The 57,671-nt window shown below is 60.5% G+C and carries 44 protein-coding genes and 1 pseudogene (1 of these 45 running past the window's edge); 35 read left to right on the forward strand and 10 right to left on the reverse strand.

The genetic code is table 11. The features are described from left to right. Positions 1 to 348 precede the first annotated feature (348 nt). Both AC07V9_RS22685 and AC07V9_RS22690 read left to right on the forward strand, forming a co-directional pair. Positions 349 to 1,449, forward strand: a complete 1,101-nt coding sequence (locus tag AC07V9_RS22685) for a WD40/YVTN/BNR-like repeat-containing protein (protein ID WP_495017880.1) — start codon at positions 349 to 351, stop codon at positions 1,447 to 1,449. Positions 1,450 to 1,476: 27 nt separating this feature from the next. After that, on the forward strand, positions 1,477 to 3,858 hold the full coding sequence (locus tag AC07V9_RS22690; protein WP_495017881.1) for an efflux RND transporter permease subunit: 2,382 nt from the start codon (positions 1,477 to 1,479) through the stop codon (positions 3,856 to 3,858). A gap of 163 nt (positions 3,859 to 4,021) precedes the next feature. Here AC07V9_RS22690 and AC07V9_RS22695 read toward each other — a convergent pair whose 3' ends face one another. Together AC07V9_RS22695 and AC07V9_RS22700 are read right to left on the reverse strand one after the other, a co-directional pair. Next, positions 4,022 to 4,873, reverse strand: a complete 852-nt coding sequence (locus AC07V9_RS22695; RefSeq protein WP_495017882.1) for a 3-hydroxybutyryl-CoA dehydrogenase — start codon at positions 4,871 to 4,873, stop codon at positions 4,022 to 4,024. Positions 4,874 to 4,887: 14 nt separating this feature from the next. Further along, positions 4,888 to 6,072 (reverse strand): acetyl-CoA C-acyltransferase family protein, encoded by a 1,185-nt coding sequence (locus AC07V9_RS22700; RefSeq protein WP_495017883.1) that lies wholly within the window; start codon positions 6,070 to 6,072, stop codon positions 4,888 to 4,890. A 185-nt stretch (positions 6,073 to 6,257) separates the two neighbouring features. Between AC07V9_RS22700 and AC07V9_RS22705 the strand changes: the two genes are divergently transcribed. After that, complete coding sequence (locus AC07V9_RS22705; RefSeq protein WP_495017884.1) at positions 6,258 to 7,274, forward strand: AraC family transcriptional regulator; 1,017 nt, start codon at positions 6,258 to 6,260, stop codon at positions 7,272 to 7,274. Between the two features lie 35 nt (positions 7,275 to 7,309). On the opposite strand, the gene AC07V9_RS22710 is transcribed toward AC07V9_RS22705, so the two are convergent. Next, positions 7,310 to 10,870 (reverse strand): glycosyltransferase, encoded by a 3,561-nt coding sequence (locus AC07V9_RS22710; RefSeq protein WP_495017885.1) that lies wholly within the window; start codon positions 10,868 to 10,870, stop codon positions 7,310 to 7,312. Between the two features lie 348 nt (positions 10,871 to 11,218). On the opposite strand from AC07V9_RS22710, the gene AC07V9_RS22715 reads away from it, so the two are divergent. The 8 genes from AC07V9_RS22715 to AC07V9_RS22750 all read left to right on the forward strand — a co-directional run bounded on the left by AC07V9_RS22715 (position 11,219) and on the right by AC07V9_RS22750 (position 17,730). Then, positions 11,219 to 11,797 (forward strand): class I SAM-dependent methyltransferase, encoded by a 579-nt coding sequence (locus AC07V9_RS22715; protein WP_495017886.1) that lies wholly within the window; start codon positions 11,219 to 11,221, stop codon positions 11,795 to 11,797. After that, positions 11,794 to 12,642, forward strand: a complete 849-nt coding sequence (locus AC07V9_RS22720; RefSeq protein ID WP_495017887.1) for a phytanoyl-CoA dioxygenase family protein — start codon at positions 11,794 to 11,796, stop codon at positions 12,640 to 12,642. Before AC07V9_RS22715 ends, AC07V9_RS22720 begins: the two co-directional genes overlap by 4 nt. Positions 12,643 to 12,905: 263 nt before the next feature. Next, positions 12,906 to 13,112, forward strand: coding sequence for an acyl carrier protein (locus tag AC07V9_RS22725; protein WP_495017888.1), 207 nt, complete (start codon positions 12,906 to 12,908; stop codon positions 13,110 to 13,112). Positions 13,113 to 13,144: 32 nt separating this feature from the next. After that, the gene (locus AC07V9_RS22730; protein ID WP_495017889.1) at positions 13,145 to 14,215 is read left to right on the forward strand and encodes an aromatic ring-hydroxylating oxygenase subunit alpha; all 1,071 of its coding nucleotides are present in this window, start codon (positions 13,145 to 13,147) and stop codon (positions 14,213 to 14,215) included. Next, complete coding sequence (locus AC07V9_RS22735) at positions 14,212 to 15,303, forward strand: 3-oxoacyl-ACP synthase III family protein (RefSeq protein WP_495017890.1); 1,092 nt, start codon at positions 14,212 to 14,214, stop codon at positions 15,301 to 15,303. Before AC07V9_RS22730 ends, AC07V9_RS22735 begins: the two co-directional genes overlap by 4 nt. Then, positions 15,304 to 16,065 (forward strand): SDR family NAD(P)-dependent oxidoreductase, encoded by a 762-nt coding sequence (locus AC07V9_RS22740; RefSeq protein WP_495017891.1) that lies wholly within the window; start codon positions 15,304 to 15,306, stop codon positions 16,063 to 16,065. Then, positions 16,062 to 16,703, forward strand: a complete 642-nt coding sequence (locus tag AC07V9_RS22745) for an acetyltransferase (RefSeq protein ID WP_495017892.1) — start codon at positions 16,062 to 16,064, stop codon at positions 16,701 to 16,703. Before AC07V9_RS22740 ends, AC07V9_RS22745 begins: the two co-directional genes overlap by 4 nt. Positions 16,704 to 16,710: 7 nt before the next feature. Continuing rightward, positions 16,711 to 17,730 carry a ketoacyl-ACP synthase III gene (locus AC07V9_RS22750; RefSeq protein WP_495017893.1) on the forward strand — a complete coding sequence of 340 codons (1,020 nt, stop codon included), beginning with the start codon at positions 16,711 to 16,713 and terminating at the stop codon, positions 17,728 to 17,730. Between the two features lie 58 nt (positions 17,731 to 17,788). On the opposite strand, the gene AC07V9_RS22755 is transcribed toward AC07V9_RS22750, so the two are convergent. Beyond that, positions 17,789 to 21,304, reverse strand: coding sequence for a glycosyltransferase (locus AC07V9_RS22755; RefSeq protein WP_495017894.1), 3,516 nt, complete (start codon positions 21,302 to 21,304; stop codon positions 17,789 to 17,791). Positions 21,305 to 21,425: 121 nt separating this feature from the next. Beyond that, complete coding sequence (gene vioA / locus AC07V9_RS22760) at positions 21,426 to 22,544, reverse strand: dTDP-4-amino-4,6-dideoxy-D-glucose aminotransferase VioA (RefSeq protein WP_495017895.1); 1,119 nt, start codon at positions 22,542 to 22,544, stop codon at positions 21,426 to 21,428. A gap of 335 nt (positions 22,545 to 22,879) precedes the next feature. Between vioA and AC07V9_RS22765 the strand changes: the two genes are divergently transcribed. Then, positions 22,880 to 24,121 carry a glutamine synthetase family protein gene (locus tag AC07V9_RS22765; protein WP_495017956.1) on the forward strand — a complete coding sequence of 414 codons (1,242 nt, stop codon included), beginning with the start codon at positions 22,880 to 22,882 and terminating at the stop codon, positions 24,119 to 24,121. A gap of 54 nt (positions 24,122 to 24,175) precedes the next feature. Then, positions 24,176 to 25,642 (forward strand): MFS transporter, encoded by a 1,467-nt coding sequence (locus AC07V9_RS22770; RefSeq protein WP_495017896.1) that lies wholly within the window; start codon positions 24,176 to 24,178, stop codon positions 25,640 to 25,642. Positions 25,643 to 25,889: 247 nt separating this feature from the next. On the opposite strand, the gene AC07V9_RS22775 is transcribed toward AC07V9_RS22770, so the two are convergent. From AC07V9_RS22775 to flgA, 4 genes are all read right to left on the reverse strand, one after another. After that, positions 25,890 to 26,630, reverse strand: coding sequence for a flagellar brake protein (locus AC07V9_RS22775; RefSeq protein ID WP_495017897.1), 741 nt, complete (start codon positions 26,628 to 26,630; stop codon positions 25,890 to 25,892). 82 nt (positions 26,631 to 26,712) lie between these two features. Next, a complete protein-coding gene (locus tag AC07V9_RS22780; RefSeq protein ID WP_495017898.1) occupies positions 26,713 to 27,180 on the reverse strand; it encodes a flagella synthesis protein FlgN in 468 nt (155 codons plus the stop codon). A 49-nt stretch (positions 27,181 to 27,229) separates the two neighbouring features. Next, complete coding sequence (gene flgM / locus AC07V9_RS22785) at positions 27,230 to 27,547, reverse strand: flagellar biosynthesis anti-sigma factor FlgM (RefSeq protein ID WP_495017899.1); 318 nt, start codon at positions 27,545 to 27,547, stop codon at positions 27,230 to 27,232. A 161-nt stretch (positions 27,548 to 27,708) separates the two neighbouring features. Further along, entirely contained in the window at positions 27,709 to 28,470 is a 762-nt protein-coding gene (gene flgA, locus AC07V9_RS22790; RefSeq protein ID WP_495017900.1) for a flagellar basal body P-ring formation chaperone FlgA, read from the reverse strand. Positions 28,471 to 28,544: 74 nt separating this feature from the next. Between flgA and AC07V9_RS22795 the strand changes: the two genes are divergently transcribed. From AC07V9_RS22795 to AC07V9_RS22825, 7 genes are all read left to right on the forward strand, one after another. Continuing rightward, on the forward strand, positions 28,545 to 29,477 hold the full coding sequence (locus tag AC07V9_RS22795) for a chemotaxis protein CheV (protein WP_495017901.1): 933 nt from the start codon (positions 28,545 to 28,547) through the stop codon (positions 29,475 to 29,477). 41 nt (positions 29,478 to 29,518) lie between these two features. Next, positions 29,519 to 30,346 (forward strand): protein-glutamate O-methyltransferase CheR, encoded by an 828-nt coding sequence (gene cheR, locus AC07V9_RS22800; RefSeq protein WP_495017902.1) that lies wholly within the window; start codon positions 29,519 to 29,521, stop codon positions 30,344 to 30,346. A 608-nt stretch (positions 30,347 to 30,954) separates the two neighbouring features. After that, a complete protein-coding gene (gene flgB, locus AC07V9_RS22805) occupies positions 30,955 to 31,362 on the forward strand; it encodes a flagellar basal body rod protein FlgB (protein ID WP_495017903.1) in 408 nt (135 codons plus the stop codon). Positions 31,363 to 31,365: 3 nt separating this feature from the next. Beyond that, complete coding sequence (flgC, locus tag AC07V9_RS22810) at positions 31,366 to 31,809, forward strand: flagellar basal body rod protein FlgC (RefSeq protein ID WP_495017904.1); 444 nt, start codon at positions 31,366 to 31,368, stop codon at positions 31,807 to 31,809. Positions 31,810 to 31,824: 15 nt separating this feature from the next. Continuing rightward, positions 31,825 to 32,520 (forward strand): flagellar hook assembly protein FlgD, encoded by a 696-nt coding sequence (locus tag AC07V9_RS22815; protein ID WP_495017905.1) that lies wholly within the window; start codon positions 31,825 to 31,827, stop codon positions 32,518 to 32,520. Between the two features lie 28 nt (positions 32,521 to 32,548). After that, on the forward strand, positions 32,549 to 33,865 hold the full coding sequence (gene flgE / locus AC07V9_RS22820; protein WP_495017906.1) for a flagellar hook protein FlgE: 1,317 nt from the start codon (positions 32,549 to 32,551) through the stop codon (positions 33,863 to 33,865). A 323-nt stretch (positions 33,866 to 34,188) separates the two neighbouring features. Then, positions 34,189 to 36,000, forward strand: coding sequence for a flagellar hook protein FlgE (locus AC07V9_RS22825; protein ID WP_495017907.1), 1,812 nt, complete (start codon positions 34,189 to 34,191; stop codon positions 35,998 to 36,000). A 37-nt stretch (positions 36,001 to 36,037) separates the two neighbouring features. Here the strand turns inward: AC07V9_RS22825 and AC07V9_RS22830 are convergent, their stop codons facing one another. Continuing rightward, positions 36,038 to 36,238, reverse strand: a complete 201-nt coding sequence (locus AC07V9_RS22830) for a hypothetical protein (protein ID WP_495017908.1) — start codon at positions 36,236 to 36,238, stop codon at positions 36,038 to 36,040. A 272-nt stretch (positions 36,239 to 36,510) separates the two neighbouring features. Here AC07V9_RS22830 and AC07V9_RS22835 point away from each other — a divergent pair, with 272 nt between their 5' ends. The 15 genes and pseudogenes from AC07V9_RS22835 to AC07V9_RS22905 form a co-directional block, all read left to right on the forward strand. Continuing rightward, the gene (locus AC07V9_RS22835; protein WP_495017909.1) at positions 36,511 to 37,251 is read left to right on the forward strand and encodes a flagellar basal body rod protein FlgF; all 741 of its coding nucleotides are present in this window, start codon (positions 36,511 to 36,513) and stop codon (positions 37,249 to 37,251) included. Positions 37,252 to 37,297: 46 nt separating this feature from the next. Beyond that, the gene (flgG, locus tag AC07V9_RS22840; protein ID WP_495017910.1) at positions 37,298 to 38,086 is read left to right on the forward strand and encodes a flagellar basal-body rod protein FlgG; all 789 of its coding nucleotides are present in this window, start codon (positions 37,298 to 37,300) and stop codon (positions 38,084 to 38,086) included. Between the two features lie 97 nt (positions 38,087 to 38,183). Then, positions 38,184 to 38,897 carry a flagellar basal body L-ring protein FlgH gene (gene flgH / locus AC07V9_RS22845; protein ID WP_495017911.1) on the forward strand — a complete coding sequence of 238 codons (714 nt, stop codon included), beginning with the start codon at positions 38,184 to 38,186 and terminating at the stop codon, positions 38,895 to 38,897. A 13-nt stretch (positions 38,898 to 38,910) separates the two neighbouring features. Then, on the forward strand, positions 38,911 to 40,023 hold the full coding sequence (locus AC07V9_RS22850) for a flagellar basal body P-ring protein FlgI (protein WP_495017912.1): 1,113 nt from the start codon (positions 38,911 to 38,913) through the stop codon (positions 40,021 to 40,023). Between the two features lie 24 nt (positions 40,024 to 40,047). After that, positions 40,048 to 41,334, forward strand: coding sequence for a flagellar assembly peptidoglycan hydrolase FlgJ (gene flgJ / locus AC07V9_RS22855; protein WP_495017913.1), 1,287 nt, complete (start codon positions 40,048 to 40,050; stop codon positions 41,332 to 41,334). A gap of 10 nt (positions 41,335 to 41,344) precedes the next feature. Further along, positions 41,345 to 43,384 carry a flagellar hook-associated protein FlgK gene (gene flgK, locus AC07V9_RS22860; protein WP_495017914.1) on the forward strand — a complete coding sequence of 680 codons (2,040 nt, stop codon included), beginning with the start codon at positions 41,345 to 41,347 and terminating at the stop codon, positions 43,382 to 43,384. A gap of 13 nt (positions 43,385 to 43,397) precedes the next feature. Then, positions 43,398 to 45,008 carry a flagellar hook-associated protein 3 gene (locus tag AC07V9_RS22865; RefSeq protein WP_495017915.1) on the forward strand — a complete coding sequence of 537 codons (1,611 nt, stop codon included), beginning with the start codon at positions 43,398 to 43,400 and terminating at the stop codon, positions 45,006 to 45,008. A 117-nt stretch (positions 45,009 to 45,125) separates the two neighbouring features. Beyond that, complete coding sequence (locus AC07V9_RS22870) at positions 45,126 to 48,701, forward strand: glycosyltransferase (protein ID WP_495017916.1); 3,576 nt, start codon at positions 45,126 to 45,128, stop codon at positions 48,699 to 48,701. 345 nt (positions 48,702 to 49,046) lie between these two features. Next, complete coding sequence (locus AC07V9_RS22875; protein ID WP_495017917.1) at positions 49,047 to 51,941, forward strand: glycosyltransferase family 2 protein; 2,895 nt, start codon at positions 49,047 to 49,049, stop codon at positions 51,939 to 51,941. Positions 51,942 to 51,966: 25 nt separating this feature from the next. After that, a complete protein-coding gene (pseB, locus tag AC07V9_RS22880; RefSeq protein WP_495017918.1) occupies positions 51,967 to 52,968 on the forward strand; it encodes a UDP-N-acetylglucosamine 4,6-dehydratase (inverting) in 1,002 nt (333 codons plus the stop codon). Further along, a pseudogene (pseC, locus tag AC07V9_RS22885) lies at positions 52,965 to 54,122 on the forward strand (UDP-4-amino-4,6-dideoxy-N-acetyl-beta-L-altrosamine transaminase); the annotation flags it as partial. The gene pseB and the pseudogene pseC, both read left to right, overlap by 4 nt. Before the next feature lie 45 nt (positions 54,123 to 54,167). Beyond that, positions 54,168 to 54,866 carry a pseudaminic acid cytidylyltransferase gene (gene pseF / locus AC07V9_RS22890; protein ID WP_495017957.1) on the forward strand — a complete coding sequence of 233 codons (699 nt, stop codon included), beginning with the start codon at positions 54,168 to 54,170 and terminating at the stop codon, positions 54,864 to 54,866. Beyond that, positions 54,863 to 55,951 carry a UDP-2,4-diacetamido-2,4,6-trideoxy-beta-L-altropyranose hydrolase gene (gene pseG / locus AC07V9_RS22895; protein ID WP_495017919.1) on the forward strand — a complete coding sequence of 363 codons (1,089 nt, stop codon included), beginning with the start codon at positions 54,863 to 54,865 and terminating at the stop codon, positions 55,949 to 55,951. The genes pseF and pseG overlap by 4 nt, the downstream gene beginning before the upstream one ends. After that, positions 55,948 to 57,000, forward strand: a complete 1,053-nt coding sequence (gene pseI / locus AC07V9_RS22900; RefSeq protein ID WP_495017920.1) for a pseudaminic acid synthase — start codon at positions 55,948 to 55,950, stop codon at positions 56,998 to 57,000. The genes pseG and pseI overlap by 4 nt, the downstream gene beginning before the upstream one ends. A 360-nt stretch (positions 57,001 to 57,360) precedes the next feature. Beyond that, a protein-coding gene (locus AC07V9_RS22905) for a ketoacyl-ACP synthase III (RefSeq protein ID WP_495017958.1) crosses the window boundary here: on the forward strand, positions 57,361 to 57,671 show its 5' end (the start). The gene runs 622 nt beyond the window's last position; 311 of the gene's 933 nt are visible here — the first part of the coding sequence; the start codon lies at positions 57,361 to 57,363; its stop codon lies beyond the right edge, outside the window.

Consider the following 57,671-nt stretch of genomic DNA (forward strand, 5'->3'; position numbering starts at 1 on the left):
CCCATGTGAGAGTAGGTCATCGTCAAGATTAAATTCCAGAACCCCATCTGCTCACGCAGATGGGGTTTTGTTTTTGCACGATTAAAAATTCCCAAGGCGGATGGCCTTTTGCTCGTATGTCATCCGACAGCCCACCCCAGCCGCTACAGTTGCCAATCAGTCCCAGTGATAACGCCCCAATCACCGGGCCGTTGCTTAACAAAAGATAACGTCATGTCGATTGTCATACGTTTCCAAAGCTGGATAGGATGGGTTCGCTTCGGAGAGGTCCGCCCGCAGGCTAGAGCGCTTGCAGCAAGGGTCGACCCTCCAGGAGAACCTAATAAAAATAAAGGAAGGGGAAGCTCCATGCGTGAGCCAGTCAAGCGGCGCACTCGGTCCGTGGTCATTGAGAAGAATGACGACTCCCGGACACTACACACGGGCAAGCCCCTGAATGCTGTGTTGTCGTTGTTCATCTCAATGGCCTTCTGCAGTACGGCGCTCGCGGTGGACAGCTCGCCCGCTGATGCCCCCGCCAACGCAGGCGATGCCAGTGTGTTCGCCCTGGAATCCGCCAGAGCTTCCCGCAGTCTGTTGCTGGACGTCACTCATGCAGGCGACCGCATGGTGGTCGTGGGTGATCGCGGTCACATCCTCTATTCCGAAGACCAGGGCAAGACCTGGACTCAGGCCAAAGTGCCCACTCGGCAGCTGCTGACGGCGGTCTATTTTGTCGATGACAAACATGGCTGGGCTGTCGGCCATGATGCGCAGATCCTCGCCAGCAGCGATGGCGGCGTAACCTGGACCAAACAGTTCGAAGACCTCAAGCGCGAAGCCCCCTTGCTGGATGTCTGGTTCAAGGACCTCAATACCGGAATCGCTGTGGGGGCCTATGGTGCGCTGTTGGATACAACCGATGGCGGCCAACACTGGGCAGACATCGGCGATCGCCTGGATAACGAAGACCAGTACCACCTCAACGGCATCACTTACGTCAAAGACGCAGGCCTGTTCATCGTCGGGGAAATGGGCAGCATGTTCCGCTCGGCCGACGAAGGTCAGACCTGGGAAAAACTGGAAGGCCCGTACCAAGGCTCACTGTTTGGCGCTGTCGGCACCTCAGAGGCCAACACGCTCCTGGCTTATGGCTTGCGCGGCAACCTGTTCCGCTCCACGGACTTTGGCAGCAACTGGGAGCCCATCGCGCTGGAAGGTGAACGCGGGCCGCTGGAGTTCAGTATCGCCAACGCGTCGCTGATGCCGGACAACTCAATCGTGCTGGTGGGCAACGGTGGCAGCGTGATGCGCAGCACCGACGACGGTGAGACGTTCACCGTGTCCAATCGGCCTGATCGCCTGTCGCTCGCCGGCGTGACCGAGGACAACAAGGGCAATCTCATTCTGGTAGGTCAAGGCGGCGTTCGCGTCACCTCGCCAACGGGCGCCGACAGCGCTCAACAATAAGAACTGACCAGGCGAGGACGCTTTCAGATGACCAATCTCCATCAGCCTCATGACAAGCCGACACTGCTCGAGCGATTGATCTTCAACAATCGCCCGATCGTGATCGGGATTTGCCTGCTGGTCAGTATTTTTCTGTTCTGGCAGGCGACGCTGGTTCGTCCGTCTACCAGCTTTGAAAAAATGATCCCGCTGGGCCACCCCTTCATCCAGAACATGATGGAGCACCGCAACGACCTGGCGAACCTGGGCAACACCGTGCGGATTTCGGTGCAAGCCAAACAGGGCGACATCTTCTCCAAGGAATACATGGAGACCCTGCGACAGATCAACGACGAGGTGTTCTACATCTCGGGTGTTGATCGCTCGGGCCTCAAGTCACTGTGGAGCCCGAGCGTACGCTGGACCGAAGTGACGGAGGAGGGCTTTGCCGGTGGCGAGGTGATTCCGCAGAGCTACGACGGCTCCCAGGCCAGCCTGGACACGCTGCGCAACAACGTTCTGAAGTCCGGCCAAATCGGGCGTCTGGTGGCGAACAATTTCAAATCCAGCATCGTCGACGTCCCGCTGCAGGAGTTCTACCCAGACCCTAACGATCAGAGCAAGCTGCTGCCGCTGGATTACCGCCAGTTCTCCCATCAACTGGAAGAGAAGATCCGCGACAAGTACGAAGCACAGAACCCCAACGTCGATATCCACATTGTTGGTTTTGCCAAGAAGGTCGGTGATCTGATCGACGGCCTGATCATGGTGGTGATGTTCTTCGGCGTGGCGTTCTTCATCACCCTCGTGCTGCTGATGTGGTTCACCCGCTGCACACGCAGCACCATCGCTGTGCTGAGTACCACCCTGATTGCCGTGATCTGGCAGTTGGGGCTGATGCATGTGGTGGGCTTTGGGCTCGATCCCTACTCGATGCTCGTACCGTTTCTGATCTTCGCCATCGGCATTTCCCACGGCGTACAGAAGATCAACGGTATCGCTCTGCAATCCAGTGATGCCGACAACGCGCTCACTGCTGCACGGCGTACCTTCCGCCAGTTGTTCCTGCCGGGGATGATCGCGATTCTGGCCGACGCCGTGGGCTTCATCACCTTGCTAATCATCGACATCGGGGTGATTCGCGAGCTGGCCATTGGCGCGTCCATCGGTGTGGCGGTCATCGTGTTCACCAACCTGATTCTGCTGCCTGTGGCGATTTCCTACGCAGGCATCAGCAAAAGGGCCATTGTTCGCAGTAAAGAGTCTGCGGTTCGCGAACACCCATTCTGGCGTCTGCTGTCGAATTTTGCTGCCCCTAAAGTCGCTCGGGTGTCGGTGATCCTGTCGCTGCTCGCCCTGGCTGGCGGCCTCTGGTACGGCCACAACCTGAAGATCGGTGACCTCGATCAAGGTGCGCCGGAGCTGCGTCCCGACTCGCGCTACAACCAGGACAACAACTTCATCATCAACAACTATTCCACCAGCTCCGACGTGCTGGTGGTGATGGTCAAGACCCCGCCCGAAGGCTGCTCGGCCTATCAGACGCTGTCAGCGATCAACGAGCTCTCGTGGAAGATGGAAAATACCCCCGGCGTGCAGTCGGCGATCTCGCTGGTCACGGTGTCCAAGCAGGTGATCAAGGGCATGAACGAGGGCAACCTGAAGTGGGAGTCGTTGTCGCGCAACAAGGACGTGCTCAACAGCTCTATCTCCCGCGCTGATGGTCTTTACAACAACACCTGTTCCCTCGCGCCGTTGCTGATTTTCCTCAATGATCACAAGGCAGAAACCCTCGACCGCGCCGTGCATGCGGTGCAGGACTTCGCCAAGGCCAACAACAAGGAAGGGCTGGAATTCCTGCTGGCTGCGGGCAACGCCGGAATCGAGGCCGCGACCAACGAGGTGATCAAGCAGGCCGAGTTGACCATCCTGATTCTGGTGTACATCTGCGTGGCGGTCATGTGCATGATCACCTTCCGCTCGTGGGCCGCGACGCTGTGCATCGTCCTTCCACTGGTGTTGACCTCGGTGCTTGGCAACGCGCTGATGGCGTTCATGGGCATTGGCGTGAAGGTTGCGACCTTGCCGGTGGTGGCCTTGGGCGTGGGGATCGGCGTCGATTACGGCATCTACATCTACAGTCGTCTGGAAAGCTTCTTGCGCGCGGGTCTGCCGCTGCAAGAGGCGTACTACGAGACGTTGAAGTCCACCGGTAAAGCGGTGCTGTTCACCGGCCTGTGCCTGGCGATCGGCGTGTGCACCTGGATCTTCTCGGCCATCAAGTTCCAGGCCGACATGGGGCTGATGCTGACCTTCATGCTGCTGTGGAACATGTTCGGCGCGCTGTGGCTGCTGCCAGCGCTGGCCCGGTTCCTGATCAAGCCGGAGAAGATGGCCGGCAAGGTGGGGAACTCACTGTTCTCCCATTGATGGGCGCTTGGGACGAAAAAAACCGCAGCCTGTGAAGGTTGCGGTTTTTTTATGACCTGTAGGAGCGCGCTTGCCCGCGATGGCGGATGTCCAATCAACATTGCGCTGTCTGACCTGACGCTATCGCGGGCAAGCGCGCTCCTACGGTTTGAGGCGCAAGGCATCAGTTATAAACAAAGAACCCACGCCCGCTCTTGCGTCCCAGATACCCCGCCGCGACCATTTCCTTGAGCAGGGGAGCGGGGCGGTATTTGCTGTCGTTGAAACCCTCGTGGAAGGCTTCGACGATCGACAGCAGTGTGTCCAGACCAATCAGGTCCGCCAGCGCCAGCGGGCCGATGGGCTGATTGCAGCCCAGGCGCATGCCGTCGTCGATGTCCTGCGCGGTGGCCAGGCCTTCCTGCAGCACCAGAATCGCTTCGTTGATCATCGGCACCAGGATGCGGTTGACCACGAAGCCCGGACGGTTGCCCGCGGTGATGGCGGTCTTGTTCAGGCGTTCGGCCAGTTTGATCGCCACCACATGGGTTTCGTCAGCCGTTTGCAGCCCGCGAATGACTTCAATCAGGCCCATCATCGGCACCGGGTTGAAGAAGTGCAGACCAATGAAGCGCTCGGGGTCATTGACGCTGGCCGCCAGTTGAGTGATCGACAGCGATGAGGTGTTTGAGGCAATCACGCAATCGGTGCCGACATGGGCCGCTATCTGCTTGAGCAGGCGCAGCTTGAGTTCGAGGTTTTCGGTCGCCGCTTCAATCACCACCTGCGGCTCGTTGAGTTGCGCGTAGTCGGTGGTGCAACGAATGCGCCCCAGCGCCTCTTTGGCCAGTTCGGCGGTCAGCGTGTGTTTGTTGACCTGGCGCTCCAGGTTCTTGCGCACGGTGGCCAGGCCGCGCTCCAGTGCTGCGTCGCTGATGTCGAGCAGGGTCACCTCGAACCCGGCAACGGCGCACACCTGCGCGATGCCGTTGCCCATGGTGCCTGCGCCGATCACGGCAATGTGGTGCATGGTCATGGCAGCCTCCCCCTTCACACGCGTTCGAAGATCACGGCGATGCCCTGACCGCCGCCGATGCACATGGTCACCAGCGCGTAACGGCCGCCGATGCGGTGCAGCTCATGAATGGCTTTGGTGGCGATGATCGCGCCAGTCGCGCCCACCGGGTGGCCCAACGAGATGCCCGAACCGTTGGGGTTGACCTTCGCCGGATCGAAGCCCAGCTCACGGGCGACGGCGCAGGCCTGTGCGGCGAAGGCTTCGTTGGATTCGATGACATCCAGATCAGCTACGGTCAAGCCCGCACGCTCCAGCACCTTGCGGCTCGCCGGGATCGGCCCCAGGCCCATCATCGACGGCTCGACACCGGCATGGGCGTAAGCCACCAGACGCGCGAGCGGCTTGAGGCCCTGTTCGCGCACGGTGTCGCCGTTGGCCATGATTAACGCGGCAGCGCCGTCGTTCAGGCCCGAGGCGTTGCCAGCGGTGACGGTGCCGTCCTTCTTGAACGCCGTCTTCATTTTTTCCAGTTGCTCGGCGGTGACGTCGCCACGTACATGCTCATCCTGGGCGAAGGTCACAGTGCCTTTACGGGTGGCGATTTCGATCGGCACGATCTGGCCTTCGAAACGACCTTCTGCGATGGCGCGGGCGGCGCGTTGCTGGCTGGTCAGGGCGAGCGCGTCCTGATCGGCGCGGGTGATGCCGTAATTCTCGGCGATGTTCTCGGCAGTGATGCCCATGTGGATGTTGGCGAACGGATCATGCAGGGCGCCGAGCATGTAATCGTAAGCCTGCACGTTACCCATGCGCGCGCCCCAGCGGGCCTGGGGCATGATGTAGGCGCCACGGCTCATGGATTCGGCGCCACCGGCCAGCACGGCCTTGGCGTCGCCCAGGAGCAAGGATTGCGCCGCCGAGACGATCGCCTGCAGGCCTGAGCCGCACAGGCGGTTGACGTTCATGGCCGGGGTTTCCTTGGTCAGGCCGGCTTCCAGGGCGATGACGCGAGACAGGTAGGCGTCACGCACTTCGGTGGGGATCACGTGGCCCATGACCACATGGCCGATGTGTTCGGCGGCCAGCCCCGATTGCGCCAGCGCTGCGCGGCTGACCTGCGTGCCCAGCTCGATGGGCGAGACGTCCTTGAGCGAGCCGCCAAATCCACCGATGGCGGTACGCAATGCGCTGACGACGAAAACTTCGGGATGGCTCATGTCGACTCCTCAAACCTGTTGTATGTCTTGTGGGGGGGACGCGACCGACGGCATTTCGGTCAGGCCCGGTTTGCGGGCAAGTCTAGATCGGCATTGGAGGGCGGCCTATGCCAAAACTGTCCAGATCGGCTGGCGTTCTTTACCATCAGCGTCGTGGCTCATAACGACAACGGGAATGGCAGCTCATGCGGGAAAAGGATTCAGTCTCGATCTACTTTGTCCATCTGGTCACCCACGCCTTGCGTGACCAGCCGCTGCGTTTGCAATCGGTGCTGGAAGGGGCGGGGATCGACATGGCGTTGCTGGACAACCCGGCCGCGCGCGTGCCTGCCAGCGCCTTCGCGGCCCTGTGGCTGATTCAGATCAAGGAGCTGGGCGACGAGTTTTTCGCTCTGGACTCCCACGGCATGCCGCTGGGCAGCTTCGCGCTGATCTGTCGTGGGCTGATCCAGGAGCCCAATCTGGAAAAAGCGCTGCGTCAGTGTCTGGCCAACTTCGGCCTGTTCCTCAAGGATTTTCGTGGCAGCCTGGTGGTGCGCGGCCAGCGGGCCATTATCGCCGTGGACAACCACGCCACCGACCCGGTCAAGCGCCGGTTTGGCGAAGAGACCTTTCTGCTGCTGATGATCAGCCTGTTGTGCTGGCTGGGCGGGCGACGCATCAGCATTGATCGCGCCCATTTTCGCCACACCCGCGAACGGCTGAGCGATGACTCGTTGCTCTGGGGCTTCAATCTGGGGTTCGGCGAGGCGCGCACCGAGGTCGAGTTTTCCAGCCACTACCTGCGTCTGCCGGTGGTGCAATCGCTGCCGTCGCTCAAGTCGTTCCTGCGCACTGCGCCGCAGTGGCTGGTGATCCGCTTCCGCAATCAGCGTGGGCTGGCGTCCCAGGTGTATCAGCGCCTGCGCAGCAGTCATTACGGCCATTGGCCGACGCTGCTGGAGATGGCAGCCGAACTGAAACTCAGCCCGACCACCTTCCGACGGCGACTGGAGCGCGAGGGTTGTGCGTTCCAGGGCATCAAGGACGACGTGCGTCGAGGCATCGCCCAACAGAAACTGCGCGAAACCGACATGAGCGTGGTGGACATCGCAGCCCTGGTGGGCTTCCAGGAGCCCAGCGCGTTTCACCGGGCGTTCAAGAAGTGGACGGGGGAGAGTCCAGGTGGGTATCGCACCCGGCGGGTGGTGCGCGACCTGTGAGTTATCAGGCACCTTGGCACAGCAGGGCTTGCGGATCAGCGCTCAGGCAGCCACGCGTGCTGCCAGGCCTGGATGGCGGCATCATCGAGCATGCCCTCACTGAGCACCTGCTCGCGCAAGCGGTCACCCAGTAGCGCGGCGGTCGACAGGTTCAGGGTATGGGCGCGAATGGCGTCGACCCAGTCGGGCAGTGTGTTGGGCACGCGAATAATCGGCAACTCACCGGCGAATGCCCGCACGTCGCTGCACACCACGGGCACCCCGCAGCTGCCCAGCTGCAGCACGGCGAGCGGGCTTCGACATGTGCTGAACAGGTTATCGACGGCAGGTAGCAGCGCCAGGTCGAGATTCAGCGCGGCCACGGCATTTGGATACTGATCGGCGCCCGGCAATGGGTGATGTTCATGGCTGTAGGAGCGCAACACACCTTGGTGATCGCCCATGACGATCCACTCGACTTCATTGCCGAGCGCTTCGACCACGGGAAGGATCAGGTGCAAATCCTGCGCCTGCCAGTTGTCACTGACCAGCCCAACGCGCGGCTTGTGACCCTGACCGCGCGCGCAGGTCAGGTGGCCCCAGGCATCCGCGCTCAGGCATGACGGCACCAGACGCACATCGGCATGAAATTCCCGGGCAATGTCGGCCAGCATCTGGGTGCAGGCCACGACCCGATCCACTTGTTGCAGGATCACTTGCAGCAGCTCAATCCGCTCGGCACTGAAGGCAAACGCATCATGGCCTGGCGCGTCAGTGGCCAGGTGGACATCGTTGAGATCCAGCACGACGAACACGTCCTCCAGCAGCCGGGCACGGGCGACGGTTTGCACGAATGCCTCGTCGAGACGGGCCTGGAAGACGATGACGTCGGGCTTTAGACGTGCTTGCTCGGGGATCGACAATTGCGCGTTGCTCAGGCTCGCCTCGACGACACCTCGCTGTTCGAGGGCCTGCAGAGGCGCGATGACTCGCTCGTGGGGGGCTGCCCACAGGCCATCAGGATAGGCTAGCACCACCGGCGAGCGACGCCACGCCATCGGACGCCAGACCAGCTGCATGTTCAATTCCAGTTCGATGGACTGCAAATCGAACGACAGATTGGGATTGAACGCCGGGTCGCGTCCGATCAGCGGCAGCCACTTGCGGTACATCGCCAATTGTTCGCCCATGAAGCGCTTGCGCTTGACCTGATGGGCGGCGGTGTCGACGTGGGTCTGGCTGACGCTGCCTTCGTGGATCAAGACCGAGTGAGGGGTCCAGACGTTGAGAAACCCGCGTTCGCCGACTTTAAGACACAGATCGACATCGTTGTAGGACACCACGAACGCGTGCTCGTCCAGCCCGCCGACCTCTTCATAAATGGAGCGGCGGACCATCAGGCAGGCGGCCGTGACAGCGCTGAGGTCCTGATCGACCTGAACCCGCTGCAGGTAACCCTGAATGTGCTGGGGCTCGCCAATGTGTTGATGACCGGCGGGGCCATCCATTCCCAGGCGGACCCCGGCGTGTTGCATACGGCCGTTGGGGTACAGCAGCTTGGCGCCGACCACACCGACTTCCGGGCGGAGCGCGTGATTGAGCAGTTCATCCAGCCAGCGCTCGTGAATGATCGCTGTGTCGTTGTTCAGCAGTACCAGGTATTCGCCCCTGGACTGGGCCGCTGCGACGTTATTGATGCGCGAATAATTGAACGGATGCGGGTAGCGGATCACCCGAACCTGCTGCGAACCCATGGCTTCGATGTGCGCCAGCCATTCGAGGGCTTCGGGGGTTTCGCTGTTGTTGTCGACGATCAGCAGCTCGTAGTGGGGATAGCGGGTCTTGTGCAGCAGGGTTTCGACGCAGCGGCGCAGGAACGGCAGTTGATCCTTGGTGGGGACGATGATCGAGACCAGCGGTTGCGCGGTATGGCCGTAGAGCACGTGGTAACGCCGCGACAGCGTATGCACGACTTCGGCGTTAGGGTAGCCGCGTACCTTGAGATGCCGCAGGAGCGTGTCGATTTCATGAGCATTGGCGGTCGTCGCCGGCAGGTCGCAGACCAGCAGCGGCTCGCAGATGTGAGTGATCCGGTCTGAACCCTCGCGCTCCACCCAGCGCAGAATCAGGTCGAACTCGGCCGCATCGCTGAAATGCGCATCAAAGCCTCCCAGCTCGAGCAGCGTCGTACGCCGCAGCAGCCAGTGAGCGGCGGCCACGAGGGGATAGCTCAACAAATAGTCGAGGTTGAAATCAGCGCGCAACGCCGAGCTCAAGCCACCTTTGGGGTGGCGGAACATCTGGTCGGCGAACGCCAGAGCGCAGTCAGGCGAGCGGGCCAGTTCCAGCGCGCAGGCCGTGAGCCCGAACGGCGTGAATTGCGTGCCCGCATCGACGACCATCAGCCAGTCGAAGTTGTGCTCCTCGACGACCCGGTTCATCAGCCGCGCCATGTCGTGCCCGCTCGACGTTATCAGGCTCAGGCGAGGGCCCAGGGGGCTTTGCGGCAGCGCGCTTGCTGACGAAATCACTACCACGTGGAGCAAGGCAAACAACGGGTTTTGGGGATCGAAACTGTCGAGGGTCCGCTGAACGTTGTCCGGGAGGTTGTCCGCATCCTTGATGATCACCAGCAGCGAAGGAGTGCCCGCTTCGCTGAGGCCCCGGTGGATCTCGGTTTGCTGTGCCGCGGTGGGCGTGCGGTGATTCAGCCAGGCCTGTACCTGTTGCGGATTCAGACGCTGTGGCGCGGGTGCCGACAGGTTGCCCTGCAAATCGAAAGCGGTGAAATCCTGAGCGGCGGCCAGCGGGCGCGTCCCTACCCAGCCGTTGGCCAGTGTGGTGCTACCCCAGCCGAGCTGACGAATCAGGCGGTGAAAACGGTGGACGAATTCGGTGTCCGCACCTGCGATTTCGATGCCTTGGTCGCTGAAGCCGTGTGGGGCGATCCGGCTGGCCGACAGGGTCGAGGGCAGCAGAATCAAATCGCCGTCGTGCAGCAGATGAGCGTACAGCGCCAGCGGGCTCAGCATCCCCAGCGACTCGCCGCTCAGGCAGAACGCGTTGTCCCCCAGCGCCACGAAGTCGTCGCGACGGCACAGCACGCTACTCAGTTCACCGATGAAATTGCAGGTGAACTCGCCCAGCACGGCGACCACCTCGGGCCCGCGCAAGACCGTCGGCTCGGGGACGCGAAAACGCGTGGCCAGATTCTCCGCCAGCAAGGTGCCGTCTGCATCGAGCCACTGACGATGGGCTGATACCAGGCGGGCATCGGGGCTTGCCTGCAGCGCGGTGACCATCTGTTTGATGCAGTCCGGGCCGAGGAGGGCATCACCCGACAGAAACTTGATGTAGCGGCCGGCCGATTCACCGATCCCGCGCAGAAAACACCCATCGGCACCCAGCGGACTCTCGTTGCGCAGGTAGCGCACCGGCCACGGACACGAGGCCCGGTACAGGTCGACGACCATCTCCGCCAGACCATCGCGGGTGTCATCGCAAATCACGATTTCGATCGCGTCGTGGGTTTGCTCGATCACGCTGCGCAAGGCGGTTTCGAAAAACTCGGTGCGGCAGACAGCGATGACGACACTGACCAGTCGTTGAGAATCCATCTTGGTTTCCGTAGATAAAAATTGTCGTGTGCGACGTCCAGGCACGCATTCGCGCAGCCGTCGGCAGGCGCGAAAGCACCCGCCATGAAAATGACGCACAACCTGTAATCGACCTGTGTAGCAATAAGCCGGCCAAGCCCGCCGGGCCGGATCAGGACCCCATCCGGGCGCCTTGTGCGGCAAGGTGCACTCATGACCGTCGAGCGCGTTACCCCTTGAGGCCAAGACAAAAGCGTGTTTGAGTAAATTAATGATCGCCGACGTGGGGCCGATACGCGAAAGACAAGGCGTTTGGCTTCGCGCCGATTACATCTCAATTACTGCCTCGCGCAGACACCAGGATTCATCATGGCGACACCGTCGAAATTCGATAACGATACGTTTCAGCTGGCCCGCGATCACCTCAATGATTTCGTGACTCGCACTGCCCGGTTGCTTGCTGATCAGACAGGTAAGCTGCTGGAAGTGGGACCTCAGGACCGTTCCAAGGTCAGAGAAAGCTTCAGCAACTTCGCTGTGGACACGTTCGATATCGTTGATACCTACGAGCCAACGCTTGTTGGTGATATCACCAAAGTAAACACATTCATTGCTGACAGTGCCTACGACTGTGTTGTGTGTCTTGAGGTCATCGAGCACACGCTCAATCCTTTCGATACGATCAAAGAGTTGCGTCGCGTGCTTAAGCATGAGGGATATCTGTTGATCTCCGCGCCGTTGAACTGGCGCATTCATGGCCCGTCGCCTGATTGCTGGCGTATTACCGAACATGGCTGGAATGTGCTGCTGCGTGACTTTGATATTGTTGAAATCGACATTCTCGAATCGCCGGAGCGTGAGCTGTTTCCGATCAAGTACAATGTGTTGGCACGCTGCAACAAGTTCAAGCAAACCCAAGACAGCGAATTGAAGTTCCGTTTCATATGACGTTGGCGATGAATAATTCGATGGAGGCGTTGCACGCGCTTGTCCCGCAGCTGACTGGTGAGACGTTCGATCCCGATGTGTTTCGCAAGACTGGCGTGTTCATCGTGCGCAATGCCATTGCTCAAGATGTCATCGGTGGGTGGCAGCGTGAGTGGGATGCGTTCTATGCCTCTGTGCTGGAGCGGGGGCGGGATGTCAATCGCGCAAACCCTGTGTCGCTCAACGAGCGGTTGCCGCAGGGGCTTGCGCACCTCTACCGCGAGCCCGTTTTCGCACATACCCTTAAGCCGCTCCTGGGCGATCACATCGCGTTGTACAACCACCGTTTCGTGATCAAGGATGCATTGAGTCCGAACAAGGTGTTCCTGCATCAGGACAGCTGCTATCACGTGGGCAACTTGAACAAGTGCAGTGTTTTCGTGCCGCTGAGTGTCGTGAACAGAGACAACGGTGGCCTGACGTTTCACGTAGGTTCGCATCGTCTGGGCATGTTGGGTGACGCGGGTGAGATTGACCCTTGCAGTTTCGACATGCAATGGCCCACGGTGACCCCGGAACTGGCACCGGGTGACTTCGTCATCATGAACAGCCATCTGTGGCATGAGTCGGGCCCGAACGTGTCAGGCATCAATAGAATCATGGCGGATATGATCTTGCAGCCAGCCGATGATCCCACGGGGCAAGAACTCATCTGCGGCCAATGGCAGACTGATGTGTTCTACTCGCCGAAAAACATCACCCGCCATTTTGTCAGCTCGCGCATTCTCAAGATCGTCAAATACGAAAAGCAACTGGCCCAACTACAGGCTGGCTACCCCAGAAAGCCAGACAGTGAGTCTCAGTGACGCAAGTGCCTTGGCTCCGCTGATGAGGCCAACGCGAGTATAAACTGTGAGCACGCATGTGCAGCCTTTTGGCGGCCGCGAACCTTGATGTCTGACGTGCCGTTTTTTTGTCTCTTGCTCCCTCTCGTATTTTCTCTTCCCCCGCCTGAAAGCCTTGCATCGTATGGCTTTAAAGCCTGTTTTCCGTCTTTGGTTCGGATCTTGCTTCAGTGCAGTCACGCATCGGCGAAGGCGTCCGATCATGTTTTGTGGAGTGGCAAGTGATGGAAGAGAAAGTTGTAGCTTTGATCGAAGAAGCGATGGAAGCGAAGGCTGGCACGCTGACGGTCGATCAGCCGCTGGATTGGGATTCGATTGCGCTGGTGACGTTCATGGCCATGGCCGATGAGCACCTGAACAAGACGCTGTCCGCCTCTCGCCTGAACAAGTGCGTCACGGTCAGGGACGTTATCTCGTTGGTTGCCGAGTAACCCTCTAACGCCCCTGTTTTCTGGACACGATCATGAAACGCACGAAATCCAAACAGATCGCGCCAGCGTTGGTGAAAGCCTACTGGCACCCGCTCTGCCTCAAGTCCCAGGTCGCTGACGACAAGGATTTCGTGCGTTTCAACGTCCTGGATTTCGAGGTGGTCGTGTTCAACGACGCTGGCAACCTCATTGCCTTCGACAACCGTTGCCCGCACCGTGGCACGCGTTTTTTCACCGAAGACAGCGGGCGTCAGAGAATCCTCTGCCCTTATCACGGCTGGAATTATTCGGCAGGGCAGCTGCGCATTCCCGATGCCAAAAGCTTTACAGGCTGCGATATCGGCAAGGCCAACCTGAATTTTTTCAAACTGGCTTACTGCGGTGAGCTGGTGTTCTTTGCCATCGAACCGCGTTCGTCGTTGCTCGACCAGTTGGGCAAGGATATCCACGATCTGCTCGAGCGCACGACGCCCAGCCTTGGAAAGATGTCGGACTTCAACCGCTATGAGTTTGAATCCGACTGGACGATCTCGCTGGAAAACGCTCTTGAGCCGTATCACATCCCGCTGGTGCATCGCGACACGTTGGCCACGCTGAAGCTGGGCCGGGGCGAGAACGTGTTTTATGGCGAAAATTCGATCTGGTATTCGCCTGTCGAGAACGAGCGGGTGGCCCGGCGTCTGGAGAGCCTTTCGCGGTTTTTCGTGCCTCGCGAGGCGTTTGCCGGTTACGCCAGCATTTTTCTGTATCCGTTTTCGATGCTGTCTTCCACGTATGGTTATTCCTGGTCGATGCAGAGCTTTTTTCCGTCTGCGCGCGATGACCGTACCTGGTTTACAAGCCAGTTGTTTCCCTTGAGCGCGGCGTCTGATCGCTACGCGGAAATCGTTTCCACGTTCATGACCTCGACGGCCGAGAACAATCGCGCCGTGTTCGATGAGGATCATTCCATCTGCAAGAGAATTCCTGGTGATACCTGGTCCTGGGATGCCCCCCGTTATTACAGCTCGACGGAAGCCAAGCTTCTGCATTTTCGGGCGTCATGCGCTGAGTGGGCACAGCAGGGCGGTCTCATTGCAACAACTGGCGAGGAGCCCGTATGAGTAGCGTCGCAGGCAGTACCGATGACGCAGTGCGCAGTATTTCCGGGGTCAAGGTGCGGGGTATCGCCTGCGCGTTGCCGGCAACGGTGTCGCAAGTCGCCGACCTGAACACCCGGTTTGGCGAAGACAGTGTGGCCAAGATCATGGCCAGCACAGGCATCGAACGACGCCATGTGGTCGACGACCAATGCACCTCCGATTTGTGTGTGGAGGCTGCGCAACGCCTGTTCGATGATCTGGATGTCGACAAGGCGTCGATCGATACTCTGATTTTCATCTCGCAGACCCCGGACTATGTGCTCCCGGCGACAGCGTGCACGTTGCAGCGCCGCCTCGGCCTGCCGGTGACTACTGCTGCGCTCGACGTCAACATGGGCTGTTCGGGTTATGTCTACGGCCTGTGGATGGCGTCGGCGATGATTGCCAGCGGCGGCAGCAAACGCGTTCTGTTGCTGGTTGGCGACACGATCAGCAAGCTGGTGGCCCCACAAGACCGGTCTGTTGCCGCGCTGTTCGGCGATGCCGGGTCGGCGACCTTGCTGGAGCATGACCCGTCGAATGCCGGCACGCCTTTCGTGCTGGGGACCGACGGCCGTGGCGAGAAGAACCTGGTGGTGCCGGGCGGGGCTTTCCGTGACCGCAGAGGCGCCGACGGTTCGACTTCCGAAGCCGGTGTGCGAGGGCCGTTCGATCTGTACATGGATGGCGCGGAAATCTTCGCGTTCACCCTGGCTCGGGTCCCGCCGCTGGTACGTGCGCTGGAAAAATGCGCCGTCGAGCAACAGCTCTCGATCAACAAGTATGTGTTCCATCAGGCCAACAAATTCATGCTTGAGCACTTGGCGAAAAAAGCCAAAGTGGCGCCCGAGAAGGTCGTGCTCAACCTCCAGCAGGTGGGCAACACCAGCAGCGCGTCGATCCCGCTGGCGCTGAGTCTGGACGCCAATGGCGACACTGCGACCCTGCAAGGCCACTACCTGCTCGCCGGATTTGGCGTGGGGTATTCATGGGCAGGCTGCGTGGTGAACTTCGACAACACCCGGATCAGCCCACTGACCCTGGTTGGTCAAGACAGTAGCGAGGCGTAAGTGCAGATCAATCCTTTTTCGCTGGATGGACAGTCCATTCTGGTCACTGGCGCATCCTCCGGCATAGGCCGCGAGGTCGCGATCTGGCTCAGTCGGCAGGGTGCGCGAATCGTCGCAGTGGCCCGCGATGCACAGCGGCTCGATGAAACCCTCAGCCAGTTGCACGGGCAGGGGCATGCGGCCCACGAGTTTGATTTTCTCGGCGGGGCCGACGTGTCCGCCTGGATGAAAAAACAGGTTCAGGCGTCATCGCCACTGGACGGGCTGGTGCACGCGGCGGGAGTGCAGTTACCGCTGCCGATTCGCGCCATGGGGCTCGAACACTGGGAGAAGATTTTCGCGACCAACGTCACCTCCGGTTTTTCGCTGATCAAGGCCTTCAGGCAGAAGGGCGTGTGTCGTTCCCCGTCGAGCATCGTGATGCTGTCGTCGGTCATGGCGCAGGTCGCCCAACCGGCACTGATGGGCTACTGCGCGAGCAAAGGTGCAGTGGAGTCGATGGTGCGTGCTGCCGCTCTGGAACTGGCCCGCGAAGGCATTCGCGTCAACGCGGTGGCCCCCGGTGTGGTCAGGACCGAGATGGCGCAGAAACTCGAAGGGCTGGTGGGCGAAGACTCCATGGCCGCCATCGAGCGCAAACACCCGCTGGGCCTTGGCCGTCCGCAGGATGTGGCCTATGCCGTCAATTACCTGCTGTCTCCGGCAGCCCGGTGGGTCACGGGCACCTCACTGGTTGTCGATGGAGGTTACCTGGCCGAATGAACGTCAAAAAACTGATCATCGTGGGCGCCGGAGGTCTGGGGCGGGAGGTTCACTCCTGGCTCAAGGACTGGGTCGAGCACAACCCGGGGTACATGATTGGCGGCTTCCTGGACGACGGCAGCCTGTCGCTCAATCGCTTCAATCATTACGCCGACATCCTGTCGACCATCGATGCCTATGAGCCTGCCGACGACGAGCTGCTGCTCATCGCCATCGGCAAGCCGTCCGACAAGAAGTACGTGGTCGAGAAGCTACTGGCCAAAGGCGCGCGGTTCTTCACGCTGATTCACCCGACAGCCATTGTCGGCGAGAACGTCCGGATCGGTCGCGGCGTGCTGGTCTGTCCTTTTTCGGTGTTGTCGGTGGACCTCACCATCGGCGATTTCGTGACCGTGAACTCCCTGTGCACCATCGGCCATGACACCGCCATCGGCGATTTTTCCACCCTCAGTGGCCATTGCGATCTCACCGGTGCCGCGGTGCTGGAAGAAGAAGTGTTCATGGGCTCGCGCTCCTCGGTCCTGCCCAAGGTTCGTGTGGGCAAGGGCGCGGTTGTGGGGGCGGGCAGCGTGGTGTTGCGTGCAGTGAAACCCGGCGACGTGGTGTTCGGCGTGCCGGCCAAGCGGATTTCAGGATAAAGAACCCATGGCCCGTTACGCGCGAATCTGCGAAATAGAATACGAGCTGCCCGAACGCGTGCTGGATAACCAGATGCTGGCGCAGGACTTCCCGGAGTGGGACGTCGAGAAAATCTTCCAGAAAACCGGCATCAATGAACGGCGTATTGTGGCCGATGACGAGACGGCTTCCGATCTGGCGTTTCGTGCCTGCGAAAAACTGTTCGCCAACAGCGACACGGCACGCGATGAGATCGATTGCCTGATCTATTGCACCCAGAGCCCTGACTACATGCTTCCGGCCACGGCGTGCATTCTTCAGCATCGTTTACAGCTGCCGCAGCACTGCGCCGCGTTCGATTTCAACCAGGGGTGCTCGGGCTTCATCTACGGGCTGGGGCTGGCCAAGGGGTTCATCGAGTCGGGGCAGTGCAAGAACGTCCTGCTGATCACCGCCGAGACTTACAGCCGTTACATCAACCCGGGGGACAAGAGCGTTCGTACCCTGTTTGGCGATGCGGCGGCGGCGACCTTGATCAAGGCGTCGGACGAACAGGGGCCGTATCTGGACCGCTTTCGGTACGGCAGCGATGGTGCGGGTGCGCAGAACCTGATCGTGCCGATGGGGGCCGCCCGCAGGCCAATGGTCGCCGGAGAAATCCCCGCCGAGTACGAAGACGACAGCGGCAATGTCCGCTCCGATGCCGACCTGTATATGAACGGCCCGGCGATTTTCGAGTTTTCGATGACCCGGGTCCCTGTGCTGTTCGCCTCGCTGTTCGACGAGCAATTCACGGTCCAGGACTCTGATCTGTTCGTCTTCCACCAGGCCAATCAGTTCATGCTCGAAGCGCTGCGCCGTCGCTTGAAACTGGCGCCGGAGAAGTTCATCACCGAGTTCAAGCACTGCGGCAACACGGTCTCATGCAGCATCCCCATTGCGTTGAAAGAGGCGCTGGAGAAGGGCCAGGTCCAGCGCGGCAAAGTGATTACCGCCGTGGGCTTTGGTGTCGGCTATTCGTGGGGTGGTTGCGTCATACGCTGGTAGGCTAAGGGCAGATACGTCATCCGGAGGGCTCCCTGCAAGGAGCCCTTTTTGTATGCGCTCAATGTTCGAGCAATGCGGTATGCCATCGTTGCAGATGCGCTTCGTCCAGCATCCAGTGGTTCAGCACGTGGTGTTGCAAGGCCTGGCCGAGCCGATTCGACTCGTCGGGATCACTGAGGTGCATCGCAATCGCGTCGATCCACGCCTGAGGCGTGTTGGGTACGCGGGTCAGTGGCAATGTATTGCGCATCCCTTGCACGTCGCTGGCGATGACCGGGTAGCCGCAGGCGCCGAGCTCAAGGGCCAAGCGTGGGCCGCGGTGCTCGCTGAACGGGCTTTCGCCTGCCGGGATCAACGCTATGTTCAGATCAAGAGAGGCAAGGACGCCCGGATACAGCTCACCCTCCACCGCGCTTCGCCATTCATGGATGTAGGGTCGAAGTGATTCGGGGCAGGGGCCCATGATGATCCATTCGACCTCGTTGGCCAGCGCTTTGATCACGTCTTCGATCAATGCCAGCTCTCCCACCTGAGCGGCATTACCCACCCAGCCGATTCGGGGTTTGCCATGAGGCAGGGCGTAGCTATAGCCCTGAATGTCCCGCCAGCGCGATTCGAGGCGATCTTCGATGACATGAATACGCGGATGGAACGAACTCAGCAGGTCGGCCAGCCCGGGGCTCGAAACGATGACCTTGTCCATCAGGGGCAGCCCGGTCTTCAACCCGTGGCGTATCTGTTCGTCCGACGGCGCGCCCGCTCGTTGCGAGGATGAGGCGGGGTATTCGCTGAGATCGTAGATGCGCAACGCCTTGCTCAGCGCTCGGGTGGTGCTCAGGTTGTGCAGCGTCGCGTCGGTCAGCGGATGTTGCAGGATCACCGTGTCGGGCTTCAGACGAGCGAATTCGGTGATGGTCAGTAGATCCGGTGTGATCACGGTCTCGATAGACAGCTCTTCGGCCAGTTGTCTGAGCGGACCTGACAATCGCGTTGTTGATTTTGCCAGGTCGTAGGGATGCGCGAGTACCACCGGCGCAGGCCGCCATGACAGCGGTCGCCAAGTCAGTTCGGTGTTGGTTTCCAGCTGCAGACTCTGGGTTCGGGAGGAGAAGTTGTCGTTGTACGCTGGATCGTGTGCGACGGCGTTGAGCCATTTTTCATAGAACGCCAGCGCGGTTTGCTCCGGCGTCTGAACCCCTGCTGGCGCCTCATGCAGCAATACCGTGTGGGGCGTCCAGACAATCAGCCGTCCCGTGTCTTTGACCCGCAGGCACAGGTCGACATCGCCAAGAACTTCACTGAAGTCACCCTCGTCCATGCCGCCCAGCGCCTCATACAGGGCGGCGCTGATCATCAGGCATGCATCGTTGACCGCGCTGTAGTTCTGATCGACCGCCAGTCGTTGCATGTAGCCGTCACTGGTCGCGCTTTGTCCGCCGAACAAGCGGGTCGCTGGCGCCCCCAGCCCGAGGACAATTCCCGCGTGCTGGATCGTGTTATCCGGGGCCAGCAGTTTGGCACCGACCACGCCGACCTCAGGACGTTGGGCATGGTTGAGCAGGTTGTCCAGCCAGTCGCCGTGCAACACTGCGGTGCGAGGGCTCAGCAGCACCAGATAGTCACCGCTGGCCTGTTGCGCCGCGCGGTTATAGGTGGCCGAGGGTGTCAGGTCAGCGGGACAGCGCAGCACACGCACCTGTTCCAGTTGCATCGCTTCGACGCCGTTGAGCCATTCGACTGCGAGCGGGTCCTGGCTGTCGTTGTCGGCGATGATGATTTCGTAGCGAGGGTAGGTGGTTTTTTCCAGAATGCTTTCTACGCAACGTTGCAGCAGCAGAATCTGGTCGCGGCTGGTGACGATGATCGTCGCCTTGGGCTGCGCGGCGTGACCGTAATGGATCCGGTAGTGCCGTGGCCGTGATTCGATGACCTGACCGTTCGTGTAACCACGAGCGAGCAGGTGGCGTTGCAGCGTCCGCGCTTCATCCGGATTGCTTTCGCCAGGTTCGGGCGAATAGATGACCAGGGGTTCGGCAACATGCTCCAGCCCGCTCAGGCCTTCGTGCTCGATCAATCGAAGAATCAGGTCCAGCTCCATGGCCTGGGGACAATGTTCGTCGAAGCGACCCGCATCCATCACGGAGTAACGGTTGAAGATCCAGTGCCGGGACATGGCTTGCGGAAAACTCAGCAAATAGTCCAGGTTGAAATCCGGTCGCAGCATCACTTCCGAGGAAGGTTCGCTGGTCTGCGCGATTTCATCGGCGAACAGTGCGCGAATGGTCGGTGTTTCGGTGATTATGACAGCGGCCTTGAGGACACCGGCGGCGTTGAGGATCGAACCGGCGTCGATCAGCATGAACCAGTCGAAGCTGTCCTCTTCAAGTACTCTGTTCAATTGTGACGCAGGGTTCTGGCGTGCCACTGGCAAAAAAATGGCGTTGTCCGACGCCTCCGGTTGACCGTTGGCGCCGTCGTATAACACGAAAACCTGGGGCGGCATCCAGCTGCGCATAGTCGTCTCGATACTGGCCAGAGTCCGTTGCAAAGGCAGCGCCCGCCCGTGTAGATCCGTGACGACAATCGCCATACGGGGGGCGCCGTGGTGCGATTGAAAATAGCGGACGATGTGCGGTTTCTGAGGGCCGGTGGGGCGGCGCTTCTCGGTCCATTCCAGAATCTGATCGTGACGCAATTCGGTCACGGATTTTTCCAGGTAATACGCCCGCAGGTTGAAGGCGGCGAAGTTTTCACGATCGCTCAGTGGCGCGATTTTTACATCGCCGTTGCGCCAACGGTCCCGCAGCCATTCGAGCTCTTTGGTGATGCGGTAGTAGTTGGCGTGGCCCTCCCTGGCGATTTTCGGCGTGGCGCGAGCGATGCTGCTGCTTTGCGTATCGGTCATGCGAAACCGGGAAAGCGGGCGCTTGAGCAGCGCCAGGTTGCCCTGGCGCAGTAGCTTCACATAAAGGCTGATGTCGCCCAGCCAATGAATGGTCTGCCCTTTGAGTGACATGATGTCCTGACCGTAGGCCAGCACATCGGCCCGCCGACACATGACCGAGCTCGGCTCACCCATGAAGGTCAAGGGAAGTTCCGACAACAACGCGACCAGCTCGGGACCGTGGATCACTACATCGTTTTCGAAAGGGAAATACGTCAGCAGGTTGTCCGGCAGGAACTCACCGTTTTCATCGAACAGCCGCCGTGTGCCAGCGGCGAGGGAGATGTCCGGATGTCCGTGCAGCAAGGCAACCAGGCTGCTGACACAGTCAGGCTCCAGCATGTCGTCATCGTAGAGAAACTTGACGTATTCGCCTTGGGCTTCGCGCACACCGCGTGCGACGTTCAAGGCTTCGCCCAGCGAGTGCTCGTTGCGGAAATAGCGGATCGGCCAGGGGCTCTGCGGGGTCAGCTGTTGCACCAGGCTGGTGATGCCGTCGTCGCGGCAGTCATCGCAGATCACGATTTCTATCTGCTCGTAGTCTTGCGCGAAAGCGCTGCGCAGGGCGATCTCGAAGTAGGCGGGCTTATAGGCTGGAATGACGATGCTGACCAGGCGTGAAGCGTTCATCTGAATCCTTGACATCTGATGGAGCGGCCTCTGTTTCTTGGCGAAGCGTTCGGGCGCGCGGGCAGGGTGGCTGTGCAGGCAGCGTCCGGTTGACGGGATACATGCCTTGATTCGCCGGTCGCTAAGGGTGTTCGCTCACGGCTGTGCGCAGGACGTCGACGATGCTGGCAAAATCCTGGGGGTTCAGCGCATCGAAAATCGGCAGACACAGGATGCGGCTTGCTGTTTCGGTCGCCACCTTGAGGCCTTCTGGTTTGGCCGACGCCAGGTTGCGATACATCGGGAACGTTGAGATCAGCGGGTAGAAATAACGCCTGACCAGAATGTCTTGGGCGCGGAAGCGTTCGAACAGTTCGTCCCGCGACAGCGGGAAGTCGTCACCGACGACCACCGGAAAGTAGGAAAAATTGTGATCATCGCTTGGCGAGTACAACAAGTGCAGGCCGGGCATGTCGGCGATGACTTCGCGGTACATCGTGTCGATCTGTTTTCTGCGCGCCAGGGCGCCGTCGATGTAGTTGAGCTGCAACAGACCGAACGCGGCGTTGATTTCGCTCATCTTGCCGTTGATGCCTGGCGCGACCACGGTCACCTCGTCGGCGAAACCGAAGTTTTTCAGGTAATCGATACGCTGTTTGGTCTTTGCGTCCGGGCAGACAATGGCGCCGCCCTCGAAGGTATTGAACACCTTCGTGGCGTGGAAACTGAGGACTGAAAGATCGCCGTGACGCAGCAGGCTCTGGCCCTGGTGATGAACGCCAAAGGCGTGAGCGGCGTCGTAGATCACCTTCAGGCCATAGCGGTCGGCGATCTTCTGGATCCGTTCGACGTCGCACGGCGTGCCGTAGCAATGCACCGGCATGATGGCGGTGGTCGCAGGCGTGATGGCTTCTTCGATCCGGTCAGGGTCCAGGTTGAACGAGCCTGGCGCGATGTCCACGAACACTGGCTTGAGGCCATTCCACAGCAGCGAATGGGCAGTGGCCACGAACGAATAGGGCGTGGTGATCACTTCCCCGGTGATGCGCAGGGCCTGCAGCGCAGTCAACAAGGCCATGGTGCCGTTGGAAAACAGGCACAGATGGTCGACCCCCAGATACGCCGCCAGCTCCTTCTCCAGCTTCTCGTGAAACGGCCCCGCGTTGGTCAGGTGGCGGCTTTCCCAAATCTGTTCCAGATAAGGAACGAACGCCTCCAGCGGCGGAAGCAGAGGCTGTGTGACGGGGATCTTCTTACTCATGGGAATCCTGTGCTCCATGTACGCCCCAAGGCGAGGACACAATGCTTGCAAGCTGGCAGGAGCTGTAATACTCGCTGTCATGGAAATGGCGTTTCGTACGCGGTTAGCCGGAAACAGCAAGAACCCGGCCAACCTGCACCTGGCGTAAAGATGCGCTTGATATTCCGAACGCCTGATGTCTATTTTGTACACCTCGCCGCGTTGCGGCCTGCCTGATAAAAAGGATTTGAGTCATGTTGACCGATGGCCACAATTCACTCGCGCAGCGATTGATGGGCATTGACGAAGTCGAATGCGTCACCCCGGACCTCAACGGCGTGCCGCGTGGAAAGGTAATGACCGCCGAGGGATTTCTCGAAGGGCGGCGTCTGCAGCTGGCGCGGGGCGTGCTGCTGCAATGCATCATGGGCGGCTACCCGGCGGCGAAGTTCTATGGCAGTGACGACGGCGATCTGGCATTGGTGGCCGATCCTGCGCAGACCCATCGTCTGCCCTGGAGCGAGGAGCCTCGCGCGCTGGCCATCTGCGATGCAGACGAGCTGGATGGCGAGCCCTCTAACCTGTCGACCCGAGGCCAGCTCAAATCCGTGATCGCGCGTTATGCCCGCCACGGTTGGTCGCCGGTGGTGGCGACCGAGCTTGAGTTTTTCGTTTTCGCGCCCAACAGCGACCCCAACCAGCCGTTTATGCCACCGGTTGGCCTGGACGGTCGTCGCGAGGACGGGCAATCGGCGTTCAGCATCAGCTCGAACAACGGCCTGCGCCCGTTCTTCAGCGAGGTCTACAGATGCATGGCGGCACTGGGCCTGCCCCGCGACACCTTCATGCACGAGATGGGCGTGAGTCAGTTCGAGATCAACCTGCTGCACGGCGATCCGTTATTGCTGGCTGACCAGACCTTTCTGTTCAAACACATGCTCAAGGAGATCGCGCTCAAGCACGGCTTGACCGTGGTGTGCATGGCCAAGCCGCTGGCGCACACGCCGGGCAGTTCGATGCACATTCACCAGAGCGTGGTCGACAGCGTCACCGGCCAGAACATCTTCACCGACGCCCAAGGCGAGCCGACGGCGGCGTTTCATCACTTCATCGGTGGACAGCAGGCGGCCATGGCCGATTTCACCGCTTTGTTCGCACCCAACGTCAATTCCTACCAGCGTTTGTGTCATCCTTTCGCCTCGCCAAACAACGCCTGCTGGTCCCACGACAACCGTGCAGCGGGGCTGCGCATTCCAGCCAGCGCGCCGGTGGCCCGGCGCGTGGAAAATCGTCTGCCAGGTGCAGATGCCAACCCCTATCTGGCGATAGCGGCGAGTCTTTCAGCCGGGCTGTATGGCATCGAGCACCAATTGCAACCGTCGGCGCCGATTCAGGGGGAATTCACCGTTGCGGATAATCTTTCGCTGCCATGTACCTTGCATGCGGCGCTGGAGCGTCTGAAACGCAGTGCGTTGGCCAAGGAACTGTTCGGGGCCGAATTCATCGAAGGCTACATCGCGTCGAAGACCCTGGAACTGACCAGTTTCTTCAACGAAATTACCCCTTGGGAGCGACGTGTGTTGGCTTCCCAGGCTTAGAAACCGTGGTTCGCCAACCCTCCGTGGACGAGGGTTGGCGTTTTTGGAAAGCCGATGCGCCAAATCTGGAAATCGTTTCGAGCGCTGTATTTCGCCTCACTGATGATGTTGATCGGTTCAGGTCTTCTGAGTACTTACCTTGCCTTGCGTCTCGCTGCCGATCAGGTCGACGGCCTGTGGGTCGGTGCGCTGATGGCCGCCAACTACGTGGGCCTGGCGCTGGGCGGCAAGATCGGCCACCGGCTGATCGGGCGGGTGGGGCATATTCGCGCCTACGCGACCTGCGCCGGTATCGTCGGGGCCGCCGTGCTGGGGCACGGGATGATCAATTACCTGCCGGCGTGGATCTTCCTGCGGATGATCGTGGGCCTGGGGATGATGTGCCAGTACATGGTTATTGAAAGCTGGCTCAACGAACAGGCCTCGCCCAAGCAGCGCGGCACGGTATTCAGCGGCTACATGATCGCCTCGTACCTGGGGCTGGTGTTGGGCCAGCTGATTCTGGTGGTGCATCCGCAACTGGGGCCTGAACTGCTGATGCTGGTCGCGATGTGCTTCACCCTGTGCCTGGTGCCGGTGGCGATGACCCGCAGCATTCACCCGGCGCCGATGCGTCCTGCGCCGCTGGAGCCACTGTTTTTCATGCGCCGCGTGCCGCAGTCGCTGACCACGGTATTGAGCGCGGGCTTGATCATTGGCTCGTTCTACGGCCTGGCGCCGCTGTACGCTGCGCAGCAAGGGCTGTCCACCGAGCACGTCGGTCTGTTCATGGCCACCTGCATCGGCGCCGGCCTGCTGGTGCAAGGGCCGTTGGGCAAACTGTCTGATCGTTACGATCGCGCCTGGCTGATTCGCGGCGCAGCGGGGCTGCTGGTGTTGGCCGGGCTGCCGCTGGCGGTCTTTCCCTCGATGCCCATCGAGGTGGTGTTCGCCATGGGCTTTGTGGCGTCGCTGCTGCAGTTTGCCTTGTACCCGCTGGCAGTGGCGTTCTCCAACGACCACGTCGAAGGCGAGCGGCGGGTTTCCCTTACGGCCATGTTGCTGATGACCTACGGCGTCGGCGCCAGTATCGGGCCGTTGGTGTCGGGTGTGCTGATGAAGCAGTTCGGCAGCAACATGCTCTACGCCTTTGTCTGCTTCGTTGCGCTGATTCTGGTGCTGCGCGTGCGTCCGAAAGCGGTCACCAACCTGCACCAGGTGCAGGATGCGCCGCTGCATCACGTGGCGATGCCAGAGAGCATGGCCAGCTCGCCACTGGTGGTAGCGCTCGACCCGCGGGTCGACGAGCAAGTGGTGCAGGATCAAATGCAGAGCGCTTCGGAACCCGGTTATGTGGCGCCTGCCGAAAGTCAGCCTGCCGACGAGCCGGTCAACGACACGCCAGAGCGCGTCGTGCCGTCGGGTGAGGGCGTTGTGCGTCCTGTAGCAGTGGTCGATGAGGTCAGTGCCGAGCCCCAGTCGGCCAAACCCGATGCGGCCCATGATGCCTCGCGGGATGTCGGTGTCGACCGGCCTCTGTAAGGCAGACGGGTTGAGTCAATGCAGGGAGCCTTCGGGCTCCCGTTGCGGTCCAGGTACGATTTCAACCCGCAGCGCATCACATGTGGGAGCGAATTCATTCGCGAAAAATTGGACGGACGACAGAGATGTATCGCCAGTGCGGGCCATTCGCGAATGAATCCGCTCCCACAGGCGATCGTGGCTGACCAACGGGAGCATTTTGCCAGGATGTACGCCTGAAAGATGAAACGGCCCCGAAGGGCCGTCATCAAAAATCGTCGTCCTTGTCGAAACGACGGGCTTCGCGTTGCAGCTGGTAAACGAAGCGTTCGACCTGGCGCTGCACCAACCCACTGATGTTGTGGAAGCGCACGCCAGCGAAGGTGGTGTTGATCCTTTCTTCAAAGTGCAGGTAACGCAGCTCCACCGGCGTGGTCATGGCGCCGAAGGGCAGGTGAGCGATGAAACGCTCGTAAACTTGCCCCAGCTGCATGCGTTCAGACACATCACCTTCGAAGCGCAACTTGCAGCCGGTCGCGGAGATGTCGAGCAGTTTGCCGCGCAGCGGCGACTTCAGCTTGTCGCCACCTATTTCGATGTCGACCAGCGAGGCCAGCTTCAAGGCTGCGCGGAAGGCATTGCGGCGCTGGTGATAAACGACTTCTTCAGGCATCGGACCGCGGTAGCTGTGCGGCTCCTCGATGATCTTCATCTGCCCTTTGACTTCCCAGGCGATGCGCACGCCATCGTGGAAGCCTTCGACACGAAAGGCTTCACCGTTGGCCAGAAAGCGTTCACCGTCGCGGGGGATCATTTCGTCGAACGCGACCTCGTTGCTGTCGCGATCAACGTCAATGACATAGCTCTGGAAGCGCTGGCTGCGCTCGTGAAAAGTGATGATCAAAGGATCATGGCTTTCCATCAAAAGGCGCAGGTTGGCGGCAATTTCCAAAGGCGTGTTCAGTACCTTCGGGGGCTGCGGAACATCTTCCGCGCTTGAGGCATTCACGGTTTATCCATCTCCAGGCAAATAACGACAGCGTGCGGCGCGAGGCATTTTGCCATCATGTTGCACGCCTTGATACAAGAACTTACGCCTGGCTGAGCGGACGTGGTCTGGCTCTTCCCGACGTCGAGCCCCGGCTGTCGTACAGCGCTGGAGTGTCGCCACCGTTGAGAATCCTGAGTTGCTGCGCCGTGGTCAGCTGTTGCAGCTGGATCAGACTGCCATTCTGCGCATTCGCAGCCTGGCATTCGGCAATCAGCGCACTCAATTCGTCGCCCGCTTTCAACAACGCGTCGCCCACCGACGAGTGTTTGGCCACTTCTTCAAGTCCCGCACGATTGGCGGGCAGGCCAAGACTCGACAGCAGCTGACTGCGTCTGCGTCCGTGCTGTTCGAGCACGATCACCAACGCCTGTTTCTGCGCCAGGATGTGTTCCATTTCGACCATATTGCGACCGTGAAGGGCCAGTGATTCAGCCTTCAGGATCTCCAGCAGGTGCTGGGTCGGCGCAATATCGTCAGTGATCAGTTGAAGCAACGTAGTGTCTTGCATCGCATGCCCTGGGATTCAAGCGTCCAGAAGCCCCTGCGCAGACCGGGGGCTAGCGCTGGGCTTCGAAATTAAGCAGTTTGTTCGCAACACGGTTGCTGTCGACCTTGTAACTGCCGTCGGCGATAGCCTGCTTCAACTCAGCCACACGGCTGCTGTTGACGACGGGCTGATCACGCAACGAATCAGTGATCTTCTGCAACTGTTGAGCTTCGCTGCTCAAACTGACTGTCTCACCGCTACCGCTCACGCTGGTGGAAGGGCTGGCCGTCGCCGGGGCTTCGGTTTTGCTGGCTTCCTTGGTGCCGGCGGTACGTGATGTACCCCCGACGGTAGTGGAGCTATTCAAACGACTGAAGTCGATGACCATGATTGAAAAACCTCTGGGTTCTAGGACGCTTGCCTTGGTTTCGGCCAAACCCGGAATAACTTTAGGGCCAGTGCGAAAACAGTCTCCAATTGACTTCGCAGAGGGCGTATGGGTTCCGAGTGTAGGAAAAGCGCAAGCGCAGCGCCAGAGGACAATGGGCTTTACATAGGCACCTCGACCTGCCCGGGGGCGACGATGTTGGCCTTGATCACGCGTTTGGAGTTGAGGTTCTTGACCCGTATTTGCTCGTTGAAGCCGCCGTCGGAGAGGGCTTCGCCCGGCATGCGCACGCTCATGGCACCACTGCGGGCGCTGATGACCACCTGATCGCCCTTGCGCACCATCTGCGGCTGCTCGAGGTGTACAGGCGTCAGAATCTGATCGATGACCGTTGGTCGGACAACTTTCTGCCCGATCGCCTGGTCCAGGGAATCCAGAAAACCTGCACCCAGCTGCCCTACGTCCCGTTCACGCATCGCCACATCGCCTTCGGAAACGATGGCGTCGCGCTTCAGCGGCCGCACCACGGTCACGACATTGCGAAAAAGATGTACCTGGGCCGGCACGAACACCGTCCATGGAGAGCTGCCTTCGCAACGCAGCTTCACGGTGACGCGCCCAATGGGCTGGGCCGGGCTTTCCAGCGTGGCTGTCAAATCCTTGTCACAGTGCGGCATGCGCAGGCGAGGATCGAGCTGCTTGACTTCGATTTCATAACGGCCAGCGGTTTGACTGGTGGCCAGATAGTCTTCGACAGTGAATTCAAGAAAGCCCTGGGTGACGCCGATAAGTTGTTCAGGCAGCGTTACATTGTCGGCGCGACAGAGGTTTGCGCCGACAAGCAGACACACGGCAACGAGGCCGCCGATCAAATGGCGGCTTGCGTTTGTCAGGTGTCGAGATACTGTCGTTAATAGGTTCATGCCGGGTATTTAGCAAGGCCCGTGCCGCTTGCCGATCTGGCAGTGCGCAATTGGTCGTTTTGGGAGGGTGGTGCATGGCTGGTGTTTTGGATTCAGTGAACCAGCGCACTCAACTGGTAGGGCAGAACCGCCTTGAACTGTTGTTGTTCCGTCTGGACGGCAAGCAGTTGTATGGGATCAACGTGTTCAAGGTAAAAGAGGTGCTTCAGTGCCCAAAACTTACCCACATGCCCAAATCCAGTCCGATTGTGCGCGGAGTGGCGAATATTCGTGGCGGGACGATCCCGATCCTTGATCTGGCGCTCGCGACCGGCGGTTCCCCGTTGGGCAACATTGCCAACGCGTTTGTAATCATTACCGAATACAACACCAAGATTCAGGGTTTTCTGGTGCATTCGGTCGAACGCATCGTGAACATGAACTGGGAAGACATTCATCCGCCACCCAAGGGCACCGGTCGCGATCACTACCTCACGGCAGTGACGCGTATCGATAACCAGTTGGTGGAAATCATCGACGTGGAGAAAATCCTCGCCGAAGTGGCGCCGGTCTCGGAAAATATTTCCGCGGGCGTGGTGACTGAAGAAGTGCAGCACAAGGCCTTGTCCCTGCGCGTGTTGACGGTCGACGACTCGTCGGTGGCGCGCAAGCAGGTAACGCGTTGCCTGCAGACCGTGGGCGTGGAGGTGACGGCGTTGAATGACGGTCGTCAGGCACTCGATTTCCTGCGCAAACTGGTAGATGAAGGCAAGAAACCCGAAGAAGAATTTCTGATGATGATCTCCGACATTGAAATGCCGGAGATGGACGGCTACACCTTGACTGCAGAGATTCGCAGCGATCCGCGCATGCAAAAGCTGCATATCGTCCTGCACACCTCGTTGTCGGGGGTGTTCAACCAGGCGATGGTGAAGAAGGTAGGTGCCGACGATTTTCTGGCCAAGTTCCGGCCGGACGATCTTGCAGCTAGAGTGGTCGATCGCATCAGAGCGGCAGATATCAGCTGAGGAGGGTCTTCCTCGGCTGTTCACATGATTTGAGAGGCGGCATGTCTACAGGTAATTTGGATTTTGAGCAGTTCCGGGTCTTCCTGGAAAAAGCCTGTGGCATTTTGCTGGGTGAAAACAAGCAGTACCTGGTCTCCAGCCGCCTGAACAAGCTGATGGAGCAGCAGGGGCTGAAATCGCTGGGCGAGCTGATTCAGCGTATCCAGACACAGCCGCGCAGTGGTTTGCGCGAGCAGGTGGTGGATGCGATGACCACCAACGAAACCCTGTGGTTTCGCGATACCTACCCGTTCGAGGTGCTCAAGAACAAGGTGTTGCCGGAGCAGATCAAGGCCAGCCCCGGCTTGCGTCCGCGCATCTGGTCGGCGGCGTGTTCGTCGGGGCAAGAGCCGTACTCGCTGTCGATGTCGATCGATGAGTTCGAGCGCAGCAATCCGGGCCAGTTGAAGGCCGGGGCGCAGATTGTCGCGACTGATCTGTCGGGCAGCATGCTGACCAACTGCAAGACGGGCGAGTACGACAGCCTGGCGATTGGCCGAGGCCTGTCGCCGGATCGGTTGCAGCGCTACTTCGACCAGAAGACGCCGGGGCGCTGGACGGTCAAGGCGCCAATCAAGAGTCGAGTGGAGTTTCGTTCGTTCAACCTGCTGGACAGTTATGCGGCGTTGGGCAAGTTCGACATCGTGTTCTGCCGCAATGTGTTGATCTACTTCTCCGCTGAGGTGAAGAAGGACATTCTGTTGCGCATTCATGCGACGTTGAAGCCGGGGGGCTATTTGTTCCTCGGGGCGTCGGAGGCGTTGAACGGGTTGCCGGATCATTATCAGATGGTGCAGTGCAGTCCCGGGATTATTTACCAGGCCAAGTGATGTTGGGTTGGTTGTGTTTTGGAGAACCCGCTTTGGCGGGTTTTCTTTTTTGCGGCTGCGATCCATGGCAGGGGGCGGCTCTTCCGGCATCCCTCCCGCTTGACCCGCGCAGCTGCATAACCCGTGAGAGCGAATTTATTCGCGAGATGCCGGTACACCCGACACGCATCTGTCGCCTGAATATCCTTCGCGAATGAATTCGCTCCCACAGGGGAATCGCATGCGGAGAGGAAAAATCCGAATCTTTTTTTGATCTTCGGGCATGAACAGCAACAGGTGAAGCTGAGCGCCTGACCTGTGGGAGAATTCATTCGCGAGATGCCGGTACATCCGATACAGATCTGTCGCCTGAACATCCTTCGCGACTGAAATCGGTCCCGCAGGGGCATTGCGTGCACGGCGGCAAATCCGCATCCGCAATCAACGGCAAAAAAACGGCACCCACCTTGCCGCTTTCCTCCTCCTCAGCGGAAACCCCTTGCCGCTTTTCTGGCATCTCCCCTGGGCAACTGCCTTCAATCCCCCGTAATACGGGCTTTGCAAGAACTGGCACGCCACTTGCTATCTCTCTGTCACGAACATCTGGTCAACCGATAAAGGTTCCCGACATGAGCATCAGTTTCGACAACGCACTGGGCATTCACGAGAAAGCGCTGAACTTCCGCGCTCAACGTGCTGAAGTGCTGGCCAACAACATTACCAACGCCGACACGCCAAACTACAAGGCGCGCGACCTGGACTTTTCCAAGGTGTTGGCCGCTGAAAGCGACAAGGCCAAGAACGGCACGTTCGCCCTGAACACCACCAACAGCCATCACATCGAGGCGCAAGGCGTGGATTCGGGTGAAGCGAGCCTGCTGTACCGCACGCCATCGCAGCCGTCGCTGGACCAGAACACCGTCGACGCTCAGGTCGAGAACGCCAATTACGCTGAAAACGCCATCGGCTTCCAGGCCAGCTTCACCTTGCTCAACAGTAAGTTCAAAGGGCTCGTATCGGCCCTGCGCGGAGAGTAATTCATGTCCCTATCCAGTGTTTTCAATATTGCCGGTAGCGGCATGAGTGCGCAGAACACTCGTCTGAACACCGTGGCCAGTAACATCGCCAACGCCGAGACCGTGTCCTCCAGCATGGACAAGACCTATCGCGCACGGCACCCGGTGTTTGCCACCGTGTTTCAGGGCCAGGAGTCTGGCGGCAGCGCTTCGCTGTTCGAAGAGCAGGGCCAGGCCGGCACCGGCGTACAGGTTTCCGGCATCGTTGAAGATGCCTCCAACCTGGAAGCACGTTACGAGCCAAATCACCCGGCTGCGGACAAGAACGGTTACGTCTATTACCCGAACGTCAATGTGGTCAATGAGATGGCTGACATGATCTCGGCCAGTCGTTCGTTCCAGACCAACGCGGAAATCATGAACACCGCCAAAACAATGATGCAGAAGGTCCTGACCCTGGGTCAGTGATAAGGGGCGAACGCAATGACCGTTACTAACGACACCACAACCAGCGACTACATCAAGTCGCTGCAGACGGTGACCTCCGGCAAGACCGGCGACAGCACCACCGGCGCCAGCACCCTGGGCAAGGATTCGTTCCTGCAGTTGCTGGTGACCCAGATGCAGAACCAGAATCCGCTCGATCCCCAGGACAACAGCGAGTTCGTGGCCCAGCTGGCGCAGTTCAGCAGCCTGGAAACCATGCAGAACCTGAGCACCTCGGTCGATGCGATCGGTGGCATGTACCAGTCTTCGCAGGCGCTGCAGGCTTCGTCGCTGGTGGGCCGTTCGGTGATCGCCGACGCCAGTTCGACCAATGTCGACACCACCAAAGGCATGACCGGTCAGGCCGTGGTGCCTTCGACCAGCACGATCACCACCGTGAAGATTTACGACAGCACCGGCAGCGTGGTTCGCACCCTTGACCTGGGCCAGCAAAAAGCCGGCAACGCCAGCTTCACCTGGGATGGCAAGGACGATGCGGGCAATCAGCTGGAATCGGGTAATTACAGCTTCAAGGCAACGGGCAGTCTCGATGGCACGTCCACGGGCCTGACCACCTACCTGCCTGCGACGGTGACCAGTGTCACCATGGGCTCGGCGGGTACCTCAATGACTCTTAATCTGGCCAACGGCACCAACATCGCCTTGTCCAAAGTTCAACAAATCGGGATCTAGAGCCGACTCGACGGCGCAGGAGTGAAGTATGTCTTTCAATATCGGTCTGAGTGGGCTCTACGCAGCGAACAAAAGTCTCGACGTCGCCGGCAACAACATTGCCAACGTCGCGACCGTCGGTTTCAAGGCGTCCCGTGCGGAATTTGCTGACCAGTACGCGCAATCCATTCGCGGCACTTCGGGCGGTACCGACGTCGGTAGCGGTGTTCGCACCGCGGCTGTGACTCAGCAGTTCACCCAAGGTGCGCTGACCACCGGCACCGGCCGTGATCTGGACCTGGCAATCAACGGTAACGGTTTCTTCCTGCTGAGCAACAACGGCGAGAAGCTCTACACCCGTGCCGGTAACTTCCATACCGACAGCTCCGGCAACATCATCGACACCAACGGCAACAACTTGCAGGGCTACGGCGTCGATGCCAACGGCAACGTGATGAACGGCGTGCTGACCAATCTGAAGGTCGACACCTCGAACATGGCGCCGAAGGCGACGAGCACCATTACCATCAAGTCCAACCTGGACTCGTCCAAGCCTATCGTAACGGGCGCTGCGTTCGATCCGGCCGACACCACGACCTACACGTCGACGTACAGCACGCCGATCTACGACAGTCAGGGTAACGAACACACCCTGTCCCAGTATTTCCGCAAGACAGACACCAACGACTGGACCATGTACACCCTGATCGACGGCCGCAGCATCACCGACCCTGAGAACTCGACGACTCCGGCGGCGACCGAGCTGACCTTCGACGCCTCGGGCAATCTGGTGACCCCGACGGTCACCAGTGGTGGCGTGAGTGTTAACAGCGACGGAACTTTCAGCATCGACGGTTGGGTGCCGGCGCAAAGCAAGACTGTCGGTTCGACCACGACGTGGGTCGCGAACGGCGCGGGCGCATCCGCCAAGATGAAGCTGGACATGCTGGCCACCACCCAGACCAACGCCGCCGGTGGCGCGATCTCCAAGAGCCAGGACGGTAACTACACCGGCCAGATCAGTGCGATGAACGTGGACTCCAGCGGTAACCTGTTCGCGACGTACACCAATGGTCAGTCCAAGGTGATCGGCCAGGTTGCATTGACCACCTTCGCCAACGTGCAGGGCCTGGCGCCAGCGGGTGGCACCATGTGGCGTGAAACCTACGCTTCGGGCATCCCGGTCACCGGTACGCCGGAGTCCGGTACGCTGGGCAGCATTACCGGTTCTGCGCTGGAAGAATCCAACGTTGACCTGACCGGTGAGCTGGTTCAGTTGATCAAGGCGCAGAGCAACTATCAGGCGAACGCGAAGACGATCTCGACCGAGAGCACCATTCTGCAAACCACGATTCAGATGACCTGATAGCGTTGCGATGATTTTGCTGTAGTTCGAGCCCCTCTTTTGAGGGGTTTTTTTTTGTTTTTTTGGAGGAGGTCGGGTGTTTTGGCGCTGGGTTTTGGAGGGTCTGCCGTTAGAGAAAACCCCACAGCGCATGCGATTACAGTGCGTTAAAACATCAAGACCCATCCCACTCGATAACTAGAAAATTCCTACTCCCGTCAATGCGAGACTCAAATTCGCTGACAAACGAATGTCGTCGGATCAACCCCGTCGAACGCATTCCTTTGCCCGGCTAAAACCATGCATTGACGCAAGTGTCGTCGCTGACGACTCAGGGAGTGTTCATGTCATTCAACATCGCGGTCGCTGGCTTGCACGCGGCACACAAACGAATGGAAGTGGCGGGCAACAACATCGCCAACGTCGGTACTACAGGCTTCAAATCCTCTCGCGCAGAATTCTCTGCCGTCTACTCCTCGTCCATGCTCGGCGGCGGGCGCACCGCTGTTGGGGATGGGGTCGCGCTGGCCAATGTCTCCCAGGACTTTTCCTCCGGCGCCACTGTTTCAAGCCCCGGCAGAGCGCTGGACATGCGTATCCAGGGCAAGGGCTTTTTTGTCATGAGCGACAACGGCGCGATCAGCTATGGCCGTTCCGGCGCCTTCATCAAGGATGCACAAGACTACGTGGTCGACGCCAATGGCAGCCGCTTGCAGGGCTATGCCGTGACGCCTGAAGGTCAAGTGATTCGAGGCGTGCGCTCGGACCTCAGGATCGACAACGCCAACATGGCGCCCAAGGCCACGAGCAAGATCGAGCAAACGCTCAACCTCGATTCCGCCGAAGCGTCGCTGGGAGCGATTCCCAAATTCAATGCCAATGACCCACGCACCTGGACGCGCATGACCACTCAGGTCATCAAGGATGCCGGAGTGCCCGAGGTGAAGGAGGTCAAGGGCAAGGATGCCAACGGCAACGACGTCATCATTACGGCCGCCAGGGCCGCAGTGCCGCCGCAGGATCACGAGCTCAAGCAGTATTTCGTCAGGACGGATGACAACAACTGGACCTCTTACATCCTGATCGATGGCGTCAACCCGCTCGAGCCATCGACCACATCGCCGCTGGAGATCGGTCTCCTTGCTCTGCCCAACGGCAAGATTCATCTGACGGGCAATCAGGCTGCGGTAAGGCTTGAAAACAGCGGTGATCTGTCGTTGCATGGCTGGCAGCCTGCGATCAAGGTCAATGGCAGCTGGACGCCAAGCCCTGCCGCCAACGCCGGGGCCATTGCGTTGCCGCTCAACGATGCAAACGGCGCCTTGCTCAATCCGGCCGATCCTGTGATGCCGCGTCCGGTGCCAGTCTTCGACCGGACCGATGTCACCACCTACAACAAGCCCTTCACCAGCGCGATCTACGACAGTCTGGGTGTGCGTCATGAGCTGACCCAGTATTTCGTCAAGGACGGCAACAACAGCTGGAAAATGCATGTGCTGATCGATGGCTGTAACCCTGAGGACCCGGCCAGTAACGACCCCTTGACCGCCAGCGTGCTGTTCAATGCCGACGGCTCGGTGCAGACCCTCACCGGCGGCCCGGGTCTGGTGGCGGCCAACGGAAAACTGACGCTCAATGGATGGGTGCCGGCCAAGCCGCTGGAGGGCAACAAGGCAGGGGGACGCTACGTCAGCAGCGGCGCTACCGGCAATGCTGACGGGATTGTCCTGGACCTCGGCAAGCTGACCCAGTACCGCAGCGCTACGGGGAGTGCTGGCACATTTGTCGACGGCAATCCGGCAGGCAATGCGAACAAACTGTCCATCGACAAGAACGGCATCATGAGCGTCGGCTACAGCAACGGGCTCAGTCGCAGGATTGGTCAGGTGATGCTCGCCAGCTTCGCCAACGAGCAGGGCTTGCAGCCGGTGAGTCACACCCGCTGGGTCGAAAGCGCAGACTCAGGGGTTGCCAATTACGAGGAGCCTGGCGTCGGCGTGCTCGGCACGGTCATCAGTCATTCGCTGGAAGGCTCCAACGTCAAGCTGACCGAAGAACTGGTGGAGCTGATCCAGGCGCAGACGGCGTATCAGGCCAACTCCAAAACCCTGTCAACGGAAGCAGAACTGATGCAGACCTTGATCCGCGCGACCTGATCGGCGCAGCCCCCTGGCAGCGCCCCTCACGCACCCGCTACATCGAACAATCCGACTTCACAAACCCGCCACTCACCCTGGTCCAGCCCTTGCCGGGGCTGGTCTGGGCGCAGACGGTCTTGTGCTTGCCCTGCCACAGGTAATAAGGCGCCGGTGCCGCGACCGCAAAGGTTGTACAGAGCGCGAGGATGAAAAGCAGGGCGGCACGAGAGCAGAGCGGGGTGGTACGCAAACGCATGACGGTTTCCCGTTGATAAAAAGGTCAATGAGCCGAACGCTGCAATTATCGCTCCTCGTACGCAAGTTTTTTGGCGGCGATGCCTCTCGATTCTGCCGAAAGCGGCAGTCTGCCGTCGCGTCATCATCCGGCGCTTTCATCGGGGCCGGTTTTGCCCCCGTATCCATTGGAAAATCAGCACTTTGTAACGCGCCTGAAAAACTGGCGCGATCATTGCTATGTCCTGCCCAGTACAGCTACAGGCGGCAAGCGTCTGTCAGAGGAGGAAGACTGTGGACAAGTTGCTTTACGTGGCCATGAGCGGGGCGTCGGAAAACGCCATCGCGCAAAAGGCCCATGCCAACAACCTGGCGAACGTCTCGACCAACGGATTTCAGCGCGACCTGGAACAGGCCCGCTCGATGCCGGTGTTTGGTGAGGTCAACCCGTCGCGCGCCTATGCCATGAGCGAGCGTCCGGGCACCGACTTCAGCCAGGGTTCGATGATCGACACCGGTCGTGAACTGGACGTTGCCGTCAAAGGCAATGGCTGGATGGCGGTCCAGACCCCCGACGGCGGCGAAGCCTATACCCGCACTTCGAGCATGAACATTGACGCCTTGGGTGTGTTGCGTGATGGCAATGGTTTGCCGGTCATGGGCAACAGCGGGCCGATTGCCGTGCCGCCTCAGCAGCAGATCGAGATCGGCGCCGACGGCACCATCAGCGTCCGCTCGCTGGGTGAAAGCCCGCAGGTCATGGCGCAGATCGACCGCATCAAGCTGGTCAAGCCAGACCTTTCGAACATGGAAAAAGGCCCCGACGGTCTGATGCACACCAAAGACGGCAAACCGGCGCAGGCCGATGCCGATGTGCAGGTGGAATCCGGGTTTCTGCAGTCGAGCAACGTCAACGCTGTCGAGGAAATGACCTCGGTGCTGGCGCTGTCCCGCCAGTTCGAACTGCACATCAAGATGATGAAGACCGCCGAGCAGGATGACGAGTCGATGGCTCGCGTCTTGCAAATGGGCTAATGACTGACAGCTTGCGCCGACAATTCGGCGCTCGAGGAGATTAACAATGCTTCCGGCACTTTATGTGGCTAAAACCGGCCTGGCGGCTCAGGACACCAACCTGACCACCATTTCCAACAACCTGGCCAACGTTTCGACCACGGGTTTCAAAAGCGATCGCGCAGAATTCCAGGACCTGCTGTATCAGATCAAACGTCAGCCAGGTGCGCAGTCCACGCAGGACAGCGAACTGCCGTCGGGTCTGCAGCTGGGTACCGGTGTGCGCATCGTCGGCACGCAGAAGAACTTTACTGCCGGTAGCCTGCAAACCACCAACCAGCCGCTGGACATGGCGGTGAACGGTCGCGGTTTCTTCCAGATTCGCCAGCCGGACGGCACTGTCGCCTACACCCGCGACGGTACGTTCCACCTGGACCAGAACGGCCAGATCGTGACCGCAAACGGCTACGCGCTGGAGCCTGCGATCGTTGTTCCTCAGGACTCGCAGACCTTCACCGTCGGCGAAGACGGCACCGTGTCGGTGACTACTTCGACCGCCACCGCGACCCCGCAAGTGATCGGCAACATCCAGACCGCCGACTTCATCAACCCGGCCGGTCTGCAGTCGCAAGGCGGCAACCTGTACCTGGAAACCGCTTCCAGCGGCGCCCCACAAGTGGGTACACCCGGCCTGAACGGTCTGGGCGTGGTCAAGCAGAACACCCTGGAAAACTCCAACGTCAGCACCGTTGAAGAGCTGGTGAACATGATCACCACTCAGCGCGCCTACGAGATGAACTCCAAAGTGATCTCCACCGCCGACTCGATGCTGCAGTACGTCACGCAGAACCTGTAAGCGGAAACTGAACGACCTGATGTCCTGTAACGAAACACCTGATCAATCCGATGGGGCGCCTGAAAAACGCCTGCTACACCGCGAGGTTTTAAGTGTCATGAAACGGCTTTCTGTACTGCGGCTTTCCCTGTTGGCAGCACCGCTTTGCGGTATCGCGCTGTTGACCGGTTGCGTTGCGCCTTCGGCCAAACCCAATGACCCTTACTACGCGCCGGTGCTGCCACGAACGCCGCTGCCTGCAGCGGCCAACAACGGCTCGATCTATCAGGCCGGTTTCGAGCAGAACCTGTATGGCGACCGCAAGGCGTACCGGGTCGGTGACATCATCACCATCACCCTGTCGGAGAAAATGGCTGCCAGCAAGGCCGCCAACTCCAGCCTGAGCAAGACCAGCAAGACCAGTCTCGGCCTGACTTCGCTGTTCGGCGCCGGGGTGAGCACCAACAACCCGGTGGGCGGCGGCGACCTGAGCCTGGACGCCGGTTACAGCGGTGATCGCGCCACCAAGGGCGCCGGTACCGCGGCGCAGAGCAACACCCTGACCGGCTCGATCACCGTGACCGTGGCCGATGTCATGCCCAACGGCATCCTGTCGGTACGTGGCGAGAAGTGGATGACCCTCAACACCGGTGACGAACTGGTGCGTATCGCGGGCCTCATCCGTGCCGACGACATCGCCACCGACAACACCGTATCGTCCACGCGCGTGGCCGATGCACGCATCACGTATTCCGGTACAGGGGCATTTGCCGATACCAGTCAGCCAGGCTGGTTCGACCGATTCTTCCTGAGCCCCTTGTTCCCTTTCTGATACCGGGATAGCCATGATCACGTTCAAGCAACTGATAGCGGCAGCGTTGCTCTCTCTCACGGCGGTCGGCGCAGCACAGGCCGAACGTCTGAAGGACATCGCCAGCATTTCCGGCGTGCGCACCAACCAGTTGATCGGTTACGGTCTGGTGGTGGGTCTGAACGGCACGGGTGACCAGACCACCCAGACCCCGTTCACCCTGCAGACCTTCAACAACATGCTGTCGCAGTTCGGCATCAAGGTGCCAGCCGGCTCCGGCACCGTGCAGCTGAAGAACGTCGCCGCAGTGGCGGTGTATGCCGACCTGCCGCCGTTCGCCAAGCCCGGTCAGCAGATCGACATCACCGTGTCGTCCATCGGTAACTCGAAAAGCCTGCGTGGCGGTGCGCTGTTGATGACCCCGATGAAGGGTATCGACGGCAACGTCTATGCGGTCGCTCAGGGCAACCTGGTGGTTGGCGGTTTTGACGCTGAAGGCCGTGACGGCTCCAAGATCACCGTCAACGTTCCGTCCTCGGGGCGCATCCCGGGTGGTGCGTCGGTTGAACGCGCCGTGCCGAGCGGCTTCAACCAGGGCAACTCGTTGACCCTGAACCTGAACCGCAACGATTTCACCACCGCCAAGCGCATCGTCGACAAGATCAACGACATGCTCGGCCCAGGCGTAGCCCAGGCCGTGGACGGCGGTTCCGTGCGTGTCACCGCGCCGCTGGACCCTAACCAGCGCGTCGATTATCTGTCGGTGCTGGAGAATCTGGAGATCGATCCGGGCCAGACTTCGGCGAAAGTCATCATCAATTCGCGGACCGGCACCATCGTCATCGGCCAGAACGTCAAGGTGTCGCCAGCGGCTGTGACCCACGGCAGCCTGACCGTGACCATCACCGAAGACCCCGTGGTCAGCCAGCCGGGTGCGTTTTCCAACGGCCAGACCGCCGTTGTGCCGCGTTCCAAGATCAATGCCCAGCAAGAGCTGCACCCGATGTTCAAGTTCGGTCCTGGCACGACTCTTGATGAGATCGTTCGGGCCGTCAACCAAGTGGGCGCAGCACCCGGCGACTTGATGGCGATTCTCGAAGCACTGAAACAGGCTGGCGCACTGCAAGCCGACCTGATCGTGATTTAAGACTTTCGGTTTAAAGGAACGGGCATGAGTATTCCAAGCGGCGGTACCAGCAATGTCGATTCGGGGGCGTATACCGACCTCAATCGTCTGGCCGCCTTGAAGAACGGCGACCGCGAAAGCGATGCGAACCTCAAGAAGGTGGCGCAGGAATTCGAGTCGCTGTTCGTCAGCCAGATGCTCAAGGCCATGCGTTCGGCCAACGAAGTGCTGGCCAAGGACAACCCGATGAACACCGCTGCCACTCGCCAGTATCAGGACATGTACGACCAGCAGCTGGCCGTGAGCATGTCCCGGGAGGGCGGGGGTATTGGTCTGCAAGACGTGCTGATGCGTCAGCTATCCAAGACCAAGACCTCTGAAGTGGCGCCGGCCACCCTCACCAACGGCGCCACCGCAGCCAGCGGCACGCCTGCTACCGACAGCACTGCGCAGTCGCAGACCGCGCTGGCCACCCGTGTGGCTCAGCGTCCCTTGTGGGCGACCCGCTCGGTGTCAGCCCCTGCTGCGTCCGCCGATGGCACGCCGCACAACGACGTGGCTGCGCTCAATTCCCGTCGCCTGGCGCTGCCAAGCAAGCTGACCGACCGGATCATGGCCGGCATCGTGCCGAACACCGCGGGCACTCAGGACGCCGCCTCCGGCGCGACCACCCTGAAGAACCGCATCGCTGTGTCCAGTGCTGTCAACGCCGCGAAAAAGGCAGGCAGCGCCGGCAATGGGGACTGGACCATCGGCCCGGAATACGCAGCGCAAGCCGACGCTTATGTGCGCAATCGCGTACAGACCCCGCTGGCACCGGCCAAGGCGGCGTTCACCAGCGCCGACGATTTCGTCAACACCATGCTGCCGCTGGCCAAGGATGCTGCGGCGCGTATCGGTGTCGACCCGAGCGTGCTCGTGGCCCAGGCCGCGCTGGAAACCGGCTGGGGCAAATCGATCATGCGTCAATCCGATGGCAGCAGCAGCCACAACCTGTTCGGCATCAAGGCCCAGGGCGGCTGGCGCGGGCCTGAGGCGCGTGCGATCACCAGCGAGTTCCGCGACGGCAAGATGGTCAAGGAAACGGCGGACTTCCGTTCCTACGATTCCTACGCCGACAGCTTCCACGACCTGGTGAGCTTCCTGCAGAACAACAATCGCTATCAAGCCACGCTCAAATCGGCCGATAACCCGGAACAGTTTGTGAAAGAGCTGCAGAAGGCCGGTTACGCCACGGACCCGGACTACGCGAGCAAGATTTCTCAGATAGCGAAACAGATGAAGAGTTACCAGAACTACGCAGCCGCATCGGGCTCTTCCACGACTTTATAAGGTTTGAACCATGTCACTGATTTCAATTGGGCTTTCAGGGCTGAACGCCAGCAGTGCCGCGATGACCACCATCGGCAACAACACTGCAAACGTTGATACGCTGGGCTACTCGCGCCAGCAAGTGATGACCACTGCCGGTGTGCAGCAGAATATCGGCGTCGGTTTCATCGGCACCGGTACCACGCTGTCTGACGTGCGTCGGATCTACAACAGTTTCCTCGACACCCAATTGCAGACCAGTACCTCGCTCGACTCCGATGCCCAGGCGTATCTCGGACAGGCCAGCAAGCTGGACAAGATCCTGTCGGACAGCTCGACCGGTATCAGCACCGTGCTGGGCAATTTCTTCACTCAGATGCAAGCGCTGTCGAACAAGCCGACGGACTCGGCTGCGCGGCAGAATTTTCTGACCAGCGCCCAGGCGTTGTCGGCGCAGTTCAACAGCATCTCGCAGCAGATGAAAGACCAGAACGCCGGGATCAATAACCAGTTGAGCTCGGTGGCCGGGCAGGTCAACGCGCTGGCGTCGTCCATTGCCGACCTGAACAAGCAGATTACCCAGTCGACGGCCACTGGCAACCAGCCCAACTCGTTGCTCGACGCCCGCAACGAAGCCGTGCGTCAGCTCAACGAGCTGGTAGGTGCCAAGGTCGTAGAGACCAACGGCAACTACGATGTCTACATCGGTACCGGCCAGCCACTGGTGACCGGCAGCAAGGCCAACACTCTGAGCGCCGTTCCCAGCGACAGTGATCCGAACGTCTATGCGCTCAAACTCAATTATCAGAACAGCGACGTCGACGTGTCCGGTGTCGTGACGGGCGGCACCCTCGGTGGCCTGCTGCGTTATCGCAGTGACGTGCTGCAGCCGGCGGCGAACGAACTGGGTCGACTGGCCCTGGTGGCCTCCGACCAGATCAATCAGCAGTTGAACCAGGGCGTGGACGCCAACGGCAACTTTGGCTCTGACCTGTTCACCAGTATCAACGACGCAAGCCTTGTCGCTCAGCGCAGCATTGCCACCCGGGGCAACAGCGCGGGTTCCGGCAACCTGAACGTGACCATCTCCAACACGGGCGCGCTGACCACCAATGATTACCAGGTGACGTTCAGCAGCGCCACTGGCTACAGCGTCAAGCGCCTGCCGGACGGCAAGGACATGGGTAGCTACGACACCGGTACAACGCCGCCACCGGTCATCGATGGCTTCTCGTTGGCGCTCAGCGGTAGCGTGCAGGCTGGCGACAGTTTCAAGGTCAGCCCGACCGGTAATGCCGCGAGCGGCATCAAGACGGTCATGACCGATGCGAAAAGCATCGCCACCGCTGGGCCGTTGACCGGCTCGGCAGGGGTGAGCAAAGGCACCGGTGCCTTCACCCAGCCGACACTGGCCACCCAGGTCGACATCTACAACAGCACCGCGACCACCGATTTGCGTAACGCGCTGAAATCGTCCACGCCGATGCGCATTCTGATGGGTGATGTCCAGCCTGATGGATCACAGCCGTACACGCTGCTGGACGCCTCTGGCAATGCTGTCAAGGACGCGTCGAACAATCCGGTCACAGGCTTCATCGTGCCCGGAGCCAAGAACGATTTGAGCCTGGAGGTGGGGTATACCGATTCTGCGGGCGCTACCCAGTCGTACAAGATCAGCCTGACCGTTTCAGGTTCGCCCGACAGTGGTGACACCTACAGCATCGGCGTAACCGGCGCAGGTTCGTCCGACAACCGCAACGCCGAGTCCGTAATGGGTCTGCAAACCAAGCAGACGGTCGATACTGCTTCAGGTGGCACGGGTATGAGCCTGAGCGGCGCCAACAGCAGCATGATTACCACGGTCGGCTCCAAGGCAGCCCAGGCCAAGAATGACGCCACCGCGACCACCGCCGTGCTGACTCAGGCCAAAGGCGCGCGGGACAGTGTGTCGGGCGTTTCGCTGGATGAAGAAGCGGCCAATCTGGTCAAGTACCAGCAGTATTACACCGCCTCGTCGCAGATCATCAAAGCGGCTCAAGCCATCTTCAGCACGCTGATCAACAGTCTTTAAGGAGTCGTAAACCATGCGTATTTCCACGACCCAGTTTTACGAAACCAGCGCGGCGAACTATTCGCGTACCTACGCCAACGTCACCAAGACCGGTGATGAGGTGGCCAGTCAGGTCAAGCTCAACACCGCCGCCGATGACCCGGTCGGCGCCGCCCGTGTGCTGCAATTGCAGCAGCAGGGCACATTGCTGAACCAGTACAAGTCCAACATTGACACGATCAACACCGGTGTCGTGAACTCTGAAACCGCGATGACGGCCATCACGTCGGCGATTCAGCGCGCCCAGGAACTGACCCTCTCAGCGGGCAACGCGACGTTCACCGACAAGGACCGTCAAGCCAATGCCGCCGAGCTCAAAGAGCTGCAAACCCAGATCCTCGGCCTGATGAACAGTCAGGACGCCAATGGCAACTACATTTTCTCGGGTTCCAAGGCCAACACCCCACCTTATGTGGTCAACCCGGATGGCAGCTACAGCTACCAGGGCGACCAGACCCGCAATATGGTGGCGATCGGCAACGGCATAACCATGGCTACCAACACCACCGGTTGGGATGCCTTCGAACAGGCAGTCAACACCACCCGCACCTCGACCACGCTGGTTTCGCCGGCCACCAACGACGGCATGATTTCCCTGTCGGGCGGCAGTGTCAGCAACAGCACCACGTACAACAACCAGTTCACCGCAGGTCAGCCGTATACCATTTCGTTCACCAATGGGTCGCAGTACAAGATCCTCGACAAGAACAACGTCGATGTCACTGCTGACGCGACGGCGGCCGGTAATTTCAGCACCACCAGCAGCGCCAACCAGAGCATCACGTTCCGTGGTCTGGAGCTGAACCTGAACATCAACCTGACCAGCGCTCAGTACTCGACGCCAGGCGCTGCCGACGCCGCGATGACGGCGTCGCCGCACACCTTCCAGCTGGCCGTTTCGCCGAGCAGCGTCAGCACCGCGCGCCTGCCGGGTAACCCTTCGACTACGGTCGTCACAAGCTCTACGGTCACCGATCAGGCCACGTTCGACAAGACGTTCCCCAATGGCGGTGCGGTACTGCGTTTTACCAGCGCCACCGCCTATGATCTCTACGCAGCGCCTTACGATGCAGCGACCAGCGTGCCGGTGTCCTCCGGCACGCTGACTGGCACACCTGTCGCCAACCAGGCGGTCGCGGCGGGTGTGACGTTCACCGTGAGCGGCTCGCCGCCTGCCCCGGTGGCGGGGGATCAGTTCACTGTGCAGTCCACCACCCAGCAGAGCCAGAATATCCTTAACACGCTGTCCAACGTGATCACTGCGCTCAACGGCAAGGTCGATGGTGATCCGATCGCCGCCCAGAAACTGCAGGCCACACTGACCTCGACCATCGGCAACCTGACCAGCGCCGCGAATCAGATTTCCGACGCCGTCAGTGATGGCGGTGCGCGATCGAGAACCGCGACCGATCAGGGCACCACCAACCAGACGCTGATCGACAATGGCACGACCGAGGCAGGCACCATCACGGCCTCTGACCCTGTCGACGCCATCGCACGTTTGACCCTGCAGAAAACCATGCTGCAGGCGTCGCAGTTGGTGTTTACCCAACTGTCTGCGTTGAACCTGTTCAGCAAGCTGTAAATCCGCACTGCAAGGCGGTACCGGGTTGCACCGGTACCGCCTCAAAGCCTCAACCGTTACTGTCAGCGGTTAAGTCGAGCCTTCCTGCAAGGCGACGCCCCGCTCGTGAGCCCGCCCGTGAATTCAGCCCCCCTCGTCAGCATCGTCATCCCTGCCTACAGCCCGCGTTTCTTTCGGCGAACCCTGCAAGATGCCTTGATGCAGACCTGGCAGCCGCTGGAGATCGTGGTCTGCGACGACAGCCAGGGCGATGAAATCCGGCAGATCGTCGAGCAGTTCGCCGACAGCGCCGCGGTCACCTTGCGCTATGTACGCAACCCACAACGTAAGGGGTTCGTCGGCAACCTGTTAGGGTGCCTGAACGAAGCGCAGGGCGAGTTCATCAAGTTTCTGTGCGACGACGACCGACTGTTTCCCGCTGCCGTCGCCCGGCAGGCGAACGTGCTGATCGAGCATGACGACGTGAGTCTGGTGCTTGCGCAGCGCTACTTCTGTGATCCGAACGACATCCAGTTGCCGGCCCGTATCGAGAACTGCCCGCTGGCCGAGAGCAGTTCGGTGTTCTACGGCCCGGACCTGTTGTCGGTATTTGATATTTCGCCGACCAACTTCCTCGGCGGCCTGACCAGCTCATTGATGCGGCGAAGCGATGTCGAGCGCATCCTGCCCGCGCTGCCTGAAGTCGGGAAGGGCTTCACGGCGCTGGTGGACTTTGTCCTCTACGTGTGCCTGCTCAAGCGCGGCAATATGGTCATGCTCAACGAGGTGCTGAGTGCCGAGCGCCTGCACCCGGAGCGCCTGAGCCGTCAGCAGGCTGTGCAGGACCGGGTCGACGAAGAGCGTGGCTGGCTCAAACAGATGCTCAAGGCCCGCAGCGTCGAAAATGCACCGGACCTCGGATGGGTGCGATTCGTCCCGCTGGCACAGGCCCTGGAAAGCCCCCGTGCCTGGCAGGAGCTGCCTCTGAGTCGCATGCTCGGCGACCGCCAGGCGACCCTCCCCTGGCGGGTGGGCAGCAACAGCGAAAGTTTTTCCGAGCTGTACCAGCAATGGCTGAGTTATCGCACCCTGTTTGGCGCTGAACGCCTGCGGGTGGCCGATAACGTCGCCACCTGGCGATCGCAGACCAAACTGGTGGCCGTGGTGCTCGACGAGCTCGCCAGCGCCGCTGGTGTAGCGCTGACATTGCAGAGCTTGCAAGCCCAGCTGTATCCCGCCGAGCTGACGCTGGTGCTGTCCGCCGCCTGTGACGCACCGGTATTGAACGAGCGCGTGTTTACTCTGCCGCTGCAGCCTGACTGGATAAGCCAGGTGAACGAGCTGCTGGCGCAATTGCAGCGCGCCGACTGGTTCTATCTGTTGCGTGCAGGCGATCGTCTGACCGATTGCGCACTGCTGGTGTTAGCCGAGCGCATTGCCTCATCGCCCGACGTCCTGTGCCTTTACAGCGACGAGGGTGCGTTGCACGACGGTGAGTCGGCCGAGCCGATCTTCAAGCCGGATTTCAACCTCGACCTGCTGCGCAGCTACCCCTACGTAGGTCGTACCCTGGCGTTCCAGCGCGAGGCGCTCATGCAGTTGGGGGGCTTCGATGCCGCGTTTGGCGAGCTGGCGCCTCACGATGGCATCTGGCGCCTGATCGAGGCCCACGGCGAGGTGGTCGAGCATGTCAGCGAAATCCTCGTCGAGTCCCGTCTTTCGTTTCATCAGTGGCTCAAGCTCGACGGGGTAATCGAACAAAGCGCGCCTGTCGTGAGCGCCCACTTGAGCCGCATGGGCATCGCCCATCGGCTGCACGAGACCGAAGAGCCGCTGGTCAATCAGATCGAGTACCTGAGCGCCGAACAGCCGCGCGTGTCGATTGTCATCGCCCATCGGGATCAACTGGCGGCCTTGCAGCGTTGCATCGAAACACTGCTGAGCAAGACCGCATACGCTCACTATGAAGTGCTGATCGTCGACCACGGCAGCGTCTCGGCCGAGGCTCGCGCCTGGCTAACGGACATACACCATGTGGGCGGCGACAAGCTGCGCGTGGTGCGCTGCGAAGGGGAAGACAACGGTGCGCACGTGCGCAACCTTGCCGCCGCTCACGCCCGTGGTCAGTACCTGTTGATGCTCAGTGTCTATGCTGTGATCGCAGATGCCGCCTGGCTCGATGAGTTGCTCAACCATGGTCGACGCGCAGATGTCGGCGTGGTCGGGGCCAAGCTGTTCAGCCCCGAAGGCTACGTGCTCCAGGCTGGGCTGGTACTGGGTTATCAGGGGCCTGCCGGTCCGATGTTCTATGGCGAGCCGCTGGGGGCACCGGGGCATCTGTTGCGTTTGCAGGCGACCCAGGACCTGAGCGCCGTCGGGCCTGAGTGCCTGTTGATTCGCCGGGCGTTGTTCGACGAGTTGAATGGCCTGGACAGCGCACAATTCAATGGCAGCCTGAGCGAAGTCGACCTGTGCCTGCGTGTGCGTCAGGCCGGGTATCGGGTGGTGTGGGCGTCTCGCGCCCTGCTGGCGCTCGGGGCATTGCCAGTGATCGAGCAGCAGCGTGCCAAGCAGCAGTTGCTCGAGGACCAGCACGATTTCTATCTGCGTTGGCTGCCTGTCGTTGCGCGCGATCCCGCGTACAACCCCAACCTGCGGCTGACCGGCTCGTTCTACAGCCTTGAACCTGGCCTCAAAAAGGGCTGGAACCCTTATTCGTCAAGGCGTTTACCCAATGTGCTGGCAATTCCGGTCAACAGCACGGCGGTAGGGCATTACCGAGTTTCCCAGCCGTTCCTCGAACTGGAGGCAGATGGTCGGATCGAAGGCCGCTTGAGCTACGACCTGCCGTCGATCATCGATCTGGAGCGTCAGTCCCCTGACGTGATCATCGTGCAGTGCCGCTACAGCCAAGCCTCGATCGATCAGGTCGTCACGCTGAAAACCTACTCCAACGCACGGCGTATCTACGAGCTGGACGACTACGTGCTCAGCGTGCCGAAGAAGAACGGGCACCTGCGCGGCATGCCGTCGAATATGGAGGCCATGGTTCGCCTGGGTACCAGCCTGTGCGATCGGGTCGTGGTGTCCACGCCTGCGCTGGCCGATGCGCTGTCGGGCATGCATCACGATGTCCGCGTGGTGCCGAACATGCTCGCCTCGCAGTTGTGGAGCGGGCTGAGCAGCCAGCGGCGAACATCGAAAAAACCTCGTGTCGGCTGGGGCGGGGGAACCAGCCACGGCGGTGATCTGGAGATCATTGCCGATGTGGTCCGCGAGCTGGCCGATCAGGTGGAGTGGGTGTTCTTCGGCATGTGCCCCGAGGCGCTGCGCCCCTATGTCCATGAGTTTCACCCGGCCGTCGGCCTGCATGCCTACCCCGCCAAGCTGGCGAGCCTGAATCTGGATCTGGCCCTGGCGCCGCTGGAGTACCACATTTTCAACGACTGCAAGAGCAACCTGCGTCTATTGGAATATGGGGCCTGCGGCTATCCGGTGATCTGCAGCGATACCCGGGCCTACGAAGGGTATCTGCCGTGTACGCGGGTCATCAGCAACAGCAAGGAACAATGGCTGGAGGCGATCCGCATGCACTTGGCGGACCCCGCTGCCAGCTACCGGATGGGCGATGACCTGAAGGAAATCGTGATGCGCGATTACATGCTGCATGGCGACAACCTGCAGCACTGGGTCAATGGCTGGCTCGCTGACTGAGACCCGCCTCGTTTGCCAAAGGCAGGTCTCGCCCGGGGCCTGCCTTCTTGCCTCTGCTCCCCCTATCGCATTCCTCAGAGTTGGCGTAGATCCTGCTACGTCCCCCCCATGCCGCCATAAATCGTGCAGCCCGGGCGCTTGCCCGTGCGCGCTGACAGCCCGTACGGCCAGTTTCTGTTGCGTTAAACAGGGCTACGGGCAGGGTAGGCGACAGATTTCAGGCGTTTGACGAGGGGCCTCGCACTGCCAGGCCGGGAGCTTCGGTTCCTCAGAGCATTCTTTTTTGACGCTTGGCAGGATCGCAGGAATCACGCAATGCACAGCCATCAACTTTCGGGAAACTCCATGTCGTTTGACGCGCAACTCACCCTCGTTGTCCTCACTCAAGACCGGCCGGCCTTCTTGCGTCGGACATTGCAGTACTACAGTTCGCTGCCAGCCCGCGTGCTGGTGCTCGACTCTTCCGTGCAGTCCAATGGCGATATCGCCGCGTTGTTCCCCAAGGTGGAATACCAGCACCTGCCGCAGTATGCCCAAGGCGACGCCGCGCAGAAGATCGCCCAAGGCGTGGCGGGTGTCAGCACGCCGTTCATGGCGTTCGTCGACGACGCCGACTTCCTTGTGCATCACGCGCTGGTGCAGTCCGTTGATTTCCTCACAGCGCACCCGGACTACGGCCTGTGCCACGGCTATTGCCTGATGTATGAGGCCCATGGCGATAAGGTCGAGTACCTGCGTCGTGACAAGAAGGTGCTCGAAGATTACGCCAGCGGCAGCGCCGCCGAGCGTGTCGCAAGCTTCCTGGACCAATACCTGCCGCCGTTCTACGCAGTCACGCGCACGGCGTTGCTGCAGCAGTGGTTTTCGGTATTGCCTGAAGGCACTTCGGGCGAGCTGCAGGAATTCGGCCATGCGTTTTACCTGCTGGCCAGTGCCAAGGCACGCATTCTGCCAATTCCTTACGTCGTGCGTGAGCGTGAGCATCGCTTCTGCGAACAGCAGACCCATATGTTGAAGAAACTGACCGGCACCGATCCTCAATCGGTGCTCGAGCGTCAGCAGTTCGCCAGCTTCCTGAGTGCTCTGGACACCGGGCTGAGCCCGTCAAGCGCTGCCGAAGGCATCGAGTTCGTTCAGTCGAGCTATGCGACGCTGATCACCTGCATTGAGCAACAGCACTCGCTGGCCCTGACCCCGATCCTGTCTTCGCGCTGGACCGACGTGTTCAGCCCTGTGGAGCGGCAGTTCGGTCCTCGTCAGTTTGTCGAAATGCCGTTCTACAACCAGCCGTTCTTCGACGTGCTCAGCGATATCGAGTTTCTGATCCACGCCATGCCGGCAGGCAAACAACAGCTCGAGCAGCTTGAAGGTGTCTGGGTCCATCACGACCGGCTGCTGCGCACGTACGAGAACGACAACGCCGAAACCATCGCCAACCGCCTGTGGGAAGCTATGGCGCTGAATATCTTCAACCCGCAGATCGTCGAGCCTTTGGCGGATTACGTCGCCAGTCAGGACAATCCCGAAGAAGCTGCGCAGATCGCGCAATGGCTCGAGCGGCTGACGTCGATCAACCGGGAAGATCACCGTGTGCGTTTTGCCGACATGCCGTCCGGCCGTCTGCTGCAGTGGCTCGATGCGCGCAAGCCTTCGGCCGAAGACGCCGAGGCCATTTCCCGGCGCATTGCCGCACAAGGCGCAGCGCCTCAGTTCGGCATTTTGCTGCTGGACCTCAACGATGACATGAACAAACTGCAGGTCACCCTCGACAGCCTGGTCGAAGGCCACTGCAAATCCTTCAAGGTGGTGGTCTTCACGACCGGCGAGCCGCCTGCGGCCACCAGCCTGCAAAACACGCTGCACTTCGTGCGGGTCAGCAAAAGCAACTGGGTCGAGAAAATCAATCAGGTGGTGCAACATTCCAACAGCGACTGGATGCTGCTGGGCGAGGTTGGCGATGAATTCACCCCGGGCGGTCTGTTGCGTGCTTCGCTGGAACTACAGGCCGCACCTCAGTGCCGCGCGGTATTCGCCGACGAAATCCAGCGCCTGCCCGGCGGTGCCCTGACACACGTGATGCGCCCTGGTTTCAACCTCGATTTGCTGCAGAGCAACCCGAGCCTGATGTCCCGCCATTGGCTGGTACGCCGGGACGTGTTGCTGGAGGCAGGCGGTTACTCGGCGGACTTCTCCCAGGCGCTTGAATTCGAACTGCTGCTGCGCATCATCGAACAGGGTGGCATGGGCTGGCTGGCGCACCTGGACGAGCCGCTGCTGATCTGCGATGCGCTGGCGGTCGAAGAAAACCCGCAACAGCGCCTGGCCCTGACCCGTCACTTGAGCCATCTGGGTTACAAGGCGCAGGTCATTGCCGCAACGCCGGGCACCTGGCGCATCGACTATCGCCACAGCCAGCGGCCTATGGTGTCGATCCTCCTGGGCAGCGAGGACAATCTCGCCGATCTGCAGCGTTGCCTGGCCAGCGTGACGTTGCGTACCCGTTACGTGAGCTACGAAGTGCTGATCGCCGATAACCACAGCCAGTCGGCGGAAATGATCGATTGGCTGGCGCGTCAGGAAAAAGGGCGTGTGCGGGTGATCCGTACCGCGCAGCGCCTGAGCAAGGCGGGGCTGATCAACGCAGCCCGTCAGCAGGCCAAGGGCGAATACCTGATTCTGCTGTCAGTCCACAGCGAAATCGTCGGCCCGAACTGGATCGACGCGCTGCTCAACCAGGCCATGCGCCCTGAAGTGGGCGTGGTAGGCGCCAAGCTCCTGGACCGTCAGGGCAAGGTCAGCCAGGCTGGCCTGATTCTGGGTCTGAACGGCGGCGTGGGGCCTGCGTTTGCCGGGGAGGCGAAAGACGCCGCCGGTTACCTGCATCGCCTGTTGCTCGACCAGAGTTACTCGGCCGTTTCCGACGCCTGCCTGATGGTACGGGCAGAGCTGTTCGACGCCGTGGGGGGGCTTGATGAGGCGCAGTTCGCTGACGCGTACGCCGACGTCGACCTGTGCCTGAAGCTGGGCCAGGCCGGTTATCTGACCGTTTGGACCCCGCAGGTTCAGGTGATTCACCCTGGCGCGCTGCCGGTGGCGCCCACTGAGCTGACCGCCCTGCAAACCAAGTGGGCCGACGCGTTCGCCCATGACCTGGCCTACAACAAAAACCTGCAGCTGACCGGTAGCGGGTTCTCCCTTGGCGAGGCGTCAGACGCAAGCTGGTCGCAATTGTTGGCTTAAGGCCGCTCAGGTAAAGGACACCGCGATGTTCAACGGCAAATCAGTTTTCATCTCAGGCGCGACCGGTTCATTCGGTCGTCAGTTCATCCGCACGCTGCTTGAGCGCTATCAGCCCCGACGCGTGGTGGTGTTCTCTCGCGATGAGCTCAAACAGTACGAGATGCAGCAGGAATTCAACGCGCCCTGCATGCGTTATTTCCTCGGCGATGTGCGCGACGCCGAGCGTCTGCAACAAGGCATGCGGGGTATCGACTACGTAGTCCATGCCGCAGCGCTCAAGCACGTGCCGGCGGCGGAGTACAACCCGACCGAGTTCATCCGCACCAACGTCAATGGCGCGGAAAACATCATTGCGGCGGCCATTGCCAACGGCGTGAAAAAAGTCATCGCGCTGTCCACCGACAAGGCCGCCAGCCCGATCAACCTGTACGGCGCCACCAAGCTGCTGTCTGACAAGCTGTTCGTTGCCGCCAACAATATTGGCGGCGAGGAGCAGACGCGCTTTACCGTGGTGCGCTACGGCAACGTGGCCGGTTCTCGTGGCTCGATCGTGCCGTTCTTCAACAAGCTGATCGCCGGTGGCGCCAAAGAGCTGCCGATCACCGATCCGCGCATGACACGGTTCTGGATCACCCTGGATCACGGGGTGGATTTCGTGATGCAGAGTTTTGAGCGCATGCACGGGGGTGAGGTGTTCGTGCCGAAGATTCCTTCGGTGCGTATCGTCGATCTGGCTCAGGCCATGGCGGCCGGGTTGCCGCACAAGATCGTCGGCATTCGTCCGGGCGAGAAACTGCATGAGTTGATGGTGCCGCAGGACGATGCGCGCATGACTCTGGAATTCAAGGATCACTACACCATCGTGCCGTCGATCCGCTTCAACAACGTCGACACCGATTTCGCCATCGACGCAACCGGCGAAAAAGGCCATGCCGTGGCCGATGATTTCGAGTACCGCTCCGACACCAACCCGGATTTCATGTCGGTGCCGCAGATCAGCCAACTGCACGCCCACATCGCGTCATGATCCCGTATGGTCGTCAGAGTATCGATCAGGCCGACATCGATGCCGTGGTCGAGGTGCTCAAGTCTGACTGGCTGACCCAGGGCCCGACCATCGAGCGCTTCGAAGCGGCGATGGCCGAGCGCTGTGGAGCCGGTTTCGGGGTTGCCGTGTGCAATGCCACTGCGGCGCTGCACATTGCCTGTCTGGCGGCTGGGCTGGGGGAGGGCGACGTGCTCTGGACCAGCCCCAATACCTTTCTCGCCTCGGCCAACTGCGGGCGCTACTGCGGCGCCGATGTGGACTTCGTCGACATCGACCCGCTGACCTGGAACCTTGATGCCAAGGCGCTTGAGCGCAAACTTGAAATCGCCGAGCACAAGGGCAAGCTGCCGAAGATGCTGGTGGCCGTGGCGTTTTCCGGGCAGAGCTGCGACATGCGGGCCATTGGCGAGTTGTCTCGCCGCTACGGGTTTGTGGTCATTGAAGATGCGTCCCATGCAGTCGGCGCTTGTTATGCCGGGCGTCCGGTGGGCTGTGGCGAGTTCGCCGACATGACCGTGTTCAGTTTTCACCCGGTGAAGATCGTGACGACCGGGGAGGGCGGCCTGGTGCTGACCAATCGCCCTGAGCGTGCCGAGCGTCTGCGCCGTCTGCGCAGCCACGGCATGACTCGCGACCCTGCGCACATGACCGAGCCGAGCCACGGCCCTTGGTATTACCAACAAGTCGAACTGGGCTTCAATTACCGCATCACCGACCTGCAGGCGGCGCTGGGATTGTCGCAGTTGAACAAACTGGACGGTTTTTTGGCGCGACGTCGTGAACTGGCGGCCCGTTATCAGGCGTTGCTCGCTGATCTGCCCTTGACCTTGCCGACCCTTCAGGCCGAAGCCGAATCGGCGTGGCATCTGTATGTGGTGCGGGTGCAGACTTCACGGATCACGCTCAGCCATCGGCAGGTGTTCGAGGGGCTGCGTGCCGCCGGAATTGGCGTTAACGTGCATTACATCCCGGTGCATCTACAGCCTTATTACCAGAACCTTGGATTTGCGCCGGGGGACTTTCCCCAAGCAGAAGCCTACTACGCTGAGGCGATCAGCCTGCCGATATACCCTCTGATGACCGATGATCAACAGGACCAAGTGATCAAGCAACTGCGGTGTCTGCTGATCGATGCCGCGGACCGCAAAAATGCCTGCACTGAATCCAAGGCGATACCCATGACTGCCGTAGCGATCATTCCGGCGCGAGGCGGCAGCCAACGCATCCCGCGCAAGAACCTCAAACGCTTCAACGGCGAGCCGATGATCGCGGGCTCCATCCGCGCGGCCCTTGAATGCGGGCTGTTCGAGCGGGTGGTGGTCAGTACCGATGACGACGAAATCGCCCAAGTCGCTCGTGCCTTTGGCGCCGAGGTGCCTTTCATGCGCCCGGCGGAACTGGCCGACGCATTCACCGGCACGGCGGCGGTGATCCGGCACGCCATCGAGGCGCTCGACCGGCGTTATGACTTCACCTGCTGCATCTACGCCACTGCGCCGCTGTTGCAGACGCGGTTTCTGCGCGAGGGCTTCGAAGCCTTGCAGGCAGCAAAGGACAAGTCCTATGCGTTCTCGGTCTGCGGCTTTGGTTTCCCGGTTCAGCGGGCGCTGCTAATCAACCCGGACGGCAGCCTGGATGCAATGCACCCCGAGTACCGCACTGTGCGCTCGCAGGATCTGATTGCCGCGTATCAGGACGCCGGTCAGTTCTATTGGGGGCGCAGCGAGGCGTGGCTGCGTGGGGACGTGATCTTCTCGCCGCATAGCCTGCCGGTGATTCTGCCCCGGCATCTGGTGCAAGACATCGACACCGAAGAGGACTGGCTGCGCGCCGAATATTTATATGCAGCGCTCAAGGCTAACGGAGAGCTGGAATGAGGGTGTTGATCCGCACCGATGCTTCGATCGCCATCGGCAGTGGGCATGTCGCGCGGTGTCTGACGTTGGCCAGGGTCTTGCGTCAGCGCGGCGCAGAGGTTCAGTTCGCCTGCCGCCAGTTGCCTGGGCACGTCTTGCAGCGGCTGCGCGATGAGGGCTTGGTGGCGTACGCGCTGCCTGCACGCTATGAGCGCGAAACCAGCGACGCGGACATCGAGGCCTCGTTGCCCTGGCAGGAGGACATCTATGCCTTGGGCGAGCAATTGGCCGACGAGCCGGCGTTCGACTGGCTGATCGTCGATCACTACGGCCTGGACGCGCGCTGGGAAACCGCCGCGCGCCAGCTTGCCCGCCGCCTGATGGCGATCGACGACCTGAACAACCGGCCACACGCCGTAGACATCCTGCTGGATCAGAACTACTCGGCGCAGGTGCTGGATAATCCCTACGCACCTTGGGTCGATGCTGGCTGCCGGACCTTTCTGGGCCCGCGCTTTGCGTTGCTGCGTGAGGAATTCCAATGCCCGGCCATCGAGATCAAACCCCGCGTTGAGCGGGTGCTGGTCAACTTCGGCGGTTTCGATGCGGCGCGTCAGGTGTACGCGACGCTGCTGGCGCTGCAAGGCTTCGATCATTTGCAGATCGAGATCGTCGCCGGCCTGCACAACCCGGATTGGGACGCCATGACCGCACTGTGCGCGGCGCATCCGAACTGGCGCCTGCACGCGCTGGTGGATGATTTTTTTGCCCTGATGCAGCAGGCCGACCTGTTCATTGGCGCCGGCGGCGGCACGACCTGGGAACGCGCAGCAATGGGCTTGCCGACGCTGTGCATGACTGTGGCGCACAATCAGGAACTCAACGCGCGTCTGCTCGCAGAGGCGGGTGTGCACGTCTATCTGGGGCCTCACGAACAGGTGGCCACAGGGCGACTGGTCGAAGCCATCGGCGGGCTGATCGATGACCAGCCAAAACGCCAGGCGCTGGCTGAGCGATCACGCACGCTGGTGGATGGCCGTGGCGCCGAACGGCTGGCCGATGCGCTGGCTAGACCTGAACCTTTTTCAGTGAGTACACACCCATGAATCCCTTCAAAATCGGCTCAAGAACCGTCGGCCCGGACGCGCCGCCGTTCGTCATCGCTGAGATGAGCGGCAACCACAATCAGTCGCTGGATCAGGCGCTGCGCATCGTCGAGGCCGCCGCCAAGGCCGGCGCCCATGCGCTCAAGCTGCAGACCTACACCGCCGACACCATGACCCTGGACATCGCCGAGGGCGAGTTCTTCATCGCTGACCCCAACAGCCTGTGGGCAGGGTCATCTTTGTATGCGCTGTACGAGCAGGCCCATACGCCGTGGGCGTGGCATGCGCCGATCTTCGCGCGGGCAAAGGAGTTGGGGCTGCTGGCGTTTTCCACGCCGTTCGATGAGACCGCCGTGGACTTTCTCGAAAGCCTCGACGTGCCCGCCTACAAGATCGCCAGTTTTGAAAACACCGACCTTCCGTTGATTCGCAAAGTCGCCGCCACGGGCAAGCCGATGATCATCTCCACCGGCATGGCGAGCATCCCCGAGCTCGATGAAAGCGTGCGCGCTGCCCGTGAGGCGGGGTGCAAGGACCTGGTACTGCTCAAGTGCACCAGCACATATCCGGCGTCGCCGGAGAACAGCCACATCCGCACCATCCCCCATCTGGCGGGGCTGTTTGGCTGTCAGGTGGGGTTGTCCGATCACACCATGGGCGTGGGCGTGTCGGTGGCCGCCGTGGCCATGGGCGCGACAGTGATCGAAAAGCACTTCACTCTCAATCGTGCCGATGGCGGGGTGGATGCCAGTTTTTCCCTGGAGCCTGCAGAAATGACCAGCCTGGTGATCGAAACCGAACGCGCCTGGCAGGGGATGGGGCGTGTGCAGTATGGCGCGACCCAGGCCGAGCAGAAGTCGCTGCAGTACCGTCGGTCGCTTTATGTGGTGCGGGATATGCAAGAGGGTGAGGTGTTCAGTGCCGAGAATGTGCGGGCGATTCGCCCAGGATTGGGGCTGGCGCCCAAGCATATCGATGCGGTAATCGGGCGGGTGGCCCGCAGAGCGCTGAAGCGGGGGATGGCGTTGGGGTGGGATGTGGTTGGGTGATCTGGGCTCTTCCGTCAAGCAGAACCCTACCAGCAGCACCGCAGCCAAGGGATCGGCGCCCAACCCCCCCCACAAACCCGTGACATCTTCATGTCAATTGCCTGTCTGCCAGCGATTTCATCCTTGCACAGCACTCACCGGTCAGCTAAAAGCTTGTAAAACTTTTGGTGACCTGTGAGTCATTCCGGGCATCTCCACTGTATTGTGCTTGCAGGTCTGAAGGCATCACGCTGATTTCAGAGACTTTCTGAACGCGTCGGCGCCTTTGATCCGCCATTCTTTCGGCCTCAAGCCCCGGATTTTCAATGCCTCGCCTCTGGGCGATGGGCGATGTTCAGCGTTTTTGATTGGGAAGCCATGATGATTGGCATTAAAAGCATAGCGAGTTACGTGCCTGCAGCCGGCGTTGACAACTACGCGCAAGGCGCAAAATTCGGGAAGGATGAAGACTTCATCCTCGGCAAGATCGGTTCTGCTTTTCTGCCACGCAAAGAAGACACCCAGGAAACCTCCGACCTGTGCGTCGGCGCGGTGAACAAACTGTTCGCCAACAACCCTCAATTGTCGCGCGAATCCATCGACGTGCTGATCGTCGTCACTCAGAACGGTGATGAAGAGGGCCTGCCTCACACCTCCGCCATCGTTCAGCACAAGCTGGGCCTGTCGACCAA

This window comes from Pseudomonas sp. GW821-FHT02A11, assembly GCF_059421985.1.

Excerpts from the sequence above, each read along its gene's own strand:
- AC07V9_RS22825 (WP_495017907.1), top strand. The coding sequence starts at position 34,189 with ATGTCATTCAACATCGCGGTCGCTGGCTTGCACGCGGCACACAAACGA.
- AC07V9_RS22850 (WP_495017912.1), top strand. The coding sequence starts at position 38,911 with ATGATCACGTTCAAGCAACTGATAGCGGCAGCGTTGCTCTCTCTCACG.
- flgA (WP_495017900.1), bottom strand. The coding sequence starts at position 28,470 with ATGAACCTATTAACGACAGTATCTCGACACCTGACAAACGCAAGCCGC.
- flgM (WP_495017899.1), bottom strand. The coding sequence starts at position 27,547 with ATGGTCATCGACTTCAGTCGTTTGAATAGCTCCACTACCGTCGGGGGT.
- pseG (WP_495017919.1), top strand. The coding sequence starts at position 54,863 with ATGAGGGTGTTGATCCGCACCGATGCTTCGATCGCCATCGGCAGTGGG.
- AC07V9_RS22705 (WP_495017884.1), top strand. The coding sequence starts at position 6,258 with ATGCGGGAAAAGGATTCAGTCTCGATCTACTTTGTCCATCTGGTCACC.
- vioA (WP_495017895.1), bottom strand. The coding sequence starts at position 22,544 with ATGAGTAAGAAGATCCCCGTCACACAGCCTCTGCTTCCGCCGCTGGAG.
- AC07V9_RS22755 (WP_495017894.1), bottom strand. The coding sequence starts at position 21,304 with ATGAACGCTTCACGCCTGGTCAGCATCGTCATTCCAGCCTATAAGCCC.
- flgG (WP_495017910.1), top strand. The coding sequence starts at position 37,298 with ATGCTTCCGGCACTTTATGTGGCTAAAACCGGCCTGGCGGCTCAGGAC.
- AC07V9_RS22720 (WP_495017887.1), top strand. The coding sequence starts at position 11,794 with ATGACGTTGGCGATGAATAATTCGATGGAGGCGTTGCACGCGCTTGTC.
- AC07V9_RS22725 (WP_495017888.1), top strand. The coding sequence starts at position 12,906 with ATGGAAGAGAAAGTTGTAGCTTTGATCGAAGAAGCGATGGAAGCGAAG.
- AC07V9_RS22830 (WP_495017908.1), bottom strand. The coding sequence starts at position 36,238 with ATGCGTTTGCGTACCACCCCGCTCTGCTCTCGTGCCGCCCTGCTTTTC.
- AC07V9_RS22795 (WP_495017901.1), top strand. The coding sequence starts at position 28,545 with ATGGCTGGTGTTTTGGATTCAGTGAACCAGCGCACTCAACTGGTAGGG.
- flgB (WP_495017903.1), top strand. The coding sequence starts at position 30,955 with ATGAGCATCAGTTTCGACAACGCACTGGGCATTCACGAGAAAGCGCTG.
- AC07V9_RS22695 (WP_495017882.1), bottom strand. The coding sequence starts at position 4,873 with ATGACCATGCACCACATTGCCGTGATCGGCGCAGGCACCATGGGCAAC.
- AC07V9_RS22710 (WP_495017885.1), bottom strand. The coding sequence starts at position 10,870 with ATGGATTCTCAACGACTGGTCAGTGTCGTCATCGCTGTCTGCCGCACC.
- AC07V9_RS22730 (WP_495017889.1), top strand. The coding sequence starts at position 13,145 with ATGAAACGCACGAAATCCAAACAGATCGCGCCAGCGTTGGTGAAAGCC.
- AC07V9_RS22735 (WP_495017890.1), top strand. The coding sequence starts at position 14,212 with ATGAGTAGCGTCGCAGGCAGTACCGATGACGCAGTGCGCAGTATTTCC.
- AC07V9_RS22690 (WP_495017881.1), top strand. The coding sequence starts at position 1,477 with ATGACCAATCTCCATCAGCCTCATGACAAGCCGACACTGCTCGAGCGA.
- pseB (WP_495017918.1), top strand. The coding sequence starts at position 51,967 with ATGTTCAACGGCAAATCAGTTTTCATCTCAGGCGCGACCGGTTCATTC.
- AC07V9_RS22685 (WP_495017880.1), top strand. The coding sequence starts at position 349 with ATGCGTGAGCCAGTCAAGCGGCGCACTCGGTCCGTGGTCATTGAGAAG.
- flgJ (WP_495017913.1), top strand. The coding sequence starts at position 40,048 with ATGAGTATTCCAAGCGGCGGTACCAGCAATGTCGATTCGGGGGCGTAT.
- AC07V9_RS22745 (WP_495017892.1), top strand. The coding sequence starts at position 16,062 with ATGAACGTCAAAAAACTGATCATCGTGGGCGCCGGAGGTCTGGGGCGG.
- pseI (WP_495017920.1), top strand. The coding sequence starts at position 55,948 with ATGAATCCCTTCAAAATCGGCTCAAGAACCGTCGGCCCGGACGCGCCG.
- AC07V9_RS22780 (WP_495017898.1), bottom strand. The coding sequence starts at position 27,180 with ATGCAAGACACTACGTTGCTTCAACTGATCACTGACGATATTGCGCCG.
- AC07V9_RS22815 (WP_495017905.1), top strand. The coding sequence starts at position 31,825 with ATGACCGTTACTAACGACACCACAACCAGCGACTACATCAAGTCGCTG.
- flgE (WP_495017906.1), top strand. The coding sequence starts at position 32,549 with ATGTCTTTCAATATCGGTCTGAGTGGGCTCTACGCAGCGAACAAAAGT.
- AC07V9_RS22750 (WP_495017893.1), top strand. The coding sequence starts at position 16,711 with ATGGCCCGTTACGCGCGAATCTGCGAAATAGAATACGAGCTGCCCGAA.
- flgK (WP_495017914.1), top strand. The coding sequence starts at position 41,345 with ATGTCACTGATTTCAATTGGGCTTTCAGGGCTGAACGCCAGCAGTGCC.
- AC07V9_RS22875 (WP_495017917.1), top strand. The coding sequence starts at position 49,047 with ATGTCGTTTGACGCGCAACTCACCCTCGTTGTCCTCACTCAAGACCGG.
- flgH (WP_495017911.1), top strand. The coding sequence starts at position 38,184 with ATGAAACGGCTTTCTGTACTGCGGCTTTCCCTGTTGGCAGCACCGCTT.
- AC07V9_RS22765 (WP_495017956.1), top strand. The coding sequence starts at position 22,880 with ATGACCGCCGAGGGATTTCTCGAAGGGCGGCGTCTGCAGCTGGCGCGG.
- AC07V9_RS22865 (WP_495017915.1), top strand. The coding sequence starts at position 43,398 with ATGCGTATTTCCACGACCCAGTTTTACGAAACCAGCGCGGCGAACTAT.
- pseF (WP_495017957.1), top strand. The coding sequence starts at position 54,168 with ATGACTGCCGTAGCGATCATTCCGGCGCGAGGCGGCAGCCAACGCATC.
- cheR (WP_495017902.1), top strand. The coding sequence starts at position 29,519 with ATGTCTACAGGTAATTTGGATTTTGAGCAGTTCCGGGTCTTCCTGGAA.
- AC07V9_RS22700 (WP_495017883.1), bottom strand. The coding sequence starts at position 6,072 with ATGAGCCATCCCGAAGTTTTCGTCGTCAGCGCATTGCGTACCGCCATC.
- AC07V9_RS22715 (WP_495017886.1), top strand. The coding sequence starts at position 11,219 with ATGGCGACACCGTCGAAATTCGATAACGATACGTTTCAGCTGGCCCGC.
- flgC (WP_495017904.1), top strand. The coding sequence starts at position 31,366 with ATGTCCCTATCCAGTGTTTTCAATATTGCCGGTAGCGGCATGAGTGCG.
- AC07V9_RS22770 (WP_495017896.1), top strand. The coding sequence starts at position 24,176 with ATGCGCCAAATCTGGAAATCGTTTCGAGCGCTGTATTTCGCCTCACTG.